Below are 56,336 nucleotides of genomic sequence, written 5' to 3'. Positions count from 1 at the left end.
CCCACGGCCACCGACACCGACCGGCTCGTCGCCGACGCCCGCGACACCCTCACCCAGTTGGCCCGCGAGAGCGGCGGCGCCCTGGAGGAATGGCGGCGCTGATGAGTGACGGAACGTCCGAGAGCAGCACTGGCGCCTTCCGCGAGGCGATCGACCTGGTGCGGGAGACGGTCGGCCGGCTGGATGACGCGTGGCGGCAGCTCGTGACGTCGGTGCAGGAGCTGATCGGGCGGGCCCGGCTGTTCCTGCGCGAGGACGCCGTCTGGTCGGCCGTCCTGCGGGATCTTCCGGGCGAGGTGGCCGAGGCGATCGCGACCATCGACGGCCTGCTGAGCCGGCTGCGACCCGGCGTCGACCGGATCCTCGAAACCTTGCGTACGGTCGTGGGCCGCACGGCGCCGATGCTCGCCCACGCCTCGCTGGCCGCCGAGCGGCACGCCGCCGTCCGCTGGGCGCTGGCCAAGAGCAGCGCCTGGGCGGGCAACGTGGCGTACGCGGCGAACCTGGGTCATCTCGGAGCCGACCTGACCGGCCAGTTCGTGGAGGCCGCCATCGAGGCCGACCGGACCACGCCGGGCAGCCTGCCCACGTACGCGGGCAGTTTGCGCCGTCTCGCCGACCGCGTCGACCAGTCCGTGCGCCGCACCGCCGACTGGACGGCCGAGCTGCAGCGGCTGCTGAGCGAGGCGGCCCGCGTGGCCGACCTCCGATAACGTTCGACCCATGAGCGAGCAACCGACGATCGTGGTCCGCGGCGAGGCGCTCCGCGAGGTGCCGCCCGAGCAGGCCGTCTTCTCCGTCACCGTGTCGGCGCGGGACCGTGATCGCGAGACGGTGGTCAACCGGCTGCTGGAGCGCGCGGCCGAGATGAAGGAGATTCTGGCCGGCCAGAAGAGCGAGTCCAGCGGGGTGCAGGTCTTCCCGGAGCTCAAGCGCGGCAGTGAGCGCGTCGTCGCGTACAGCGGAAGTGTCGGGACGACCGTCACCGTGACCGATTTCGAGACGCTCGGCCCGCTGATGCTCCGGCTGGCCGGGCTGGAGTTCGCGACCGTGTCCGGGCCGTGGTGGCAGCTGCGGCCGGGGAGCCGGGCCGGCGCCGAGGTCCGCCGGGAGGCCATCGCCGACGCGCTGGCCCGCGCCCGGGAGTACGCGGCGGCGGTCGGCGCCCACGTCGATCGGCTGGTCGAGATCGCCGACGAGGGTCTGGGCGGTGGCGGCCCGGTGATGATGCGGGCGGCGGCCATGAGCTTCGACACGGCGGCCGAGTCGGGCGCCGGCTTCGAGCTCGACCCGCAGCAGCAGACCGTCCAGGCGTCGGTGACGGTGCGGGTGACGATCACGGAGCCCGATCTGTCGGCCGGACCGAGCAAAACGTAGATTTCGCGGACGGGCGTCGGTGTTTCGGCAAGACTCGGCAGCATGCCGAGGGGCCGCAGAGACGTCCTGCTGCGGGTGGCGAACGTCAACCCGGACAGCGTGACCACACACACCGACCGGGTTCTCTACTCCGCGATCGGCGCCTTCATCATCCTCTACTTCGTGTACGCCACGCTCGGCGGCGCCGCGTTCATCGACGCCGGTTCGAATTACGAGCACCCCTGGTACCGCTGGCTGGTCGGCCCGCTGGTGGCGGCGGGCGTGGTCGCGTACGACCGGGCCGTCGTGGGCCGAGTGTCGATCAACTACGAGCGGCTCGACTCGACCGACCCCCGGGAGCTCCTGAAAGGCCCGACCATCGGCCTGTACGCGGGCCGGCTGGGTCTGGCCGTGTTGTTCGCCGTGCTGATCACCGAGCCGCTGATGCTCACCCGCTATCAGGGCGAGATCGACGCCCGGCTCAACGAGGTGCACAACCAGCAGCTCAGCCAGATGGACAAGACCGGTGTGATCGGCACCTACACCGGGCGGCTGGGGGAGCTGAAGCGGGAGACGGCGGCCGACGACGCGGCCGTACGCGACCTGACCGACCGGGCCGCGCAGAAGCGCCAGGACGCCCGGGCCCTCTACGACCAGGCCCTGGCCGACTCGGCCGGCAACGGCGTGTCCCGGGCGGCCGGCTGCCCGAGCGGCGGCTACTGCGACTCGCTGGTCAAGCGTTCACGCACCCTCGACGTGGAGGCGGCCACCCTCGACCGGCAGGCCGGGGAGTTGCTGAAGACGCAGCGTACGGCCCGGGACGCGCGCAGCGCCGAGCAGACGGAGCTGACCCGGCGGATCGGTGAGCAGCGGGCCACCAACACCGAGACGGTCCGGGACAACGCCGGGTTCGGCGCCCGCACGGCCGCCATGTGGCATCTGGTGACCACGGACTTCTGGGGTGTCGGCGTCTTCTACATCGGGATCATGCTGTTGCTGGTGGCGCTGGACTGCGCCGCCGTCGGCCTCAAGTTCGCTTCCAAGGGCAATGCGTACGAACGCAACGAGGCCCGGGTGGCCCGCCGGCACGAGCACGAGGCCCTGCTCCTGCACGAGCGCGGCGTGCAGGACGCGCGGACGTACGGCGAGGCGATGGCCCGGGTCGTGGCCGAGGGCATCGAGGTGGCCAGCCACGACGAGGAGGTCGCGCGCACCTCGGCCGCGCGGGCGGGGGAGGTGCTGCGCAACTCGGTTGTGGTGCCGCCCGAGGTACGCGAGTTGATCGCGCACGACGGCCGGCACCGGTCGCTGCGTTCCGAGTTGTTCCGGCCGGGTGACGAGGACGAGGAGCACAGCGGCCGGCACCGCCGCCTCCGGGCCCTCCCCGGCAACGATCAAGCTATCTAGCGCGGCCCAGGGCCCACGCCGCCGCGCCCGCGGCCACCGCCAGACCCGAGTAGACCAGGCCGTGGTGCTGGGACAGCCAGAGCTGGGCGCTGCGCGACTTGGCCTGGTCGTCGAAGACGCCGTGGGCGCCCGGGTCCGGCTCGCCCGGACCGTCGGCCGGCTCCCACAGGTTGGCCGGCTCGTCGGCCGGGCGCTGCTCGTCGGTCTGCTGGCTGTCGAAGCCGGTCCGGGCCAGGTAGCGGTCGAGGATGCCGGGGGCGACCGCGTTGGCGAGCAGGGTGCCCACGGTCGAGCCGCCCACCCAGTACTCGCGGCGCCGCGGGTGCTCGGCCGCGTACAGGACGGCCTTGGCCGCCACCTCGGGCTGGTAGATCGGCGCCACCGGCTGGGCCTCGCGCGGCAGCCGGGAGAGCACCCAGCGGAACTGCGGCGTGTTCACCGCCGGCATCAGGACCATGGTGGTACGGATGTTGCTCTTGTCGTGCAGCAACTCCACCCGCAGCGACTCGTTGAAGCCCTGGATCGCGTGCTTGGCGCCGCAGTAGGCGCTCTGCAGCGGGATGCCCCGGTACGACAGGGCCGAGCCCACCTGCACGATGGTGCCCCGGTCGCGCGGCTTCATCCGGTTCAGCGCCGCCTTGGTGCCGTAGACGTAGCCGAGATAGGTCACTTCGGTGGTACGAGTGAACTCGTCCATCCCGATGTCGGTGAAGCGGGCGAAGACCGAGCTGAAGGCGTTGTTGACCCACAGGTCGATCGGGCCCAGCTCGCGCTCGATCCGGTCCGCCGCCTCCTCGACCGCCTTGTAGTCGGCCATGTCCACCTCGATCGGCAGCGGGGTGCCACCGGCGCGGCGCACGTCCTCGGCGGCCGCGGCCAGGCCGTCCGATCCACGCGCCAGCAGAGCGACCGCGTCGCCGCGGGCGGCCAGGGAACGGGCCACAGCCCGTCCGATGCCGCCGCTGGCCCCGGTCACAACGGAGATCCTTGTCATGGGCTCAGGGTTCCGCGATCGGAGGCGGTGGAAACCTCAGGCGGAGGTCCGGCGTACGCCCGAGGCCTGCACCGGAACCGTGAAGGTGGCGCCCTCGCAGGCCTTGGCCGCGTTCTGGCGCATGCTCAGCGCCTTGTCCACGGCGAACGCGCGGACCGCGTTCTGCTCCACCTCCCACGACACGTCGAACCGGGGCCGGGTGAACACCACCGCGGCGTCGGTGCAGCCCGCGTCGCGGTGCTCGGGATCGGCCACGATGTTCCCGGCGCCCGGGGCGAGCGCCGTGATCCGGATGGGGAAGCCGGTGTCGTTGGTGACCGTCACGGTCAGGTTGCCGCTCTCGCCGCGGCGCAGCGGCAGGTCCAGGTCGGAGCGGCCGCGCAGGGCCAGCTCGACCGGCCCGGCGTCGGCCGCCGGCCGCGCCTGAGAGCCGGTGATCTGCCAGTACGCCCACGCGGCGCCCGCGTTCACCACGACCGCGGCCACCGCCGCGATGCCCAGGATGATCCGGGTGCGCCGGTTCAGCCTGTGGTTCTTCCGGACGTCACCCGGACTGCGGACCTCCCACGTCGGTTCCTCGTGGTCGGCCCTTTCCAGCTCGATGTGCATATCGCCGATCCCGTTATCGTTCTTGCCACGCTCACCGGGGGTGCCGCTTTCACGCAGTCGCGTGAGAACTTCGCGCCGCTCCATGACGAGGCCTCCAAGGTTTGTGGCAGGCCGCCCGGATCGCGTACACATGCGGCGCGTTCCTCCTTGACGACCGGTGCGGACTGGTTTGTACAACGGTGGCCGACGACGCCGGGTCATGTGATCGGCATTCCGTCCGCGGTTCTGCGCGCTTAAATCGCACAAGCCCGACTGTCCGGCTTAACCCAGTCGGGGGAAAGGACCCGGCCAATGCCTGCCACCGCGCTGACCTGGGTTTTCCGGCTGGACGCGCTTTCTCCGGGCGCATGACGGGCCGACCGCAGAAGAGTAAAATTCAAATTCCAAGGCCCCGAACCTCGTCCGAATGATGGTCGCGTTCGGCGATTCCACCGCGAGAACGCGGCGAACGGACTAATTCGACCGGGCTAAGGCGGAACGCCAAAAAGTGATCGAGCCCCCGGCGTGGGACCCCGCCGAGGGCTCGATCATTTCCCCACCTATTCAGGAATGTCCGCCGCCGGTGAGCCGCTGGCGGACGGCTCGACCGGGCTTGGTGGTGGCTCCGGAACGGCCGCACCGGGAGAGACGGTGGACTCGGGTTCCGGGTTCCGGGCCGGCGGCGGACTGGTCGTCGCCTCCGCCGGCGCGGGCTCACTGACGGTAGGGGGACTGGTGGTAACCGCGGGCGGCGCCGGCACGGGCGCCGCGGGCACCGCCGGTTCCGGGGCGACGACCGCGGCCGCCACCGCGACCGGCGGCACCGCCGTGGCGGCCGGCGTACCAGGGAAGGACAGCTGCTGGCTCTTCTTGCTCTCGGCCCCCGACCAGGTGGCATAGCGCGGAACGATCGTCCACTGCCACTTGCCCCCGGCGACGGCAGCCGCCGCAAAGGTGACCGACTCCGTCGCCGCCCCCGACGCGGCGACGGTGTGAGTGAGGTCCGGCCGCGCCGGGGCGCCGACGCTGTGGGCCGTGACCACGTAGTGATCCATCAGGACGCCCGGCACGAGCTCCTGGGCGCTCCAGCTCACCACCGCCTGCCCGTTCTGCTTGGCCGCGCTCGGCGCGACCCCGCGGGGCATCGCCGCCACCCGGGCGGTCACGGTGAGCCGGCTGGACGGGACCGACCAGTCCGCGTACGCGTAGACCGTGCCCGCCACCCCGAGAGCCGCCACCACCGAGCCGATCAGCAGGACCCGCCTCATCGGCCTTCCTGCCAGCCGGCCCCGGTCAGGGCGATGGTGAAGTGGGCGCCGGCGCACTTGGTGGTGGCCCCGGACGGCATGGTCACCGGAACGGTGCCGGCCAGCGTGGTCCGGCTCCGCGGCTCGACCGCCTGCGGAAGCCGCCCGTTGTACGCCTTGACCAGCAGGCTCGCCGAAGTCGCGGGACAACCGCGCCGGGACGACGAGACCACCCGGCCGTCGATGCGGTGCAGGCGCAGGCGGTACGCGGACGGGTTGACCACGGTGACGCGCATCTGCTTGACCGCGCCGGGGTAGAGGCCCCGGACGCCGCGGCCCTGCAGCTCGAAGGTCATCGCCCCACCGCGCTGCTCCCGCCCGACCAGAACCATCGCCTCGTTCTCCGCGGGATCCGGCGATCCGGGCGACCCCGGAGTAAGCGCCATGACGACCCCACCGATGACCGAAACTGCCGCTACGGGAATCCACCAGCTCTTCAACATCAGACTGCCTCGGGAATCGGTGGGGCAGAGCCCCCACAGCGGAGCGATCAGGCGACGGTGACGGCGGTGAAGCTGTACTGGAAGGTGAACGCCTTCTTGGCGCAGGCCTGCGGCAGGTCGCCGATCTCGATGTTCGAGGTGACCGTCTTCTCCTCACCGGCCAGGAGGGTCGGAGTTCCGGGGAAGCTGGTCTTCGCCACTGCCCCCGCCGTCACTCCGCTGCTGCAGGCGTTGTCCTCCGGAGCGATGGAGAAGCCGGTCGGCGTGATGGGCGCGGTGAGCTGAACCGGGAACGAATTGTCGTTCTTGACTCTCAGAGCCATCGTGGTTTTGAAGCCGGGGTAGACCTTGCCGGCGACCGTCGCCGATGCCGTCAGAGGAATGATGTCCGCCGCCTCGGCCGTCCCGGAGCCCGTACCGCCGATGGTCCAGCCGTTGGCGGCCCAAGCTGCCGCGCCTGCGCCCACCGCCAGCACGGCAGTGGCGGTGATGATCGCGGAACGCTTGGTCATCTTGCGCATGAAAATGTCCTCCTGGGACGGTCATCAAATGGTGTGGCCGGTGCCCTCGGCGTTCCGGCGCTGCGACAAAGATGACCGAACTCCAACGGAGAAACGATAGTGCTTCCGCCTGTCCTGTTCGGAACGCGAAGACAATCGAATGCCGCCGTTCCGATGACCCCGCAAGGCTGACGCAAATGTGAGGGATCAAGCGATTTCCTTGCGTTAGTGATCGCCCGCAAGCCTCTCGCCAGTGCAAATACTCACCTATCAGTCCGCCCGGCCGACATCAACCGAAGTTGAGATCCACTCACCGGAAGCGTCTGACGAATGTGAGAAAAGGGGCCGCAAAATCGCGATACTTGCCGCTCGGCAAGGGCTGCGGGACCCTAATGAGTGATGCGATTTCCGGGCCGCGTCACCTGAAAGAGGCTTTACGCCGACGGTTCTGTTGCGGCGACGGCCTCGATCTCGACCTTGAAGGCCGGATTCACCAGACCCGAGACCTGTACGAGGGAGCTCGCCGGGGGCCGCGCGACGTCGATGAACTCATCTCGCGCCGTACGGAACGCACTTAGATCCCGCAGGTCGGTGAGAAAGACGGTCAGCTTGACCACGTCGGACATCGACGCCCCGGCCCCGGCCAGCACCGCCTGAAGGTTCCGGAAGACCTGCCGGGTCTGCTCGAGCGCGTCGCCCGCCCCCACCAGCCGCCCGTCCGCGTCGAGCGGCACCTGGCCCGAGACCAGCACCAACGCCCCGGTGACGGTGACCGCGTGGCTGTAACCGTTGGTGGGCGGAGTCCCCGCCGGCCGCGAATGGTGCTGCACAGGCGCAACCCTAGCCGCTACGGTCGGCGGATGGCTTTGGTCTTCGGTGAGGTGGCCGGTCTCTACGACGACGTGCGCCCGGGCTATCCGGACGAGCTGCGCCGCGCGATCGACGAGGCGGCCCCCGCGGGTCCGGCCGTGGACATCGGCGCCGGCACCGGCAAGGGTACCGAGGTGCTGGTCGCGATCCGGGAGGACGTCACCGCGATCGAGCCGGACCCGCGCATGGCCGCCGTCCTGCGGGGGAAATTCCCGGCGGTCGAGGTGCTGGTGACGACGTTCGAGGAGTGGGTGCCGCCGGCCGGCGGGACCGGGTTGCTGACCTGCGCGATGGCCTGGCACTGGATGGACGAGTCGACCCGCAATCAACGGGCGGAGAAGGCGCTGGCCCCGGGTGGCGTGCTCGCGGTCTTCGGGCACCGCTTCGGCTACGCCGATCCGGCTCTGTCGGCGGCCATCGGCGAGGTCTTCGACCGGGCCGGGCGGGACGTGAAGCTGCGATCCGGGCACTGGTTCGCCGATGACCTGCGCGCCTCCGGCCTCTGGCCGCGGGTCGACGAGCACGAGTGGCACCAGGACCTGCCGCTGAGCACCGAGCGCTACCTCGACCTCACGCGGACCTTCTCGCCGTTCCGCCGGCACTCGCCCGAGTTGCAACAGCGGCTTCTCGACGGGTTGCGCGAGGCCATCGACGGCTTCGGCGGCACCATCGACATCGACCTGCACACGACCCTGGTTCTGGCCCGGCGGCGATGAGTCCTGGCCCGGCGGCGATGAGTTTCCGCCGCGCCGCCGGTCTGACCCGGTGACGACGACGCGAGAGACGGGAGCGGGCATGCTGCTCGACGACAGAAACGCGATCATCTACGGCGGGGGCGGCTCGGTCGGCGGGGCCATGGCCCGCGCCTTCGCCGCCCAGGGGGCGAAGGTCTTTCTGGCCGGGCGTACGCCGGCGAGCCTGGACAAGGTCGCGGGCGCGATCCGCGAGGCCGGCGGCCGGGCCGAGACCGCGGTGCTCGACGCGATGGACGAGGCGGCGGTCGACGCGCACGCGGCCGCCGTCGGCCGGATCGACATCTCGGTCAACGTGATCTCGACCTACGACGTGCAGGGCACACCGCTGGCCGAGATGAACGTCGACGATTACCTGTCGCCCGTGGCCAAGCCGCTGCGGTCGCAGTTCCTCACCACCCGGGCCGCCGCCCGCCACATGATCCCGCGGAAGAGCGGCGTGATCCTCTTCTTCGGCGGCGAGGGCGACAAGGCGGCCAACCGCATGCACAACCTGGGCGGGCTGCTGGCCGGCTTCGCCGCTGTCGAGGCGCTGCGCCGCCAGCTCGCGGCCGAGCTCGGCGGCCACGGCATCCGGGTGGTCACGCTGGCCACCAGCGGCATCGCCGAGACGCTGCCGGACGACCTGCCCGAGGCCGAGCAGATCCGGGCCGCCATCACCGCGACCACCCTGCTGGGCCGGGCCGCGACCCTGGACGACGTCGGTAACGCGGCCGTCTTCGCCGCGTCGGACTGGGCCCGCACGATCACGGGCGCCAGCATCAACGTCAGCTGCGGTGCTTTCCTGGACTGACTAGATACGGGCCAGCTGCTCGGCGAAGAGCGTGGCGCGGGCCATCTCACCCGGGGCGCGGCCGGCGCGGGCCGCGACCCGTCCGTCCGGCTGCCAGATGCCCGAGCGGCCGGTGGTCGCCGGGAACGGGGGGCCGGACGCGCCGGCGGCCGACGCGAAGGCCGTCCACACGCCGTACGTGGTGCTGATCCGCCGTGCCCGCTCGGCGTGGACGACGTCGTCGGCCGGCTCGTCGACCAGGCCGGCCACGTACGCGTCGATACCGAGGGCCGCGGTCTCGGCCGCCTGCTGCTCGATGCCGGTGTCCCGGCAGATGCCCAGGCCCAGCCGCCAGCCGTCGACCTCGATCACCTCGGGGCCGGGCCCGGCCTGGAACCGCTCCTCGGTGTGGTGCGGGTGCTGCTTGCGGTAGACGACCTGGACGCCGGCGGCGTCGATCCGCAGGGTGGCGATGTACGGGCCCGGCACCGGCGCCCCGACCAGCGCGACGGTGTCGGTGGCGGTACACGACTCGACCAGCGGTCGCAGCCGCGGATCATCGGGCCTGAGCAGGGGCGCGTCCAGGTCGTACCCGGTCAGCGAGAGCTCGGGGAAGATCACCACCCGGGCCGCGGCCGCGCGGACGGCGGAGGCGTGCCGGGTCACGTTGGCGGCGACGTCGAGGGGGTGGACGGGCGGTTGGGCGACGGCGATGACCAGAGAGCGCATGGGGCGATCTTCCTGTGGGGGGATGCGGTCTTAAGGGCGTACGGCTTGGACGAGGAAACGGTGAGCGGTCACGGTCAGCCCGCCGTGCAGGCGGATGAACGTGTCGAGACGGTCGAGCCCCTCGGCGTACCGGCTCGGCGAGAAGTCGCGGATCTGCCAGGGCAGGTCACGCAGCTGGCGGATCACGGCGCCGATGTCGTGGAAGGTGACCTCCGGCCGCTCCTCGCGAACGTCGGTCACCTCGAGACCGGCGGCGCTCAGCGCGCCTGCCGCGACCTCGGCGTTCCAGGGCTGGCGGTGGGCCGGCGGCGCGTCCAGCGCGTGGTTGAGCCCGGCCAGGTCGTCGCTGCCGACCTGCTGGGTGAGGAGGCGGCCGCCGGGCCGCAGCAATCGGACGAGGTCGGACGCGGGGAGCCGCCCATGCCGGCTCAGCACCACGTCGAACTCGTCCTCGCCACCGGGGAGCTCGGTCAGCACCGGCACGCCGAACGGCGCCAGCCTGTCCCGGGCCACGGGGGTGTTGCGGGCCCAGCTCTCCACCGCGACGGTGTGGCGCGGCAGCGGCGCCAGCTCGGCCAGCAGCTCGCCGCTGCCGGTGTCGAGGTCGAGCAGGGAGCGGGCGTCGCGCAGGAGCACGCGGGCGATCGTGGGGTATGACCAGGAGGGCTCGGAGCCGACGTGGCGACCGTCGAGCCAGGCGAACTCCCAGCCGGTCGCGCGCTCGCCGACGGCCGGGCCGGCCGTGTCCTCGAATCGCTGCCCGATGCGCACCCCCCGACGGTAACCACTGTCCCTGTGCCCGAAGCAGGGGGTGTGACGTGGGTCAAAGCGTGATCGAGATTAAGCGGTCGTTAACTCATCTCTCCGTGGCGGCTTCGATACGGCGAAGCAGGCCCGGCCAGCCCCTACCCATTCCGTGCAGCGGCATCGAATCGGGGACGAAACCGTCGTGGACCAGGAAGAGGCGGGTTCCGTTCCCCTCGGACTCCAGCCGCCAGGTGATCGTCGTGTCGAGGACGCCCTCGGCGAACGTGTAGCGCAGCAGCTTCTCGGGCTCGACCTCGAGCACCTCGCACTGTTGCCAGCCCCACGAACCCATGTCGAGGGTGAAGCGATGACCGACGACCGGCTTGATGTCCCCGGCGGCCCACCACTTCTCCAGCAGCTCGGGCTCGGTGAGGGCGCGCCAGACGGCGGCGGGTGGACGGGCGATGAACTGGTCGCACTCGATGCTGCTCACAGGTCTTGTTCTCCCTCGACGAAGTCGCGCAGCGCGGTGAGCCGACCGCGCCAGTACCGTTCGAACGGGTGAAGCCAGTCGCTCACCTCGGCCAGGGGATCGGCCGCCAGGTGGTAGTAGCGGTGCCGGCCGCGCGGCTCCTCGGTGACGAGCCGCGCCTGCCGCAGGACCGCGAGGTGCTCGGAGACGGCCGGTCGGCTCAGTGAGAACCGCCCGGCCAGCTCACCGGCGGGCAGCGGCCCGTCCCGCAACGCTTGAAGCAACTCCCGGCGCACCGGATTGGCCAGCGCCCCGAACACATCCATCTCGGCCACGTCGCCCATAATGCGTCGGAAATCTCCGACACGTCAAGAGCTATGCCGCACCGGCATCAGGATCGAGAAGCGCGAGTCGTCGCCGGGGACGCGGATGGCCAGGGGCTTGATCGGGCCGTCGAGCTCCAGGACCAGCTGGCCGGCGTTGCCGGCGTCCAGCGCCTGCAGGAGGAACTCGCGGTTCACCGCGACATGGGTCTCCGGCGCCCACTCGCTCTCCGAAACGGGCCGCACCAGATCAAGATCCAAGACCGTGACCTCGTACGCCCGTCCGTCGTGTTCCCGGGTCGCCACGGGGGCGGCCGCCACCGCCGAGCGCAGGGTGGCCGTGTCGACGGTGACGCGGCGGGCCGAGTCGAAGAGGCCGTCGAGCAGCCGCCGGTGATCGGGGAAGTGGAGGTCGAGCGGCTTGCCGTCGACCGTGCTCCCGTCCGGCAGCTCCGCCCGGATCGCGTCGGCCGCCAGGTCGAGGACGACGGTGTCGCGGGTGAGCCGGGAGCGCAGGTCGTCGACGAAGCCGAGCGGCAGGACCACCCGGGCCGGCGGGCCCTCGACGGCGGCGGCGACGCCGGCCACGGCCAGCCGGAAGCGGTCGGTGGCGACCAGCATGAGCTCGTCGCCGGTCACGTCGAACAGCACGGTGCCGAGCATCGGCAGGGCCGGATCGGCCGACGCGGCGAAGCGGACGGCGTCGATCGTGGCCGCCAGCGCGGCGCCGGGCAGGGTGAGACGGGTCATCAGGTGCTCCTCCAGATCGAGCAGGGCGTGGATGCGGAGGAGCTCACGCTTCGCGTCGGCCAGTCCGTCCTCGAGCCGGCGACGATGGGCGCGCAGCCGACGGCGTACGGCACCTGGATCTTGAAGCTCTTGAACGGCCGCGGCGATCTCGGCCACCGGCATGCCCACCCGCCGCAAGCCGGCGATCAGCCGCGCCGCCCGCACCTGCTCGCCGGTGTAGCGGCGATAGCCCGTGACCTGGTCCACCTCGGCCGGGACGAGCACGCCCGCACTGTCGTAGAACCGCAACGCGCTGACGCTGAGCCCACTGGCCCGCGCGGTCTCGCCGATGCTCCGCATGTCTCCTCGCACGAACCGAACCTGCTGCCTCGACCTGGATGAGGGTCAAGCACGTTAACCCACCACCAGCGTGCCCGCCACGCCGAGCATGACCACGGCGATGAAGCCGTCGAGGATCCGCCACGAGGCCGGGCGGGCCAGCAGCGGGGCCAGTCGGTGGGCGCCGGCGCCGAGGGCGGTGAACCAGACCACGCTGGCCGCGGCCGCGCCGATGCCGAAGAGCCAGCGGTGCGGGTGCTGCTGGGCGACCGAGCCGAGCAGCAGCACGGTGTCGAGGTAGACGTGCGGGTTCAGGTAGGTCAGGGCCAGGCAGGTGAGCAGGGTCGCGCCGAGGGTGGCGGGGGCGCGCTCGGCCGGGTTGAGGGCGGTGGGCTTCATCGCCCGGCGGGCGGCCAGGACGGCGTACGTCACCAGGAAGGCCGCGCCCACCCAGCGGATGACGGTGACCGTGTCCGGTTGCGCGGTGACCACGGCGCCGAGGCCGCCGATCCCGGCCAGGATCAGCAGGAGATCCGAGAGCGCGCAGACCAGGACGACCGCGAGCACATGTTCGCGGCGCAGCCCCTGGCGCAGGACGAACGCGTTCTGGGCGCCGATGGCGATGATCAGGACCGCGGACGCGGCGAAACCGGCGAGGACGGAGGTGAGCACGCTTCGACGGTAGGGAGTTGTCGGTCAGTACTCAAACTAAAGATTTTGACGTTGCATTAGATTCACTAACGTGGACTTCGCTCAACTCGCGACCTTCCAGGCGGTCATCGACTCGGGCAGCTTCGAGGCGGCGGCCCGGCAGTTGCACGTGACCCCGTCGGCGGTCAGTCAGCGGATCAAGGCACTGGAGCGCTCGGTCGGGCAGGTGCTGGTCCGGCGGGCCAAACCGTGTGTGGCCACGCCGGCCGGGGAGGTCCTCGTGCGGTTCGCCGGGCAGGTGGCGCTGCTCGAGCGGGAGGCGCTGAGCCAGGCCCGCGACGGCACCCGGGTGTCGATCGTGGTGAACGCGGACTCGCTGCTCACGTGGTTCCTGCCGGCGCTGGCCGAGGTGCCGGGGCCGCAGTACGAGCTGCACACCGATGATCAGGACTACACGGCCGACCTGCTGCGGTCGGGGACGGCGATGGCCGCTGTCACGGCCGATCACGTCGCCGTGCAGGGCTGCCGGATCGAGTCGCTGGGCGCCATGCGATATCTGCCGGTGGGACGGCCGGGATCCGAGGCGATGATCGTCTACAACCGCAAGGATCAGTTGCAGCACCGGTTCCTGGCAGCCTCTCAGCTGCCCATGTCGGATCTGTCCATCCATTACGTCCCGGCGGCGTCGGCCTTCGTGGAGGCGATCCGGCTCGGGCTCGGCTGGGGGATGGTGCCTTCATCGGTTGCCCTGCCCGACATCGCCGCCGGACACTATGTCCAATTATTTCCGGGCAAGTTCCTCGACGTGCCGCTGTACTGGCAGTACTGGCGGATCGGCTCGGAAGTGCTGGAAGACCTGACGGCCGCCGTCAAAACGGCGGCCGCCACAGCTCTGATCTAGTCGTTGGCGTGCAGGGCGGCGTTGAGCTCGATACCCGTACCCTTGCGCGGCCGGGCCTCCAGCGCCCCCGTCACCGAATTGCGCCAGAAGAGCAGGTTGTCGACCCCGGAGAGCTCGCGCGCCTTGACCACCCGGCCGTCGGGCAGGGTCAGCTTGGAGCCGGCCGTGATGTAGACGCCCGCCTCGACCACGCAGTCGTCGCCGAGCGAGATGCCGATGCCCGCGTTGGCGCCGATCAGGCTGCGCTCGCCGATGCGTACCTTGTCCTTGCCGCCGCCGGAGAGCGTGCCCATGATGGACGACCCGCCGCCGACGTCCGAGCCGTCGCCGACCACGACGCCCTGCACGATCCGGCCCTCGACCATCGAGGTGCCCAGCGTGCCGGCGTTGAAATTGATGAAGCCCTCGTGCATGACCGTGGTGCCCGGGGCCAGGTGGGCGCCGAGGCGGACCCGGTCGGCGTCGGCGATCCGCACGCCCGGCGGGGTCACGTAGTCGGTCATCCGGGGGAACTTGTCCACCCCGTACACCGCGAGGTGGCGGCCGGCCGCGCGCTCCAGGAAGCGCAGCTCGTCGACCCGGTCCGCCGGGCACGGGCCGGCCGAGGTCCAGGCCACGTTGGCCAGCGCGCCGAAGATGCCGTCGAGGTTGAGCCCGTTCGGCACCACGAGGCGGTGCGAGAGCAGGTGCAGCCGCAGGTACGCGTCGGAGGCGTCCTTGATCGGGTCGGCCAGCGAGCCGATCGTGGTGCGCACCTCGACCGTCGACAGGCCGGGCAGCGCCTTGGGGCCGGTCAGGCCGGCCGGCAGCACCGGCGGCTCGGCCGGCAGCTCGCCCAGGCCGAGGAAGGGGAACCAGGTGTCGAGGACCTGGCCGTCCGCCGTCACGGTGGCGAGGCCGATGCCCCAGGCGGGGGAGGTCGAGATCGCGTTGTCCACGCGCGAAACTCTACTGGGCGTGACGAGGATCGTAAGTCGTCGGGTGATTCACTTCCGGCCGGTATCGTGCGCGCTATGGCCAACCCCCTGACCGCGGACGTGTTGGTCGACCCCGTGCAGCTCACCCGCGCCCTGGTCGACGTCGAGTCCGTTTCTCGCGACGAGCGGCTGATCGCCGGGCACGTCGAAGAAGTCCTCCGCCAGATGCCGCATCTCAGCGTGGACCGCCTCGGCAACACGGTGATGGCCCGCACGGATCTGGGCCGCGAACAGCGGGTGGTGCTCGCCGGCCATCTGGACACGGTGCCGCTGAACGACAACTTCCCGTCGACCGTGGTCGACGATCTGATCTACGGCTGCGGCACCGCGGACATGAAGTCGGGCGTCGCCCTGGCCCTGCACCTGGCGGCCACGCTGCCCGACCCCGGCTACGACATCACGTACCTCTTCTACGAGGCCGAGGAGATCGACTCCCAGTTCAACGGCCTGCGCCTGGTCGCCGAGGAGAAGCCGGAGTGGCTGCGGGCCGACTTCGCCGTGCTGCTCGAGCCCACGTACGGCGTGGTCGAGGCCGGCTGCCAGGGCACCCTGCGGGTCCAGGTGCGTACCACCGGCCGCCGGGCCCACACGGCCCGCGCCTGGCGCGGGGTCAACGCGATCCACGCGGCGGGCGAGGTGCTGCGGCGGCTTGCGGATTACCGGGCCCGCACAGTCACGATCGACGGCTGTACGTTCCGTGAGGGGCTCAATGCCGTACGCATCTCCGGCGGTGTCGCCGGAAACGTCGTGCCGGACGAATGCATCGTCGAGGTCAACATGCGTTTCGCCCCCGACCGCACCGAGAAGCAGGCGCTGGAGCACGTGCAGGAGGTCTTCGAGGGCTTCGACGTCGAGCTGACCGACTCGGCCCCGGGCGCGCTGCCCGGTCTGACCGCGGCCCCGGCGCGGGAGTTCCTGGCCGCCGTGGGCGCCGAGCCGGCGGCAAAGCTGGGCTGGACGGACGTGGCGCGCTTCGCGGCGCTGGGCATCCCGGCCCTCAACTACGGCCCGGGCGACCCGCTGCTGGCCCACGCCCAGGACGAGCACGTCGAGATCGGCAAGATCCGCGACGGCGCGGCGACGCTGCACCGCTGGCTCGCCTCGTCGGACTTCTAAGCGCTCTGGATCCGGACCCGGCCGATGGCCGGGGCCGGCTGCGGCAGCGAGCCGGGCGGGATCTCGACGGTCTCTTCCGGATCCGAGGCGGGCCGGGCGCCGAAGGCCATCCGGCGCTCCTCGACGACCAGTTGGATGCGCCGCTGCATGCGGCGCTGCATCTTCATACGTTCGTATCGGGTCGTCACGGGTGGCTCCTTAAGCCCGAGTGGCCGTGCCGCGAGAAAGATTTCGGTAACTGTACAGACGCATGAGAGCTACCGTCCGTTGCTTCAATCTGGCAAAAAGGTCGGCGGCCCGCAATCCTCTTACCGAAACCCACCCGGTTGTTCACCGGGTTACTGACCGTCCGCACTACCTTTTAGGCATGACGGACAGCACCAACGGGCGACGCCAGGGCGGGGCGGAGCGTCATCGCGGCGCCGTCACCCTGCGCCGCGAGTCGATTCCACCGAGCACGGCCGACGAGAAGCTCCTCGATTCGCACCACCGGCGCGAGTGGAAGACCAAGGACGCGTGGCGGGCGCTGCGCATCCTCTCCGAGTTCGTCGAGGGCTTCGACACGCTGGCCGACCTGCCGCCCGCGGTGAGCGTCTTCGGCTCGGCCCGCAGCACCCCCGAGAGCCCCGAGTGCGAGCTCGCGGCCGACCTCGGGGCGGCGCTGGCCGAGGCCGGCTACGCGGTGATCACCGGGGGCGGGCCGGGCGTGATGGAGGCCGCCAACCGTGGCGCCACCGAGGCCGGCGGCATGTCGATCGGGCTTGGCATCGAGTTGCCGTTCGAGCAGGGCATCAACGACTGGGTCGACATCGGCATCGACTTCCGGTACTTCTTCGTCCGCAAGACCATGTTCGTCAAGTACGCCCAGGCGTTCGTGGTGCTGCCCGGCGGCTTCGGCACCCTGGACGAGCTGTTCGAGGCGATCACGCTGGTGCAGACGAAGAAGGTCACCCGCTTCCCGGTGATCCTGATGGGCACCCAGTACTGGTCCGGCCTGCTCGACTGGATCAAGGGGACGCTGCTGGCCGACGGCAAGGTCAGCGAGAGCGACCTGGAGCTGCTGCAGGTCACCGACGACGTCGACGAGGCGGTCCAGATCATCGTGGACGCCGACGCGGCCCTGGCCGAGTCGAACGGGAAGCGCTGACGTGGCCGCGATCGGCGTCTTCTGCGCCTCCTCCAGCACCCTCGAGCAGAAATGGCTCGACCTCGCCGCCAACACCGGCCGCGAGCTCGGCGCCCGCGGTCACTCGCTGGTCTCCGGCGGCGGCTGCGTCGGCATGATGGGCGCGCTGGCCGACGGCGCCCGGGCCGGCGGGGCACACACCCTCGGCGTGATCCCGCAGTCGCTGGTCGACCTCGAGGTGGCCGACCTGGCCTCCGACGAGCTGATCGTCACCACCGACATGGGCAGCCGGAAAAACCTCATGATCGAGCGGTCGGACGCGTTCATCACGCTGCCCGGCGGGCTCGGCACCCTCGACGAGCTCTTCGAGGTGTGGACGACCGCGACCCTCGACCTGCACGACAAGCCGATCGTGCTGCTCGACCCGGAAGGCTTCTACGACGGGTTGCGGGCCTGGCTCGACCAGCTCGCCGACACCGCTTTCGTCCGTTCGGCCGCCCTCGAACGGGTGATCATCGCGAAGTCGATCGGCGCCGCCCTCGACGCCATCGAGGAACACCTGAGTTAGAGGTGTCCCGCCGGGCGGGTGTCACCACACCTACCCGGCGGGACCAGGGCCCCGGCGAGCCCGCCGAGGGACGGGGGCGCGCCGGGCGCGTTCTCACCGGACGCGCCGGTGCGCTCGCGCCGGCCGACGGCGGCGTCGCGCTCGCCGGGGGCTGAATGCGTTTAGCCCGACCGTGCTCCTGCCGGGCCCCGCCGTCAATAGATGTCGATCAGTGGTTTCGGTTTGGCCGATCGTGGTTGACTTTCGTCATGCCGCCGCAACGGGCGACCCTCCTGCAGGTCGCACAGCGGGCCGGCGTGTCCCGCAGCACCGCCTCCTTCGTCCTGGCTGGACGCCACGTGGACATGAGGATCTCCGAAGACGCCCGGCAACGGGTCCTCCGGGCGGCCCAGGAGCTGGACTACCGGCCCAACCTCATGGCGCGCAGCCTGCGCACCAAGGTCACCCGGACGATCGCGCTGGTCTCGGACACGCTGGCCTCCGACCCGTACGCCGGGCGGGCGATCCAGGGCAGCCTGGCCGCCGCCGTCGGGCGCGGGCACCTGCTGTTCATCGGCGAGACCGAGGGCGACCCGGTGATCGAGGAGAAGCTGATCTCCGACTTCCTCGACCGGCAGGTCGACGCCTTCATCTACGCCAGCATGTTCACCCGCTACGTGCGCGTGCCCAAACTGCTCAAGGACCGGCCGGTGGTCCTGCTCAACTGCCTGACCCGCGGCGCCCAGCCGGCCCACCACCAGATCATTCCGGACGAGCTGACGGCCGGGGCCGACGCCGCCACGACATTGCTCGCGGCCGGGCACCGCCAGCGCATCCACCTGGTCGGCACGCCGGCCCCGAAGGTCTTCGCGGCCCGCGAACGCCTGGCCGGCATCCGGGCCGCGCTGGCCGGCGAGGGCGGCAAGCTGGCCGGGGTCGTCGAGTGCGACTGGTGGCCCGACTCCGCGTACGAGGCGGTGTCCCGGGCCCTCGACGACGGGCTGGCGCCGAGCGCGCTGATCTGCCTCAACGACCGGATCGCCCTCGGCGCCTATCAAGCCCTGCGCGACGCCGGCCGCTCCGTGCCGGGCGACGTCTCGGTCGTCTCGTTCGACGACTCCGAGCTCGCGGCCTGGCTCCGGCCCCAGCTCACCAGCATCGCGCTGCCCCACTACGAGCTCGGCTGGCAGGCCGTCGAGACCCTGCTCGGCCCGCCCCGCGAGCCCGCGGTGACCCGCCTGCCCATGCCGGTGCGCCGCCGGGCCTCCGTCAGCCGGCCGGCCGCTGAATAATCGTCGTACCCTCGTGGTTTCCTTGATGCCGTGAGCACGCCGGCCCCCTCCGCCGCGGTGCGCCGTCCGGCGTACCGCCTGGTCCGGCGTCCCCCCGCCCCCCTGCCGGCCATTCAGGAAGACCCCCTCCAGCGGTACGTGGTCTCGCACGTCGACGGGCCCCTGCTAGTGGTCGGCGGCCCCGGCACGGGCAAGACGACCACGCTCGTCGAGTCGGTGGCCGCCCGCGTCGCCGACGGCGCCGACCCGGAAAGCATCCTGGTCCTCACCTTCGGCCGCCGCGGCTCGGCCGCCCTGCGCGACCGCATCGAGGCCCGGATAGCCGGCGACCCCGGCCGCATCGTCCACGAGCCCCTGGTGCGCACCTTCCACGCGTACGCCTTCGGTCTGCTCCGCCGCGCCGCCGCCGAGCGCGGCGAGCCCTCACCCCGCCTGCTCACCGGCCCCGAGCAAGACCTGATCATCCGCGAGCTGCTCGAGGTGGCCGGCGACCCCGAGGCCACCGACGCGATCGGCTGGCCCGAGGCGCTGCGCCCGGCCCTGCCGACCAAGGCCTTCGCCCAACAACTCCGCGACCTCATGCAGCGCGCCGCCGAGCGCGGCATCGGCCCGGCCGAGCTGGCCCGCCTCGGCGAGCGCCTGGGCCGCGACGACTGGCCCGCCGCCGCCCGCTTCCTCCGCGAGTACGTCGCGGTCCTGGCCCTGCGCGACGTCACCACCCGCGGCTCCACCGCCTACGACCCGGCCGAGCTGGTCCGCGCCGCCGCCGGCCTGCTGCTCGACACCCCCGGCCTGCTCGAGGCCGAACGCCGCCGCCTGGCCTACGTCTACGTCGACGAGCTGGCCGACACGGATCCCGCCCAGATAGAGCTCCTGCACCTGGTCGCCGGCGGCGGCAAGCCCCTGGTCGCCTTCGCCGACCCCGACGCCTCCATCTACGGCTTCCGCGGCGCCGACCCCGGCGTCGTCTCCACCTTCCCGTCCCACTTCCGCACAGCTTCCGGCGCCGTAGCCGAAACCCTCACCCTCCACACGAACTACCGCGCCCAGCTCCCCCTGCTCTCCGCCACCAGCCGAGTCTCCCGCCGCATGCGCGGCCCGATCAGCCACCGCCCCATGCACCCCCCAGCTCCACCCGCGCCGCCCGAGCCCACCACCTCGCCCCCGCAGGCTGAGACCACCACCTCGCCCGTGTCGGCCGAGCCTGTCACCTCGCCCGTGGCGGCCGAGACCACCACCCCTCCCGGGCCGGCTGAGACCCTTCCTGCGCCAGCGGGTCAAGTCGAAACCTCCGCTCTGCCGCCAGTTGGAACCGGGTCCTCCGCCGTCACCCCCACTCCTGGCGAAACGCAGTCCTCAGAGCGCCGTTCGCCTTCGTATAAGTCCGAAATGTCCGCTCAGGGGCGGCCCTCGGCCGAGTCTGACGCCCCCACCCGGCCCGTGCCTCCTGGCAAGTCCGAGACCTCCATCCGCCCGTCACCCACGCATGGCGGATCCGCGCCCGACTTGTCCCATTCAGCCGAAGCCCCGTCCGCACCCGGAGCCCTCTCCGTGGCCGGGGGGTCTTCGGCCGGATCGAGCGGCGAAGGCGACAGCGCGAGCGATCCCAATGGCCCGGCCGGCAGGGCGGGCCGCGGGGGAGGGCTTGAGGCTGGGGCGGTTGTCCGGATTTTTCGGGCGGCTACGGCTGAGGCGGCCTATGTGGCGCATGCCCTGCGGGAGGCTCATCTGCTGCATGGGGTGCCGTGGTCGCGCATGGCAGTGGTGTTGAGGTCGACCTCTTTGCAACTGCCTTCGTTACAGCGGGCGCTGGCGGCGGCGGGGGTGCCTACTGTCACGCATGCGGAGGATCTGCCGCTTCATCTGCAGCCTGCTGTGGCTCCCTTCCTGTTGCTGCTTCGGTGTGCGTTGTCGCCCGAGGTGTTGAACGAAGAGGCGGCGGTGGCGCTGCTGCACTCGCCGCTGGGTGGGGCTGATCCGCTGGCCGAGCGGCGGCTTCGGCAGGGGCTGCGGGCGCTGGCGCTCGCCGCCGGTGATCGGCGGCCGTCGGGGGAGTTGCTGGTCGACGCGGTGCGGGATCCGGCCGGGCTCGACATGGTGGAGCGGCGCTGGGCGCTGCCGGCGCAGAACGTGGCCCGGCTGCTGGCGACCGCGCGGGAGGCCGCGGCGGCGCCGGGCGCGACGGCCGAGCAGGTGCTGTGGACGGTCTGGCGGGCGAGCGGTCTGGCCGACCGGTGGTACGCGATGAGCACCCGCAACGGGCCGGCCCCGGAGAACGCGGACGCGGGCCGGGCCCGGCAGTGGCGGGCCGAGGCGGCCGACCGGGATCTCGACTCGATGGTGGTGCTGTTCGACGCGGCGGCCCGGTTCGTCGACCGGCTGCCGGGGGCGCGGACCGAGGTCTTCCTCGATCACGTGCTCGCGCAGGATCTGCCGGCCGACTCGATCGCGCCCAGCGCCGACCGGGGTGAGGCTGTCCGGCTGCTGACCGCCCATGCCGCCAAGGGCCTCGAGTGGGATGTCGTGGTGCTGGCCGGGGTTCAGGAGGGCATCTGGCCCGACCTGCGCCTGCGGGGAAGCCTGCTCGGCTCCGAACGCCTCGTCGACTTCCTCGCCGGCCGTGCCGCGTCCGGCGAGGCCGCGGTCGTCGGCCAGACCTCGGCCCTGCTCGACGAGGAACGCCGCCTCTTCTACGTGGCCGCCACCCGGGCCCGCCGCAAGCTGATCGCCACCGCCGTCGCCTCCGCCGGCGTCGGCGGCTCCGAGGGCGAGGAGCAACCCAGCCGCTTCCTCAGCGAACTGGCCGAACCCGAAGCCGGCCCCGCCCTGCCCCCACCCGACCCCGACGACCCCGGCCCGACCGAGCCCGACCCCGACCCGTCCGACCCCGGCCCGGACCCCACCGACGCTGACCCCGACGGACACGCCCCCGCTGCGCCCGATTTGTCCGATCAGGAGCCCGACCCATGGGCCGCCGAGCCGTCGGCCGCGGAGGGCGAGACGCCAGCTGCGGCGGAGGATGAGCCGGCCACAGAGGGACAGAAGGCGGCTGCAGGGAACGACAAGCCGGCCGCGGAGGCGGGCAAGTTGGCCACGGAGCGAGAGGAATCGGTCGCGGAGGCGGCCGAGCTGGCCACGGCGGGGGGCAAGCCAGCCGCAGAGCGGGAACAGTCAGGCGCGGGGGCGAAGAATCCGGCCGCGGCGGGAAAGATGTCACCGGCCCCGGCCGACGGCGGGGTCGCGGTCCGGCTGGAGGAGGCGGTTCTGTTCGGGCCGCGTCCCGATGTCGAGCCCGGCTTCGAGACCCCGGCCGACGACCAGCCGAACGTGCTGGACCAGGGCGGGGACGGGGAGCTGACCATGGGGCGGCCCCCGCGGGCGCTCACCTTGGCGGCGTTGGTGGCTGAGCTGCGTACGGTCGTGGTCGGCAGCAACCAGACGCCCAGCCGGCGGCGGGCCGCGGCGGCCGAGCTGGCCAAGCTGGCGCGGGCCGGTGTGCCGGGGGCGCATCCGGACGAGTGGTGGGGGCTGCGGCCGCTCTCCGACGACCGGCCGCTGGTCGACGAGGGGCAGCCGGTCAAGGTGACTCCCTCCTCGATGGAGAGCGCCCTTCGGTGCAGCCTGCGCTGGCTGCTGGAGCGGCATGGCGGGGCCGCGCCGGCCGGGCCCGCGCAGGGGGTCGGCAATCTGGTGCACGCCGCGGCCATGCTGGCCGAGGACGCCAACGCCGACCGGGAGAAGCTGATTGATTATGTGAGCGGGCGCTTCGACGCGATCGAGCTCGCCGCGCGCTGGCTGGCCGGGCCGGAGCAGGAGCGGGCGCAGGGCATGGTGGACAAGCTGTTGCGCTGGCTGGCCTCCAATCCGCGGCGGCTGCTGGCCATCGAGCACGAGTTCACCGTTCGGCTGGAGGACGAGAAGCGGCCGATCGAGTTGACCGGGCGGGTCGACCGGCTGGAGATCGACGACGAGGGGCGTCTGGTCGTCATCGATCTGAAGACCGGCAAGACCACCGCCGTCTCCTCGGCCGACCTGGAGGAGCACGCGCAGCTCGCCGGCTATCAGACCGCGGTGCAGGCGGGCGCCTTCTCCGATTACGGCGACGAGAGCGGTGGCGCCGCCCTGGTGCAGCTGGGCCCGGGTAAGGACGCCCGCGAGCAGATGCAGTTGCCGCTGGCCGACGCCACCGATCCCGAGTGGGCGCATGCGATGGTCAAGCGGACGGCCGAGACGATGGCCGCCGCCACCTTCTCGGCGGTGGCCAACAGTCGTTGCCGGGTCTGCCCGGTCCGTACCAGTTGCCCGATCTCCGGGAAGGGCCGCCAAGTGGTGGAGCAGTGACCCAGCCGAGCCTGTTCGCCGACGAGACGCCGGCTCCGCGGCGGCGCGCCGACGCCGGACCCCGCTACACCCCGGAGGAGCTGGCCCGGCTGCTGCGCCTGCACCGGCCCACCCCGGAACAATCCGAGATCATCTCGGCCCCGGTGGAGCCGCTGCTGGTGGTGGCCGGGGCCGGGTCGGGCAAGACCGAGACCATGGCCTCGCGGGTGGTGTGGCTGGTCGCCAACGGCTACGCCCATCCGGACGAGATTTTGGGCCTCACCTTCACCCGCAAGGCGGCCGGGGAGCTGGCCCATCGGGTCCGGACCCGGCTGGGTCAGCTGGTCCGGCGGCTCGGCCGCGATGACGCGCTGGCCGGCGAGGCCACCATCTCGACCTACCACTCGTACGCGGCCCGGGTCGTCACCGAGCACGGTCTGCGGGCCGGGTTCGAGCCGTCGGCGCGGCTGCTGACCGAGGCGGCCCGCTGGCAGATCGTCGACTCGCTCGTCCGGTCGTACACGGGGGAGATGACCGGCGTGAACCGGGCCCCGGGCACGGTCACCGATGACGTGCTGGCCTTGTCGGGGGAGCTGGCCGAGCATCTGGTCGCCCCGGACGATCTGGCCGCCTGGACCGGCCGGTTCTTCGCCGAGGTGCAGGAGCTGCCCGGCCGGGTCTACAAGGATGTGGCCGACATGCTGGGCCGGCAGCGTCTGCGGCTGACCCTGCTGCCGCTGGTCCGGCTCTACGAGCGGCGCAAGCTCGACCTGGAGGCGATGGACTTCGGCGATCAGATGGCCCGGGCCGCCACGGTGGCCCGTGATCATCCCGAGGTGGGCGCGATCGAGCGCGGCCGCTACAAGATCGTCCTGCTCGACGAGTACCAGGACACCAGCCACGCGCAGGTGACCATGCTGAACAACCTGTTCGGCGGTGGTCATCCGGTCACCGCGGTCGGTGACCCCTGCCAGTCGATCTACGGCTGGCGCGGCGCCTCGGCGGGCACGCTCGAGCGGTTCCCGTCCGAGTTTCCGCGGCGCGACGGCACCCGGGCCCGGATCCGGGCGCTGACCCGCAGCTGGCGCAACCGCCCGGAGATCCTCAAAGTGGCCAATGTGCTCTCGGCGCCGCTGCGCGCGTTCGGGGCCCAGGTCGAGGAGCTGCGGTCGGCGGCCAAGGTGGCCGCGGTAGGTGGGCGGACGGTTTCCTGCGCGCTGCTGCCGACCTTCGCCGACGAGGCCGGCTGGATCGCCGACTCGATGCTGCGGGCCTGGCAGATCGCCGCCGACCTGCCGGGCACGCCGCCCGAGGAGATCCCGCTCGAGAAGCGCCCGACCAGCGCCGTCCTGGTCCGGGTGCGCAGCCAGATCGCCGCCATCGAGGAAGCCCTGCGGGACCGGGGGCTGCCGGTCGAGGTGGTCGGCCTGGGCGGCCTCCTGGACACCCCGGAGGTACGCGACGTCGTGTGCACGATGCGGGTGCTGGCCGATCCCACGGACGGGGCCTCGCTGCTCCGCCTGCTCACCGGCGCCCGGTGGCGGATCGGCCCGCGTGACCTGGTCGCGCTGCACCGCCGGGCCCGGCATCTGGCCGCGGCCCGGGCCGCCGTGGTGGCTTCGGCCGAGCCCGACGACGTGGTCGGGGACCGTCTGGACGACGCCACCCTGGTCGAGGCGATGGCCGATCTGGGCGCCCCGCAGCAGTACTCCGCCGAGGGGTATGCGCGCTTGCACGTGTACAGCCGGGAACTCAGCTCTTTGCGGCAGCGCCTGGACCAGCCGTTGCCCGATCTGGTGGCGGACATCGAGCGTACCGCCGGTCTGGATGTCGAGGTCGCCGTGCGGGGCTGGGCGGCGGGCGATGCCGGTCTGGCCCGCGGCCATCTGGACGCGCTGGGTGACACGGCCGCCCGCTATGCCGCCGAGACCGACGGGGGCACGCTGGCCGGCTTCCTGGCCTTCCTGGCCGCGGCCGAGGAGGAGGAGCGCGGCCTGGAGCCGGGCCAGGTCGACGTGGTGGAGGGTGCGGTGCAGATCCTGACCGCGCACGCCGCGAAGGGTCTGGAGTGGGATGTCGTGTCGGTGGCCGGCCTGAGCCGTGGGGTGTGGCCGGGGCAGAGCCGCAACACCGACCACTACCTGATGGGCGTCGGCGTGCTGCCGTTCCCGCTGCGCGGCGACCGGGACGGCCTGCCCCGGCTCGACCTGTCCGAGGCGCTGGAGCAGAAGGACGTGGTCGGCGCGGTCACCGCGTTCGGCCGGGCCTGGCGCGAGCACGACGAGCGGGAGGAGCGCCGCCTGGCCTACGTCGCGGTGACCCGGCCGCGGCGCCTGCTGCTCTGCTCCGGCTACTGGTGGGGCGACGGGGTGAAGCGCCCGCGCGGCCCGTCGGTCTTCCTCGACGAGATCCGCGCGACCTGCGACGAGGGCGCCGGTGTGGTCGACGTGTGGACGTCCGAGCCCGCGCCCGGCGCCACCAATCCGGCCGATCAGCAGGACAAGACGGTGGAGTGGCCGTCCGACCCGCTGGGCCGGCGCCGCCCGGGCATGGCGGCGGCGGCCGACCTGATCCGCCGGATGATCAGTCAGTCCGATCCGTCGGCGGCCGAGGCGTTCGTGGAGCTGGCCGAGCAGGAGCCGGAGATCCTGGCCCGGGCCGGCCTGGCCGCCGACCTCGTCGCCATCCCGGCCGCCGAGGGCGATCCGGACATCGACCGCTGGCGCAAAGAGGCAGACCTGCTGCTGGCCGAGCGTGACGAGCGGGCCCGGCGCGACGGCCCGATCGAGGTCGCGTTGCCCCCGCATCTGTCCGTCTCGCAGCTGGTGGTGCTGCGCCGCGACCCGCAGGCGCTGGCCCGGTCGCTGCGCCGCCCGCTGCCGCCGCGGCCGATGCCGCACGCCCGGCGCGGCACCGCGTTCCACTCGTGGCTGGAGCAGCGGTTCGGGGCCGAGCGCCTGATCGACATCGACGAGCTGCCGGGCGCGGCCGACGACGACGCGGCGGCCGACGAGGAGCTGGCCGCCCTGCAGGCGGCCTTCCTGGAGAGCGAGTGGGCCGACCGCACCCCGGTCGAGGTGGAGGTCCCGTTCGCCACCACGATCGCCGGGGTGGTCGTGCGGGGCCGGATGGACGCGGTTTTCGCCGAGTCGGCCAACCGCTACGACGTGATCGACTGGAAGACCGGCCGCCGGCCCGAGGGGGCCGACGCCGAGGCGGCCGCGATCCAGCTCGCGGCGTACCGGATCGCCTGGGCCTCGCTGGCCGGCGTGCCGGTCAACCGGGTCCGGGCCGGCTTCCACTACGTCCGTGAGCAGGTCACCGTGCGCCCGGTCGACCTGCTCGACGCCGAGCAGCTGGCGGCCCTGGTCGAGCGGATCCCTACTCCAACGGGTGATTGATCCCGGCGGCGGCCAGCAGATGCAGCAGGGCCGCCGCGTAGGCGCCCTCGGCCGTGTCGGCCGTGAAGACCCGCTCCTCACCGAGCAGGTCGATGCGTGCTTCAAATCCGGAAGAGGAGCGGCTGAGCTGCCGGAACGTCCCGCCGAGAAGCTCCCGGAGCTGATCCTCGCGGGGCAGCCAGACCGTCTCGTCCATCTCGACGTCGTCCAGGGCCCACTCCGTGGTGCCGTTGAAGCCGATCACCTGCCCCTCCGGCATCGTGTGCACCTCGATGGTCATGTTGCTGAGCACGAAGACCTCGTCGTCCAGGTCCCGGTCGGGGATGGCGAAGCGGTCGCCCAGCGCCGGTTTCCAGGTCAGCCCGGCCTCCTTGAGCTGTCCCGCGAGTTGTACGCCGATCACTGGCAGTCCCCTCTGTTCGTGTTAGGCTCTCCGCGTTGTCAGTTTGGTTCCCAAGTACTCAGGAGCGCCTGTGGGGAAGTCTGCCCCAGGCGCTCTTTGTCGTAACCCGGGTTTCTCCGGTACGGGCGATCAGTACGACAGCACGAGACTCGCGAAGTGCGGGTCTTACTACCTCGTTCCCGTCCATAATGGTCGGGAACGATCGACCGTCGAGGAGACGAGCATGGTTACCGGCGTTGTGAAGTGGTTCAACGCGGACAAGGGCTTCGGGTTCATCACCCCGGACGACGGCGGCGCCGACGTCTTCGCCCACTTCTCCGCTATCCAGACTTCCGGCTACCGTTCGCTGGACGAGAACCAGCGGGTGGAGTTCGAGGTCACGCAGGGCCAGAAGGGCCCGCAGGCCGCGAACATCCGCCCGCTCTGATCTCTGTCCTGATCAGTAGCAGGTAGAACGACAAGAACGGCGCCGCATCCCCCGGGGTGCGGCGCCGTTTTCGTTCCTCGCCGGGTCAGACGGCCGCGGCCTCGGGCAGGGGCGCGGTGCCGCCCAGGTGGGCCGGCAGCCACCAGCGGTCGTCCGGGCCCGAGGGCTTCTCCGGGTAGGCCCGCTGGGCGGCGTCGAGCAGGGCGCTGAGCCGCTCTTTCAGGATGGCGGTCAGCGCGTCGGGCGAGACGCCCTTGGTCATCTCGATCGCCTCGCCGATCTTGATGATGACCGGTACGTGGCGCTTGCCCAGCTCCTTCTTGTGCCCCTTGGTCCAGAGCCGCTGCGGGCCCCAGACGACCATCGGGATCAACGGCACCTTGGCCGTACGGGCCAGGCGGACCGCGCCCGACTTGAGCTCTTTCACCGTGAACGACTCGCTGATGGTCGCCTCGGGGAAGACGCCGACCACCTCGCCGTCCTTCAGCGCCTGGGTCGCCGCGCGGAACGAAGCGGCGCCCGCGTCGCGGTCGACCGGGATGTGCCGCATGCCGCGCATCAGCGGGCCGCTGATCTTGTGGTCGAAGACCGACTTCTTGGCCATGAAGCGGACCAGCCGCTTGGCCGGCTGGGCGCCGAGCCCGCAGAAGATGAAGTCGAGATAACTGACGTGGTTGCTCGCCAGCACCGCCCCGCCCGTGGCGGGGATGTGCTCGGCTCCGTCCACCTGGATCTTCAGGTCGAGCGCGCGGAACCATGTCTTCGCAAACGCGACCACCGGGGGATACACGAGTTCCATGGCAAGACGGTAGCGGAACTCGCTGAATTTCTCCTGGGCCGCGTGCAACGGATCGCCCCTACCGAGCGTCTATCAATTATCTGTTCTTTTTTCACCGGTCGAGGGCGGCCGGTTCGACCGGAAGGCGCCGATATGCGGGGTCCCTCGGCCCGCCGGGAGCTGGCGTTCGTGTGCGGGTTCGCCGCCTTGGGCGTCGCGATGGTCATCGTTGTCGCCTTCGCCCCGTGGTATGCGGCTCTTTCCGACCCCACGGGCGTCGCGCCCGCGATGTGGCACCAGATGCTGGGGTTGCTCGGGGCCGTCTAGGGCTCGTTCACGATCGTGGTGTTCACTGGGATTCATGTCCGACCAGACGTGGCAACGACCGGGCGGTGGCTTCGGCTCCGGGCTCGTCACGGGCGTGCCGTTGAAGCCGCCGCCGTCGGACCCCGCGCCCGAGCCGCCGCCGGGCGATGACAAGGACCGGCAGAAGCGGCAGATCAAAATCTTCGCCGCGATCGCCGGCGCGATTCTCGCCATAGGTCTGGCCATTTTGCTGATCGTGGTGTTCTCGGCCGACACCAATCCGTTCCGCGATCAGGCGTCGGCTCCCACGGACGTACGGCCGCCGCTGGCCCAGGCCTGCCCGGCGCCGAGCGAGTCACCGAGCGCGGGCGCGACCCAGGCGCCGACCGCGCCGCCGGCCGAGTCGGGCCGCAGGACCACCGACACCGAGGCCGGCATCTCCTACAAGGCGTACGGCGCGCCCTGGGTGCCGTGGGACACCGTGTGGCGGGCCGGGACGCTCGAGGTTCCGTACAAGGTGGGTCAGCACTTCGTGACCGAGCAGTACAGCGGCGGCAGCTACCACGCGTCGATCCTGTCGGCCGCGGTGCCGGCCGCCGACAACGACGCGGTCACGCTCAACCTGGAGTGCGTGGGCCGTCAGGTCGCGGCGGACGTGCGCGCCGAGTACTACCCGCAGCCCAACACGATGGACGCGATGCGGGACGAGCTGACCACGCTGGGCGGGCGCCCGGCCTGGGTGAGCGAGTTCCGCCTGCACTTCAAGTCGCCCGGGCTGACCGCCACCGACGAGCTGTCGGCGGTGGCGGTCATCGACGTCGGCAAGACCACGGCGGCGGTGCTGTACGTATCGATCCCCGGCACCCACAAGCAGTTCGACTACGTAGTGGACGACGTCCTGAAGTCGGTCAGGCCTCTTTAAGACCCCACCGTTTGCGCAGTTTGTTGTCGGCGGCGTTGAAGAGGACGTCGATCAGGATGCCGATGATCAGGACGACGATGATGTAGCAGATGACCAGGCTGGAGTCGCTGAGGTCGCGGGCCTGCTGCATGCGTACGCCGATCGAGAGCGCCCCCGGCACGATGACCAGCAGCTCACCCGCCATCAGGCTGCGCCAGGAGAACGCCCAGCCCTGCTTGAGCCCCGAGATGAACGACGGCAGCGACGCCGGCAGGATCAGGTGCCGGTATTTCGCGAAGCCGCGCATGCCGAGCACCTGGCCCACCCGCAGCCACGTCCGCGGCACGTAGTCGATGCCGCTGATCAGGCCGTTGGCCACCGAGGGGGCCGCGCCCAGGACCACCACGAACAGGATCGCGCTCTCGCTGAGCTGGAAGAGCAGGATGGCCAGCGGGAACCACATGATCGAGGGCATGGTCTGCAGGCCGGTGATCAGCGAGCCGATCGCCGCCCGCAGCGGGGCGAACTGGGAGACCAGCGCCCCGATCACCGTGCCGATGACCACGGCCAGCAGGAAGCCGGTGAAGGCCCGGGTCATCGTCACCCGTACGCCGTCCCAGAAGTCGGCCGTGGTGATGACCGTGCCCAGGTCGCTGAAGACCGTCTCGGGCGAGGGCAGCACGTAGATCGGCTTCCACTCGGCCCAGACCACGATCTGCCAGACCAGCAGCACGATCGCGATGGCCAGCAGCTTGGGCCAGGCGCTGCGCCAGACCCGTTTGCCGAGCCGGCCCTTGTCCCGCTTGGGCTGCAGCTCGAGCGCGTCCAGGCCGCTGATCTCGACCCCGGCCTTCTCGGTGACGGGCGGCGCCGGGTCCTGCGCGGCGCCCTCGAGGCCGGCCCGGGCCGACGGGTACTTAATGGGCATGGCGGGCCACCTCCGCGCGCAGCCGGTCGGTGATCTCGGCCGCCTGGGCCGAGACCTCGGGGGAGTCGATGCGCCGGGGGCGCTCGTGGGTGACCGCGAAGTCCTCGATCACCCGGCCCGGCCGGCTGCTGAGCAGGATGACCCGGTCGCCGAGCCGTACCGCCTCGCGCACGTTGTGCGTGACGAACAGGACGGTCAGCTCCTGCTCGCGCCAGATCCGTTCGAGCTCGTCGTGCAGGATGTCGCGGGTCATCGCGTCCAGCGCGCCGAACGGCTCGTCCATCAGCAGCACCTCGGCGTTCTGGGCCAGGGCGCGGGCCAGCGCGACGCGCTGGCGCATGCCGCCGGAGAGCTCGTGCGGCCGCTTGTCGCCGAAGCCGCGCAGCCGGACGGTCTCGAGCAGCTCGTCGGCCCGCTTACGCCGCTCGGGCCCGGACGCGCCCTGCAGCCGCAGCGGCAGCTCGACGTTGGCCCGGACCGAGAGCCAGGGGAAGAGCGCGGCCTCCTGGAACATCAGCGACACCTTGCGGCCGCCGATGTCCAGCGTCCCGCCGGTGACCTGGTCGAGCCCGGCCACGAGCGAGAGCAGGGTGCTCTTGCCGCAGCCGGACGCGCCCAGCAGGCAGACGAACTCGCCCTTCTCGACGGTCAGCGAGACCTGGTCCAGGGCCAGCAAGGCGCCGTAGTCCTTGGACACCTTGTCCAGGCTGATGACACTCATGCCGCGGAGTCGCTGACCTCGGGCTTTCCCGCGGCCTTGAGCAGCTCGTTGAGCGGCCCGAGGTCGTAGATGCCCTTGAGGTCGACGGGCTTGAGCAGGCCGACGTCCTCGGCGTGCTTGGCGCTGGTGTAGAGCGACGAGGCGACCGGGTCGGCGGTGAAGGTCAGGTTCTTGAACGCGGCCGCGAGCACCTCGTCCTTGAGCGGCTTGCCGCTGAGCGCCGCGATCTGCGCGTTGGCCGCCTTCTGGGCGCCGGCGTTGTCCTTCTCGATCTCGTCGAGCGCCTGCAGGTGACCCTGCAGCAGCTTCTTCACCGTGCCCGGGTACTTCTTGAGGAAGTCCTGGGTGACGATCAGGTGGGTGGTCACGAACAGCCCGTTGGGCCACAGGTCCTTCTCGTTGACCAGCACCTTGCCCTTGGACTCGAGGACCAGGCGGCTCTGGTTGGGCTCGGGCACCCAGGCCCCGTCGATCGCGCCCTGGGCGAACGCCTGCAGCGCGGTGGCGTTGTCCTGCGGCAGCACGGAGACGTCGCCGCCGCCCTGCGTGTCGGCGTTCAGGCCGTTCTCCTTGAGCCAGGCGCGCAGCGCGACGTCCTGGGTGTTGCCCAGCTGCGGGGTGGCGATCTTCTTGCCCTTGAGGTCGGCCGGGCTGTTGATGCCCTCCCTGACCACGAGGCCGGCGCCGCCGGAGGTGCTGCCCGCGATGATCTTCAGGCCCTTGCCCTGCGACTGGGCCCAGCCGTTGATGGCCGGGTTGGGGCCGATGTACGTGGCGTCGATCGCGCCCGAGAACAGCGCCTCGATGGCGGCCGGGCCGGCGTTGAACGTCTTGGTCTCGAGCTTGGTGCTGCCGAGCGCGCTCTGGAAGTAGCCCTTGTTCACGCCGATCAGGGCGGGGGCGTGGGTGATGTTGGGGAAGTAGCCGAGGCGGATGGCGCTCGCTTCGGCGTTGCCACCGGCGGCCGGCTCGTCGTCATCGCCGCAGGCGGCCATGAGGGACACGGACAGCAGGGCGGTGGCGGCAAGGGCAAGCGCACGGACAGTGCGGGAGCTCATGGCTCACTACTCCTTCGACAGTTCAGCCAGGGTTCTGTGGTCGACGACGCCCTCGATGGCTTCCTCGACGGCGACCCACACGTCGCGCAGCCCGGTGGCCGCGCCGCGGTAGGTCGTGGTGCCGGTGGGCAGGCCGCGCACGGTGGTCAGCGCGCCGCCGACCGCTCGTACGACGTCGCCGACCGTGATCTCGGTCGCGGGGCGGGCCAGCGCGTAGCCGCCGTCGACGCCGCGGTGGCTGTGCAGCAGCCCGGCGCGCCGGAGGTCGAGCAGGATGCCCTGCAGAAAGCTGAGCGGGATGTCCTGGGCGGCGGCCAGCGAAGCGGCCTTGACCAGGCGTGGATGCTCCACCGTGACGGCGAGCATCGCCCGGACGGCGTAGTCGGTTCGTGCGGAGACGTACACGGATCCCCCTGACCGCCCGTGCCAAAGTCTGCTTAATCTATCTAGCGGATAGGAATGATGGTCTAAGTAGACTTTGGCGTCAACCCTCGCCCGGATGACGGGATGCGATCGGGGGATGGCCGCTCGGTGACGGGCGGCGGCCGGAAGGCGCTAATGTCATTTTGTGGCGCGCAGAATCAAGATCCCCGCGACGAAGTATCCGGTCGAGCGATTCACCCTGGACAACGGTTTGCGGGTGGTGCTGACCCCCGATCGCAGCGCGCCGGTGGTCGGTGTCGCGGTCGTCTACGACGTCGGCATCCGTTCCGAGCCCGAGGGCCGGACAGGCTTCGCCCATCTCTTCGAGCACCTGATGTTCCAGGGCTCGGAGAACCTGGAGAAGCTGGCGCACTTCCGGCACGTGCAGGGCGCCGGCGGCACCTTCAACGGCTCCACCCACCTCGACTACACCGACTACTTCGAGGCGCTGCCCGCGGGCGCGCTCGAGCGGGCGCTCTTCCTGGAGGCCGACCGCATGCGCGGGCCCCGGCTGACCGAGGAGAACCTGCTCAACCAGATCGACGTGGTCAAGGAGGAGATCCGGGTCAACGTCATGAACCGGCCGTACGGCGGGTTCCCGTGGCTCAAGCTGCCGCCGGTGATGTTCCGGACCTTCGCCAACGCCCACGACGGGTACGGCTCCTTCGGCGACCTGGACAGCGCCACCGTCGACGACGCGCAGAACTTCTTCGACCGCTACTACGCCTGCGGCAACGCGACCCTGGCGGTGGCCGGCGACTTCGACGTGGCCACGGCGACCGAGATGATCCGGCGCCACTTCGGCGACGTCCCGGCCCGGCCGGCCCCCGAGCGGCCCGACTTCGACGAGCCCGACCTGGACGGCGAGCGCCGCGACACGTACACCGACCGCCTGGCCCCGCTGCCCGGCGTGGCCAGCGCCTGGCGCGTGCCCGACCCGATCAGCTCGTTCCAGGACTACCTGCCGTTCGTGGTGCTGGCCGAGGTGCTCACCGACGGCGACGCCTCCCGCCTGGTCGAGCGGCTGGTCCAGCGCGACCGCACGGTGACCAGCATCGGCGGCTACATCGGCTTCATGGGCGACGAGTTCCAGGTCCGCAACCCGACCGCGCTGCTGCTGCAGGCGCACATGCCGCCCGGCGGCGACGCCGAGAAGGTGCTGCGCACCGTGGACGAGGAGCTCGACCGGCTGGCGGCCGACGGGCTGCGACCCGGCGAGCTCGAGCGGACCCAGGCCCGCATCGCCACCCATCTGCTGCGGGACACCGACGCGGTGCTCGGCCGGGCGCTGCCGATGGCCGTGCTCGAGCTGCAGCGCGGCCGTCCCGAGATGCTCAACGAGTTGCCCAAGCTGGTCGGCGAGGTGACCGAGGCGCAGATCGTCGCCGCCGCGGCCACCCTCCGTCCCGAGCGGCGTGCCACTGTCGAGGTCCTCCCGGGAGCCACTGCATGAGTACGAAGTCCTTGCCCGACCTGATCCCGGACGCCAAGCTCAAGCTCCCGCGCGAGGCCGAGCGCACGATCGCCGGTGGCCTGACCGTGATCGCCATCCGGCGCCCGGCCGTCCCCCTGGTCGAGCTGCGGCTGCGGGTGCCGTTCGGCAAGACGCCGCTGCCCCGGGCCACCCTGCTGTCGCAGGCGCTGTTCACCGGCACCGGCACGATGACCAGCGTCGACATCGCGGCTGAGCTGCAGACGGTCGGCGGCGGCCTGTCGGCCGGCCTCGACCCGGACAAGCTGCTGATCAGCGGCAACTCGCTGGCGTCCGGCCTCGACCGGATGCTGGAGATCCTGGCCGCGGTGCTGACCGACCCGGCCTACCCGAACGACGAGGTCGGCACCGAGCGCGACCGCCTGATCGACCACATCCAGGTCGCCCAGAGCCAGCCGGCCCACCTGGCCCGCACGGCGCTGCTCAAGCGGGTCTACGGCAAGCACCCGTACGCGATCCAGACGCCCGAGCCGGAGCAGGTCCGCGCGGTGCGCCCGGCCCAGTTGCGGGCGCTGCACGCCGACCGGGTCCGCCCCGAGGGGGCCGTGCTCGTGCTGGTCGGCGACATCAACCCGGAGAAGGCCATCGACGCCGCCGAGAAGGCGCTCGGCAGCTGGACCGGCCCGGCCAAGGACGGCCGGATCCCGCCGGCCCCGCCCCTGGAGCCGGGCCCGCTGCTGCTGGTCGACCGGCCCGGCTCGGTCCAGTCGTCGCTGCGGATGGCCCTGCCGGCCCTGGAGCGCACCGATCCCGACTACGCCGCCCTGCAGCTGGCCAACCTGGTCTTCGGCGGCTACTTCTCGTCGCGCTGGGTGGAGAACATCCGCGAGGACAAGGGCTACACGTACGGCCCGCACACCGGCATCGAGCACTTCGCGGCCGGCTCCACGCTGATGGTGGCGGCCGAGGTGGCCACCGAGGTGACCGGCCCGTCGCTGCTGGAGACCCTCTACGAGCTGGGCCGCATCGCCAGCCTGCCGCCCGGCGAGGAGGAGCTCGAGCAGGCCCGGCGCTATGCTCTGGGCACGCTGCGGCTCGGCATGTCGACCCAGGCCGGGCTGGCCGGGCTGGCCAGCATGTACGCCGGCTTCGGCCTGCGCCTGGACCACCTGCGGGAGTACACGGCCGCGCTCTCCTCGGCCACCCGCGAGCAGGTGGCCGAGGTGGCCTCGCGCTTCCTGGCGCCGGCCAAGGCGGTCACCGTCGTGCTGGGCGACGCCGAGAAGGTGCAGGGCCCGCTCTCCGCCCTGACGGCCGTGGAACGCGGCGCCGAGTGAGCGCTCCGGAGCAACCCGACCTGCACGAGCAGCCCGGTTCGCCGCCCCTGGCGCGCACCACCCTCGACCGGGCCGCCCACCACCGTACGGACGAGGCCTGGCTGGCCGCGGCCTGGCAGCGGGGCCTGGTCCTCGTGGTCGACCTCGCCCAGGGCGGCCGGGCCCTGGTCAAGGACGACGCCCTGGTGCTCCTGGGCCCGGCCGAGGCCCCCGAGGGCGACCACTGGTTCCTCGGCGAGGACGGCGACGGCACCCCGCTCTGGACCATCGACGCGCCGCTGCCCGAGATCGAGGGCGCCCGGGCGGCGACCCTGCGCGACGTCGGCCACCTGCTCAGCGACCGGGACGCCGGCGTCTTCACCACGGCCGCCGCCCTCGGCAACTGGCACCGGAGCCACAAGTTCTCGCCGCGCACCGGCCAGCCGACCAAGGCGATCGAGGCCGGCTGGGCCCGGGTCGACACCGACGGCAACACGATGTGGCCGCGTACCGACCCGGCCATGATCGTGCTGGTGCACGACGGCGAGCCCGGCCCGCAGGGCCGCTGCCTGCTCGGGCACAACGCCACCTGGGGGGCGGCGCCCGACGGCGGCCTGCGCTTCTCCTGCCTGGCCGGCTACGTCGAGCCCGGCGAGTCGACCGAGGCGGCCGTCGTGCGCGAGGTGGGTGAGGAGGTCGGGCTCCGGCTGACCTCCCTGCGGTACGCGGGCAGCCAGTCCTGGCCCTACCCGGGCTCGCTGATGCTCGGCTATCACGCGACGGCCGATCCGGGGCAGCCCCTCACGCTCGATCCGGCCGAGATCGACGAGGCCCACTGGTTCACCCGGGACGACATCGCGAAGATGATCGCGGGCGACTATCAGCACCCGGAAACGGGTGTCCGGATGGGCCTGCCGATGCCTTCTTCGATTGCTTTCTATCTCATCGAGAGCTGGCTGCGGATTTGAAACTTTTCTAATCAGAAACTTTTTCTGCTTCGTCGGCAACCTCGGCCCACTGCCAAGCAGTCTTCGCTATACAAAGACTGAAAGGTGGAGAGCCGATGACGCAGGTGGAAGCGCCCGCATGGGCCCCGATGACGATCGACGAGCGCGCTCAATTCGACCGGGACGGGTTTCTTGTCGTTCGCGGGGTGCTGTCGCCGACTGAGATCGACATAGCCCGCACCGCCGTTCTCGGCGCGTTCGAGCGCGCCGGGCAGCCGGGCGGTCACGGCCTCGGGCCGACCGGCGCCCTGCACCAGCTCTCGGCGGTGACTTCGCTGCCCGAGCTGGCCTTCCTGCTCGACCACCCGGTGGCCTTCCGCTACATCTGGTCGCTTCTGGGGTGGAACGTGCACGTCTATCACTCCCACATCGACGTTCATCCGCAAATCCAGAAGAAGCAGAAAGAATGGTGGCACTGGCACCAGGACGGCGGCCGGCAGAACCGGGAGATCGAAACCGATCCACGCCCGATGATGTCGGTCAAGCTGGCCTATTGGCTGTCCGACGTGAGCGAGCCCGGCCGCGGCAATTTCACCGTTCTTCCCGGCAGTCACAAAACGAACTGGCTGCCCGGCCCGCCGACCCGCGGCGTGCCGTGGCCCCAGCCCGAGGGCGCCGTGCAGATCACCGCCAACCCGGGCGATCTCGTCGTGTTCGACCGGCGGTTGTGGCACGCCCGCTCGGACAACTACTCGCCGGTCACCCGCGTCGGCGCGTTCTTCGGCTACACGTACCGCTGGATCGCCGGCCGGGACGAGACCGCGGACCTGCCGAACCGGCCCGAGTGGGCCGGTTTCAACCCCGTGCAGCGCCAGCTGCTCGGGCACGCCGGCGACGGCGGCGGCGATCACGCCTGGGGTCACTTCCCGCAGACCACCCCGCTCTACGGCGCGCTCCGGGAGCAGGGCCTGCTGGACTCCAGCATTCCGGCACTCATTCCGTAGTTGGTGATTACCATCTGTCTGTGGGACAAAACGGGACATTAGTCAGAGCGGCCACCGCGGCGGGCCGGCACGTCCTCGAGGCGCTCGGCGAGGAGCACCCGGCGCGGTCGCTGTCCCGCCTGAGCGACTCGCCGAGCGCCGTCCGGCTGCTGCGCGAGCTGTTCACCGTGGCGGTGCGCCGCAGCTTCGTCGGGCGCGACCCGCGCGACGTCACCGGCTACGTGCGCGACCTGCTGCAGTACCAGTCGCTGCCGACCGACGGCGTGCTCGCGCGCGAGGCCGAGGCGGTGATCCGGTCCGCGGTCGGCGAACCCGACCTCGCGTACCGCATCCCCGACCTGCGCCGTTTCGAGCTGCTCTGTTACGTGGTGGGCGACCTGGTCCGGCCGCCCGGCATCCCCGAGGCCCAGCTGCTCGATCTCGTCGACCAGGCCGAGCGCCGGGCGGAGCGGGCCCGGTGAGCGCCCTGTTCCCCCCGCCGCCGCGGCTGGGTCACCTGCTGCGGGCGGTGGCCCGGCACGACGTCCCGGTCCGGCTGGGCGTGCCGGCGGGCGACACGGAGCGGCGGGTCTGGGAGATCGCTTTCGGTCTCATGGTCCGCCGGCGCTTCACCCCCGAGAGCCCGCTGGCCGAGATCGGGCGCAGTGTGGCCACCGCCGTGAACTACCACGCCGCCGCGGCCCTGCCGGCGCTCGACGCCGAGATGCTGGTGCGCGAGGCGCTGGGCGAGAAGGTCCCGGTGGACGACATCGACGAGACCGTGCGGGCCGGCGTACATCTGCTGTTGTCGGCCTCGCTGGCCGATGAGCTCGCAATGACCGACGGCGAGCTCGACGGCCTGGTCAGACAGGCCGAGGAACTCGCCGTCGCGGTTTCCGCCCCACCCCCGGAGGTCGAGCCGGAGACCGGGGAAGAGGAAAAAGAAGAAGAGGTCAGCTAGCGCTGAGCGCGGCCAGGTGCTCCTTGACCTGGACGATGGACGGGTTGGTCAGCGCCGACCCGTCGTCGAACTTCAAGGTCGGCACCGTCTGGTTGCCGCCGTTGACGCTCATCACGAAGTCGGCCGCCGCCGGCTCACGCTCGATGTCCACCACGTCGTAGGCGATGCCCTCGCGGTCGAGCTGCGACTTGAGGCGGTGGCAATATCCGCACCAGGACGTCGAGTACATGGTCAACATCGGTCAGGGCTCCTTCGGCTGGGTCACATGGCACAGCGCCTTCAGGCACAACGCCCGGCCCGGGTGTCATGATTCCCTGTTGTGCTGACTGATGCGGTGCTGGCCGGGCTCGACCCCGAACAGCGGACGGCGGTGACCGCCCCGGCGGGCCCGGTCTGCATCCTGGCCGGGGCCGGCACCGGCAAGACCCGGGCGATCACCCATCGCATCGCCTACCGGACCCTGGCCGGCGAGGTGAACCCGCGGCACATCCTCGCCGTCACCTTCACCGCCCGCGCCGCCGCCGAGATGCGGTCGCGGCTCACCGAGCTCGGGGCCCGCGGCGTGCAGGCGCGGACGTTCCACGCGGCGGCGCTGCGCCAGGTGCGCTACTTCGCCCCGCGGCTGCTCGAGGGCCGGGCCATGCCCGAGCTGCTGGAGAGCAAGGCCCGCGTGGTCGGCCTGGCGGCGGCCCGAGTCGGCGTACGGGCCGACCGCACCGCCGCCCGCGACCTGGCCAGCGAGATCGAGTGGGCCAAGTCGTCGCTGGTCGAGCCGGGGGAGTACCCGGTGGCGGCGACCAAGGCGCTGCGCGAGCCGCCGTACGAGCCGGCCAAGGTGGCCGAGGTCTTCGCCGCCTACGAGGAGCTCAAACGGCGGCAGGGCGTGATCGACTTCGAGGACATGCTGCGGGCCGCGGTCTGGGGCATCGAGGACCACCCGGACGTGGCCGAGCAGATCCGCGCCCAGTACAGGCATTTCGTCGTCGACGAGTACCAGGACGTCAACCCGCTGCAGCAGCGGCTGCTGGAGGCGTGGCTGGGCGGGCGCGACGACCTGACCGTGGTCGGCGACGCCAGCCAGACGATCTACTCGTTCACCGGCGCCACCTCGTCGTACCTGATCGACTTCCCGCGGCAGCGGCGCGACGCGGTGGTGATCCGGCTGGTCCGCGACTACCGCTCCACCCCGCAAGTGGTCGGCCTGGCCAACGCCGTGATCCGGCAGGCCCGCGGCAATGAGGCCCGGCTGCGGCTGGAGCTGGTCGGCCAGCGGCCGCCCGGCGCCGAGCCCGAGCTGAAGATCTTCCCGGACGAGACGGGCGAGGCGGCCGCGATCGCCAAGAAATGCCGCGACCTGATCGCCGCGGGCACCCCGGCCAGCGAGATCGCCGTGCTCTTCCGGATGAACGCGCAATCCGAGACGTACGAAAAGGCATTGGCCGAGGCCGAGGTGCCGTACGTGGTCCGCGGCGCCGAACGGTTCTTCGAGCGCACCGAGATCCGGCAGGCGATGATCGCGTTGCGCGCGGCCGTCCGTTCCATCCCCGGCGAGACCCCGCTCGTGCAGGCCGTGGTCGAAGGCCTGGCGGCGACCGGTTGGCAGCAGGGTCAGCCGCCCACCGGCGGCGCCGCCCGCGAGCAGTGGGAAGCCCTGGCCGCCCTGGTCACGCTGGCCGAGGAGTACGCCCAGAACCCCGCCCTGGAGGCGATCGGGCAGGCCGGCGCCGTGCAGCGCGACCTCACGCTGGCCGGCTTCAACGAGGAACTGGCCCGCCGGGCCGAGCAGCAGCACGCGCCCACTGTCGCCGGGGTCACCCTGGCCTCGCTGCACTCGGCCAAGGGCCTCGAGTGGGACGCGGTCTTCCTGGCCGGTCTGGCCGACGGGACACTTCCGACGACGTACGCGAAGACGCCCGAGCAGCTCGAAGAGGAGCGCCGCCTGCTCTACGTGGGGGTCACCCGGGCCCGGCAGTACCTGTGGCTGTCGTACGGGCAGATGCGCGCGTCGGGTGGCCGGGCCCGGCGGCCCTGCCGTTTCCTGCCGCAGCTCGAACGCCACTCGACCACCGAGCGGGCCGGCGACCGGAGTCGGAAACCCGACCGACGGCGCCCGCAGGTCTCCTCCTGCCGCATCTGCGGGGCCACCCTCCTGGCCGGCGCCGACCGCAAACTGGGCCGCTGCCCGACCTGCCCGTCGGACCTCGACGAGGATCTCCACGAGCGTCTGAAGACTTGGCGCTCGACTACCGCCGAGGAGCTCAGCGTGCCTGCTTATGTGGTGTTCACCGATGCCTCTCTGGTGGCCATCGCCGAACGCCGCCCGCGAACCCCGGCCGAGCTCCTGGCGATCGCCGGGATCGGGCCCCGCAAGCTCGGTCAGTACGGCGAGGCGGTGTTCGCTCTGGTCGGCGGCGCGGACCCGGTTTGAGCGGCCCCGAAAAAACTTTGAGAATCAACCCGTTAATTCGTTTGCGCCTCGTTGTGGGGCAGGCATAGCCTCAGGACACAGCTCACCGAGCGGCTCCGTTCGGCGAGATCACGACACGAGTGCAAGCACATGGAGGAGGTGGCAGACATGGAGATCTTCGAGATGACGATGACGCGACCGTCGACGCCGCTGACCCTTGCCTGCGCTCCGTTCGCTCTCCAGCTGGTTGCCCCCGTGGCAGCGCCGGCTGCCGAGCGGGCTCCGGTGTCGCGGGTGCACCAGGTCTCCGTTCAGGCCGAGCTGGCGGAACTGGGTCGCGGCGGCGCCAACAGCACCACTGGGTTCAAGGGCAGCAATGTCTCCATCTCCAAGCGCTACACGGATGGTGGCAGCGGTGTCCCGCCTCGAGGAAGGCCGGTCTGACAAACAGACCTCCGGCTCACCTCGAGGCCGCGGAACCCGTAACCGGGATCCGCGGCCTTACTTTTTTGCCGGCTCACCGGCCGGATGCACGACCTGTAGGCGATCCAGAAGATCGACGAGAAGAGAGAGGTGACCGGGCTTTATGAGTCTGGCGCTGGCCCCACTCGACGTGAGCGTCGAGATCGAGGCAAACCTGCCCTGTCGGAAGTTCGACCCGGACATGTGGTTCTCCGACTCCCCGGCCCAGCTGGAACTGGCCAAGTCGCTCTGCGGGGACTGCCCGCTGCGCGTCGAGTGCCTGGCCGGCGCGGTCGAGCGGAACGAGCCCTGGGGTGTCTGGGGTGGAGAGATCTTCGAGCGCGGCGCCGTGGTTCCGCGCAAGCGGCCCCGTGGCCGTCCCCGTAAGGCCGACGTGGCGCGCGACGCCGAGCTGGCCCACGAGGTCGAGGAGCGGCTCGCCGCGAACGGTCTCGACTCCCGCAAGTCCGTCAGCCTGGCGGCCTGAGATGAACACCCTCCCCAACCCCCTGACCCGAAAGCCGAGCATCGAGATGAACCCGAACGGAACGAAGATGAGACTCCTCCAAGAAGCGTTGTCCCGTGCCCGAATGCGTCGGCCTCAGAGTGACTACACACCTGAGGCACACCGTCCCGCCCGTCGAGTAGCCATGGAGGCCCAGCACCGCGCCTCACGCGAACTCGGCGGTGGACGCTTCTGATCCGGCGCCACTAGAACCCACCAGAGATAAGGGCCCGGCCGTTGAACGGCCGGGCCCTTACGTGCCTGCATTCCCACCGCGGGCTTCTTACTCCGCGCGGCCCTCCGCGGCTTCCCCTCCGCCGCGCGGTCCTCCGCGATTTCCCCTCCGCGGGGGCCTCACTCGGGGGCCTTTCTCGGGCAACGGGTCTTGCTGGGGCGGGCCGCCCCCGGGCCGGGACGGCCCTTAGCTGGCGGTCCTTTTGCCGCGGGGTCGGCTTTCCCTCTGCGGGCGGGCCTTCTGGCAGCCTCCCCTTCGCCAGTTATGCGGCGGCGGAGAGGAAGACTGTAACGGCGGCAGCCAGGTAGGCGGGGTCGTCGACGTGGGTGAGCTCGCGGGCCGAGTGCATCGAGAGGAGCGGGACGCCGACGTCGAGGGTGGGGATGCCGAGGCGGGCGGCGGTCATCGGGCCGATGGTCGAACCGCAGGGGACGGCGTTGTTGGAGACGAACTCCTGCCACGGCACGCCGGCCTTGGCGCAGGTGCGGGCCCACAGCGCCGCGCCGGTGGCGTCGGTCGTGTAGCGCTGGACCGCGTTGATCTTGAGTAGGGGGCCGCCGCCGGCGATCGGGCGGTTGACCGGGTCGTGCTTCTCCGGGCGGTTCGGGTGGACCGCGTGGCCGGCGTCGGACGACAGGCACCACGAGCCGGCGATGGCCCGGGCCAGGTCGGCCCGGTCGCCGCCGAGCGCGGACGAGACCCGCTCGAGCACGTCGGAGAGGAACGGCCCGGCGGCGCCGGAGCGGCTCTCGGAGCCGACTTCCTCGTGGTCGAACGCGGCCAGGATCGCGATGGCCCCCGCCGGCTCCGCCGCCAGCAGCGCGGTGACCCCGGCATGCACCGAGGAGAGATTGTCGAGCCGGGCCGAGGCGAAAAGCTTCCCGTCCTGGCCGAAACGGGCCGGGGCGGCGCTGTCGACGGTGACGATGTCGTAGCCCGCGACCGCCTCGCTGTCGATGCCGGCCAGCCCGGCCAGGTGGCCGACCACATCGGCGTCCGGCGCGCCGCCGACACCGAAGACCGGCTGGACCTCGCGCTGCCGGTCGGGGGCGAACCCGTTGTTCAGCTCGCGGTCGAGGTGGATCGCCAGATGCGGGATGCGGGCGAACGGACCCGTCCGGACCAGGTGGGTCGTGCCGTCCCGGTGCACGACCCGTCCGGCCAGCTCCAGCTCACGATCGAACCAGGAGGCGACGATCGGACCTCCGTACACCTCGACGCCGGCCTGCAGCCAGCCGAAGGAGACCGACGAGGGTTTCGGCTTGAGCTTGAAGCCGGGCGAGTCGGTGTGCGCGCCGAGGATCCGGAACGGGGTGCCGGCGTCCGCTCCCTCGGGGATCGCCAGCGCGATCACCGAGCCGTCCCGCACGATGAGCAGCCGCGCCCCCGGCCGGACCTGCTCGCGCCAGTCGGCGGTCTCGTCGAGCGTGACGTACCCGGCCTCGGTCAGCCGGCGGGCCACCTCGGCCGCCGCGTGGTACGAGCTCGGGGACGCGGAGACGAAGGCGGCCAGATCGTCGATGTGGGTCATGGTCTCAGGCTACGGGGGCGAACCCGGGCAGCCACTCCTCCAGGATCCCGCGGTACGGGGCGCTGGCCTCCAGCTGGCACAACACGCCGATCGAGCCCAGCGTCACCCGGTGGATCAACAGGTAGGACGGCGGCAGGTTGAGCTTGCGGCTGAGCTGGTACGCCGGGGAGCGCGGATTGCTGAGCCGGGTCGCCTCGCCGCGCAGCCAGGCCCGGGTGAACCGGAACTCGTCGACCGCCACCGGCTCGATCATCGGCCGCAGGAAGTCGAGCACGGCCCGGGCGTCGATCTCGTCGTCGGGCTTGATGAAGCCCTCCTCGCGCAGCCCGTCGGCCACCCCGTCGGCGTCGTCCTCCAGCGCAAGCCGCACCAGCCGCCCGATCGCCTCCGGATGCCCACCGGGAAGCCGGGCCACCGCGCCGAAGTCGATCACGCCGAGCCGCCCGTCGGCCAGCATCCGGAAGTTGCCCGGATGCGGGTCGGCGTGCAGCAGCCCGGCCCGGGCCGGCGCCGAGAAGTGCAGCAGGGCCATGAGCCGGCCCGCCTCGTCCCGCTCGTCCTCCGTGCCGTCGCTGATCACCTTGGCCAGCGGCGTGCCCTCGACCCACTCGGTGACCAGCACCCGCGGCGCGGACGCGATCACCTTGGGCACGTAGATCTCCGGATCGTCCGCATACGCGGTGGCGAAGGCCCGCTGGGTCTCGGCCTCCATCGCGTAGTCGAGCTCCTCGGTGATCCGCTCCTTGAGCTCGGCCAGCAGCGGCTTGATGTCCATGCCGGGCTGGATGATCTTGAACATGCCGGCCAGCCGGGACAGCTGCTTCAAATCGGCCAGCAGGGCCTCACCGGCACCCGGATATTGCACCTTCACCGCGACCGGCACGGTCTTGGGCTTGGCGTTCTTACGCGCGGGCGGCAGCTTCCACACCGCGCGGTGCACCTGCCCGATGCTGGCCGCCGCGGCCGGGCTGTCGTCGAACTCGGCGAACAGGCCACGCCAATCCGGCCCGAGCTGCTCGGCCAGCGCCTTGTGCAGGCTGGCCACCGGCATCGGGGGCGCCGCCTCCTGCAGCTTGGTCAGCGCCTGCCGGTAGGGGCCGGCCATCTCCTCGGGCATGGCCGCCTCGAAGACCGACAGCGCCTGCCCGAACTTCATGGCCCCGCCCTTGAGCTGCCCCAGCACGCTGAAGAGCTGCTCGGCGGTGCGCTGCTGAATATCGGCCGAGATGACGTCGGTGGCGATCCCGACAGCCCGCTTGCCCAGCCCCAGCGCAGTCCGCCCCGCGAACCCCAGAGGTAGCGAGGCCAGCTTGGCCGTCCGGGCCGCCGCCCGCCGCGGTATATCGCTCACCAGATCATTGTGACCGACGCCGCGCCGTTCAACCGCCTGCCTGGGGCGGCTTTGCCCTGCTCACCCCGAAAAGTCCGTTCCAAGTTTCCCACCCCTCCACAAAACCGCCACAACCTCAACCCTCCTCCCCACCCAACCACGGCGGTGAGCCGGTCGCCTCCGCTGAGCCGGTCGCCTCCGCTGAGCCGGTCACCTCCGTCGAGCCGGTCGCCGGCGCATAGGCGAGCCGGCGTCCCGCCGCAAACTCCGGCTCCGGCTCCGGCTCCGGCTCCGGCTCCGGCTCCGGCTCCGGCTCCGGCCCCGGCCCCGGCTCTGGCTCTGGCCCCGGCTCTGGCTCTGGCTCCGGCCCTGGCTCCGGCCCTGGCCCCGGCTCCGGCCCCGGCCCGGGCTCCTGCCCGGGCCCGGCCCTGGACCGGCCCCGGCTCCTAGACCGGCCCCGGCTCCTGGATCGGCTCCGATCCCGGGCCCGGCGCCGAGCCAGGTTGGGGTGTTGTGCTGAGCCGCGGCGCTGGCGCCGGCTGCGGTGCAGTGGCTAACTGCACAGTGGGGTCGGGCTGAGGTGTTATGACGGACCGTGGTGCTCGGCTGTGTTGCGGCGTTGGGACGGGCCCCCCGGTGCCGGGGCCGAGTGCGGTGCTGTGGCCGGCTGCGCGGCTGGAGCCGGCCGCGGTTCTGGTGCTGACTGCCCTGCTGCGGCCGACCGCCGCGGTGCTGGGGTCGGCCGCGGTGCTGGGGTCGAGCGCGGTGCTGAGACCGAGCGCGGTGCTGGGGTCGGGCGGGGGGTCGTGGCTGGCCGGGATGTGGGCGTCGGGCGTGAGGTTGGGCGTCGGCGGGTGGTGCAGTCGCAGTCGGGGTGGGGTGGCCAGGTGCGGCGGCGGGAGCGGCCCGGGGTGGTGATCTCGACGGAGGCGCCGAGGGTTTCGGGGGCGTCGCCGTCGAGGAAGGTGAGGGCCTCGGCGGTGGCGTAGGCGGTGGCGGCCAACAGGGTGGTCACCGTGCACGGCTCGGGGGTGAGGGAGCGGGCCGGGCCGGGCCAGTCGGCGTCACGGTCCAGACGATGCAGCTCGAGGCAGGCCAGGCAGGGGCCACCGGTGCGCGGGACCAGCGGGCCGATCACGGCGGCGCCCTCCCGGATGGTGACCGACAGGTGCGGCTGCTCGCGGCCGGCGTGGGCCGCGGCCACCAGCGGTGCCGGGCCGTCGTGGTCGAGCTGGATGACCAGCGCCGGTCTCGTCGTCCGCAGCCGCCGGGTGCTGACCTCGGGCATGACTCGGGTCAGGGCTTCGATGACAGCGTCGCGGCGGAGCTTGCCCACGTCGTCCTCGCGCAGAGGGCCACCGGCGAGCTCCTCGGTGCGGACCGTGCCCGAGATGTCGGGCAGCACGTGGCCGACGCCGGCCTCGGCCAGGGCGACAGCGATCGGCGCCCCGAGCCGCCCCCGCCCGGTGATCACCACGGAGGCCGCCTGCCGTCGCCGCAACGTCGTCGCCGGCGTCCGCACCCGCACGCTTGGCGACCGCGCGGCCCGACCGGCTGCTCGCGGGGAGGCCGCGTTCTGCCCAGTGCCGTGCTCGGCAGTCCCGCTCTGACCGTTCGTGCCGTGGGCGGTCGCGTTCTTAGCGGTCGCATTCTGGGTGGCTGCGTTTTGGGTGGCTGCGTTTTGGGTGGCTGCGTTCTGGGTGGCCGCGCTGTGGGCGGTCGCGTTCTGGGTGGCCGTGTTCTGGGTGGCCGCGTTTTGGGTGGCCGCGCTCTGGGCGGGCGCGTTCTGCGTGGCCGCGCTCTGGGAGGCCGTGGTCTGGCCGGACGCGCGATGGGCGGTCGGGCTCTGCGCGGTTGGGCGCCGGGTGGCTGCCTGCTGGGCCGCTGCCTGCTGGGCCGCTGCCTGCTGGGCCGCTGCCTGCTGGGCCGCTGCCTGCTGGGCCGCTGCGTGGTGGGCGGCGGCGCGTTGGGCGGCCGGCCAGGCGATGGGGGCGGTGCGGCGGTCGTGGAAGGCCAGGGCGGCCGCCTCGCTGATCAAGCGCTCGTGGATGGCCCCGGTCGGCTTGCGGGGGATCAGGGCGGTGGCCGGGCGGGCCAGGCCGGCGGCCTGCAGGAAGTCGAGGACGGCCTGTGCCTCGTCGATCGGAATGCCCAGCTCGGCCGCGCGGAGCAGCACCGTGCGCTCGGGGCGGGTGCCGTCCAGCAGGTCGAGGATCTCGGCGGCCCGGTGGTCGGGCAGGCGCAGCAGGACGGCCCGAGCCGGGTCGGCGCCCAGCTGGAGCTCGATGTTGTCTCGCCAGACTCGGGGGAGCCCGGGAATGAGCAAGGGACGGTTCACGAGTAACAGCATGTCACCGCAAGGCTGCGGAGCGAGTTGGTTGTCCACAGGCCCGCATGACCCCTGAAGCGGGTTATCCACAGCCCCGGGCAAGTTATCCACAGGCTATGGAGTTATCCACACCCTCACTCAACGTGCCCGGTTCGATGTGGATATGCGTTGCCGGAGGAATGCACCGGGGAGGGCGACCTGCCCTCCCCGGGTGGGTGAACAGCCTTGCCGGATGCCTCGATCTGGCCTAAGGCTCCGGCGAAGGCGCCCCGATCAGGCCTTGGCCTTGCCCAGGATGCGGTTGACGGTCGTGCCGCAAACCGGGCACTTGCCCTTCGCCATGTTCATGCCCGTCTTCGAGACCTCGACGGTCCCCTGGAAGTCGCGCTTCTCCTTGCACTTCACGCAATAGCCGTTGTACGTGTTGTCGGCCACGGTTCCTCCTCGTCAATGTTGTCGGCCGGGGTCGGCCCGATGCCTGCTGGCAGTGGCAGGCCGCAACCTGGTTCGGCGCTGGACCGCTCCGCGACCACGTGGGTGTGGCCAGCCGTCAGGGCCGTCCACTACCCAGGTCAAGCCGGTTCCATGTCAGCGCGGCACCGGTGGTGTCGGCGCCGACGTGAGTCTGCCGGGAGGAATCGCCCTTTTTGGGCAGTTGTGCCGCAACACGCCGGGGATTGCCTTCAAACGGTCAGAAAACGGACGCCGAGCGCCTCGCCGTCGCGTGCGCTAAGTTGGCTCGCTGTCATCGTTGTTGCGGCTGTGGAAAATTTTTCCGGGTATACCGGGAGGAAGCACTCATATCCGACGGGTGTCATCGGCCGTACTCTTGCGGTGACATGGGTCTCACGGATTAGCGTCTCAACGTGAACCCGAATCTGGGCCGCGCGAGCCGGTAATGGCCCGGACGCGTAAGCCTGTCGTCGAAGTGCGGCGCAGCCAGCGCCGGCGTCGCACGGTGTCCGCGTACAGGGACGGCGAGCGAGTTGTCGTACTCATCCCGGACAGGTTCTCCCGCGCCGAGGAGACCGAGTGGGTCGAGCGCATGCTCGCCCGTCTCGCGGCGCGCGAGGAACGCATCCGGCGTACCGACGACGAGCTCCTCGTCCGGGCCCGGCGCCTGACGAGCCGCTACCTGTCCGACCACGCCGAACAGGTCCGGCCGGCCAGCGTGCGCTGGGTGACCAACCAGAACGGCCGCTGGGGCTCCTGCACCCCCGACGACGGCACGATCCGCATCTCCCACCGCATCCAGGAGATGCCCGACTGGGTGATCGACTACGTGGTCCTGCACGAGCTCTCCCACCTAGTCGTCCCCAGCCACAGCGCCCGCTTCTGGGAGCTGGTCAACCGCTACCCCAAGGCCGAGCGCGCCCGCGGCTACCTCGAGGGCATCTCCGCCGCCACCGGCCTCGTCCTGGCCGACGACTGAGCCTCACCGCGCACACCGCCGAGCGAGTTATCCACAGGCCCTCAACGCCTCTTCGCGATTTACGGAAGAATGCTCTGCGGGGGCGCCCCCTGGGAGGGCGGGTCCTGGGCAGTTACGGGGTTCGGGAGTCGCGCGGCGCTCGTGGATAGGGTGGGGCCGTGGTGAAAAGGCTCGTGGCTGCGCTCCTGGTGCCCGTCGAGTGGAGTCCGCCCGGCGTTGATCGGGGTGCGTGGCGGGCGGCTCTGGCCGAGGACGTGGTCGATCTGCTTGCCCGGCTCGCTCAGGCCGAGGCCGCGATCGCCGCGACGCCTGAGGATCGGGCGCTGGCCGAGGAGATCGCCTGGCCCGGCATGCGGATCTACGAGGTGCCAACGCCGACCTTCCTGCCCGTCCTGGCCGCTGCTGGGGCCGACGGCTTCGACCAGGCGGCCGTGATCGCCGCGGACGCTCCCGATCTGCCCGGGATGATCCTCGGGAAGCTTCTGCGGCCATTGGAGACCAAAGCGGTCGCGGTGGCTGCGGGTGGGGCCGGCAATGGGCTTCTCGGGCTGGCTACGAGCCTGCCGGCGCCGTCCTGGCTGGCCGACCACGATCTCGACTCGGCGACGGCCCAGATCTTGCGGCGTACGGCGCCCGAGCCCGGCGCCGTCTCCTCGACCCCCGAGTGGCGCCGTCTGCGCGGCCCGGCCGAGCTGGCTTCCCTCGATCCGGCGCTGGAGGGCTGGGAGAACACCCGGGCCTTGCTCGGCGGCTGACCGTGAGGTCGAGCTGACCGCTACGGCGCGGGCTGAGCGCGGGGCAAGGGCTGATTGCGAATGAGCTGGCGGCGACGGCGACGGCGGCGTGAGCGCGGGCTGAGCGCGCCAAGGGGCTGAGCGCGGCGGTGCGGCCTGGGCGAGCCATTGGGCTGGGCGAGCCAGTGGGCTGGGCGCGGCGATGCGAGCTGGGCGCCAGTCGGCTGGGCGCGGCGGTGCGGGCTGGGCGCGGCGGTGTGGGCTGGGCGCCAGTGGAGTGAGCGCAGTGGGCTGGGCGCGACGGCGGGCTGAGCTTGAGTTGCAGCTCAGCCCGGAACACGCGGCACGGGCTGGGGACGGCAGCCCGGCCGCGTCGTCGAAGCGGGGCCCGGCTCGATTGCGTACTTCTGTGGCCGAGGGACCCGCTACGGTCAGTTACTTACCGTCGTCACCCTTGTCCTCGGGCTTGTCGAGGTTGTCGAGCTCGCTGATGTCCCAGTCGGAGCTGCCCTGGGCGAAGGCCTGTGGGTTGGCGAAGTCCTCGTCGGTCGGCAGCAGGTCGGGGTGACCCCACAGAGCGTCACGGCCTTGTACGCCTCGCTGCTCGGCCACGGCCGCCCAGAGGGCGCCCGCTTCGCGCAGCCGGCGTGGGCGCAGCTCGAGACCGACCAGGGCGGCGAAGGTCTGCTCGGCCGGGCCGCCCGCGGCTCGGCGGCGGCGGAACGCCTCGCCCAGCTGGACCACCGTCGGGAGGCGGTCGCCGGCCGCGCTGTCGACCACGTGGCCGACCCAGCCCTCGATCAGGGCGAGCGCGGTCTCGAGGCGGGCCAGGCTCGCCTTCTGCTGGGGGGTGTCCTCGGGTGTGAAGATGCCCTCGAGCGCCATGGCCTGCATCGACTCCGGGTCGGAGGGGTCGACGCGGCTCATCGCCTCTTCGATGGCCTCGCGGTTGACGGTGATGCCGTTGGCGTAGGTCTCGACGGCGCTCAGCACGTGCGCCCGCAGCCACGGGACGTGCCCGAAGAGCCGCTGGTGGGCCGCCTCGCGCAACGCCACGTACAGCCGGACCTGGTCCTCGGGGATCTCCAGGCCGTCGCCGTAGGCCTTGATGTTGGCCGGGACGAGGGCGGCGGTGCCGTGGGGGCCGAGCGGCAGGCCGATGTCGCCGGCCGAGAGGACCTCGGCCGCGAGCTGGCCCAGGGCCTGGCCGAGCTGGCCGCCGAACAGGGCGCCGCCGAGCGTGGCCACCATCGACTGCATGGGGCCGAGCTGGGCCTTGGCCTCGTCGGGGACGAGATCGCCCATGGCGCCCACCATGCGGCCCGCGATCGGGTCGCACAGCTTCTTCCAGACGTCGAGCGTGTTGTAGATCCACTCGTTGCGGTTCCAGGCGGCGGCCGAGCGGATGCCGCTGGGCAGCGCCGAGGCCGGGTCGAGCCACAGGTCGGCCAGGCGCAGCGCCTCCTCGACCTGGTTGCGCTCGTACATGTTCACCGCGGGGTCACCGGACGCGGACAGCTGGCTGGCCGCGACCTGCCGGGCCAGGTCCCAGTTGACCGGGCCGCTGCCGGGGCCGGCGAACATCTGCTGCAGCTGCGCCATGAACTGCTGCATCTGCTGCGGGTCGGAGGGGTCGGGCGGCTGGGCGCCCGGCAGGGAGAAGCCGAACGGGATATCAGGCACGTCGTCAACCGTACGCGGGAAATGCCCGCTCCGGACCGATGGCGCTGTCAGCTCAGAGAGAACTCAGGTCAGTTCAGAGAGCACTCAGGGAGGAGCGATAGTCTCACGCGCATGAGACGTCGCGGTGTCACGGTAATCCTCGGCGCCCTGATCACCGCCCTGCTGGCAGTCGGTGTCATGGCCGCACCCCTGCCTTACGTCGTGCTGAAGCCGGGCCCGACGGTCAACACGCTCGGTTCGGACAACGGCGCCGAGGTGATCCAGGTGACGGATGCGTCCAAGACCTCGACGTCGGCCGGGCAGCTCCGGCTCACCACGGTGAACGTGCAGTCGCAGGTCGAGCTGGTGTGGGCGATCAGCAGCTGGTTCAGCAAGTCGGACGCGGTCGTCCCGCGCGAGCTGATCTACCCGCCGGACAAGTCGGAGAAGCAGGTCGAGCAGCAGAACGCCGAGGAGTGGACGGAGTCGCAGGCCAGCGCCGTCACCGTCGCGCTCAAGAAGCTCGGCTACCCCGTCCTTACGTATGTCAAGGCCGTGACCAAGGACGGCGCCGCGACCGGCATCCTCAAGGCCGACGACGTGATCACCGCCGTCGACGGTACGAAGATCACCGACCCCAACAAGCTGACCGGGGTGGTCCGGGCCAAGCCGGCCGGCACCACGTTCACCATCTCTTACACGCGGGCCGGCAAGGCCGCGACGGCTCAGGTCGCCACCAAGGCCAGCGGGGACGACAAGACGCCGCGGCTGGGCATCGAGATCGGCACCAAGCAGGACGCCCCGTTCAAGGTCAAGATCGACCTGAACAAGATCGGCGGCCCGAGCGCCGGCCTGATGTTCACCCTCGGCATCCTCGACAAGCTCCAGCCGCAGGATCTGACCGGCGGCAAGATCATTGCGGGCACCGGCACGATCAACGACGCCGGGGAGGTCGGCCCGATCGGCGGCATCCCGCAGAAACTGGTCGGCGCCAAGAAGGCCGGCGCCCAGATCTTCCTGGTCCCCAAGGACAACTGCGCCGAGGCGCTGAAGAACGCGGTCGACGATCTGCCGATGGCCGAGGTCGCCACCGTGGACGACGCGCTCACCGCCCTCAAGACCTTCACCAGCGGCGGCACCCCCAAGCCGTGCTCGGCTGCGTGACAGATGTCGTACTGTGAGACACCGGCCCGACTGAATTGTGGAGCCTCCGTTGGTAATGCGAAATAGCCCTCTTCCGAGGATGAGCCGGCGCGGTCGCGTCACCGTCGGCGTCCTGGTCGGGGTCTTCCTTCTTTTCACGCTGCTCGGGTGGGGCATCGACGCGTACACCGATTATCTGTGGTTCAACGAAGTCGACTTCGTCAACGTCTTCTCCGGTGTTCTGCTCACCCGGCTCCTGCTGTTCCTGGCCATCGGCATCGCCGTGGCCGTGATCATCGCCGCCAACCTCTATCTCGCCTACAGGCTGCGCCCGCTCCTGCGCCCGCACTCGGCCGAGCAGGCCACGCTCGAGCGCTACCGCATGATCATCGCGCCCCGTCTGGGCACCTGGATCACCGTGATCACGGTGATCATCGGTTTCTTCGCCGGGCTGTCGGCGCAGGGCCGGTGGAAAGACTGGATGCTGTTCCGTAACGGCGGCAACTTCGGCGTCAAGGACCCGCAGTTCAACGTGGACATCGGGTTCTACGTCTTCGACTACCCGATGTGGCGCTACGTGCTCGGCGTGGCCTTCACGGCCGTCGTGCTGTCGGTGCTGGGCGCGCTCGCGGTCCACTACATCTTCGGTGGCGTACGCCTGCAGGGCGTGGGCGACCGCATGACGACCGCGGCCCGGGCCCACCTGACCACTCTGGTCGCCATCTTCGTGCTGCTCAAGGCCGTGGCGTACGTGCTCGACCGCCGCGCCCTGCTGCTCGAGCAGCACGTGTCGCCGGGGCTCTACGGCGCCGGCTACACCGACGTCAACGCGCTGCTGCCGGCCAAGGAGATCCTCGCGTACATCTCCATCGTGGTGGCGATCGCGATCATCGTGTTCTCCAACGCGGGCATGCGCAATCTGGTATGGCCCGGTGTCTCGCTGGCCCTGCTCGCCATCTCGGCCGTGGCCATCGGCGGCATCTACCCGCTCGCCGTGCAGAACTTCTCGGTCAAGCCCAGCCTCGCCGAGAAGGAAGCGCCCTACATCAAGCGCTCGATCGAGGCGACCCGGGCCGCGTTCGGCATTCAGGACACGGTGATAGCCCCCTATCGGGCCAACAACGTCGTCCCGCCGAGCGGGCTGGCCGCCGACACCAGCGCCCAGAACGCCCGGCTGGTCGACCCGCAGCTGGTCTCGCAGGCCTTCACCCAGTCGCAGCAGTCCCGCGGCTTCTACGACTTCGGCAAGAAGCTCGACGTCGACCGATACAAGATCAACAACAAGACCGCCGACTACGTGGTCGGCGCCCGCGAGATCAACGACGACAAGCTGACCGCGCAGCAGCGCAACTGGCTCAACCGGCACACCGTCTACACCCACGGCTACGGCCTGGTGGCGGCCCCGGCCAACCAGGTCGTCTGCGGTGGCCTGCCGTACTTCGTCTCCGGCTTCCTCGGCGACGACCGCCCGCCCGGCTGCTCCTCGGCCAGCGACGAGATCAAGGTCGACCAGCCCCGGATCTACTTCGGCGAGCAGTCCACCGAGTACGCGATCGTCGGCCAGGAGGACAAGAACAAGAAGGTCGAGTTCGACCGGCCGCAGGAAGAGAACAACAACGCCGAGGAGCTGTACACCTACGACGGCAAGGGCGGCGTGCCGATCGGCTCGTTCTTCCGCCGGCTCGTCTTCGCGGTCAAGAACACCGAGAGCAACTTCCTGCTCTCCGACGCGGTGAACAAGGACTCGCGGCTGATGTACATCCGCGACCCGCGCTCGCGCGTCGAGAAGGTCGCGCCGTTCCTCACGATCGACGGCGACCCGTACCCGGCCGTGGTCGACGGGCGGATCACCTGGATCCTCGACGGCTACACGACGGCCGCGACCTACCCGTACAGCCAGAAGATCAACCTGGCCAACGAGACGCGGGACGAGCTCACGGGGCAGGGGCAGTTCGCCCTGGCCCGCGACGATGTCAACTACATGCGCAACTCGGTCAAGGCGACGGTCGACGCCTACGACGGCACGGTCAAGCTGTACGAGTTCGACGACAACGACCCGGTGCTCAAGGCGTGGAACAAGGCGTTCGGCGGTGATCTGATCATCCCGAAGGCGGAGACCCCGCAGTCGCTCGAGGATCACTTCCGCTACCCGCAGGACCTGTTCAAGGTGCAGCGCAACCTGCTCACCAAGTTCCACGTGACCGACCCGCAGGCGTACTTCTCCGGCCAGGACTTCTGGCAGGTGCCGAACGCGCCCGACTCGCCGTCCAGCAACATCAAGCAGCCGCCGTTCTACCTGAACGTGCAGCTGCCGGAGCAGGACGCCACGAGATTCCAGCTGACCGCGGGCGTGACCCCGGCCAACCGGGAAAACCTGGCCGCGCTCGTCTCCGGCTCGTACGTCGACAACAAACCGGTGCTCGAGGTCCTCGAGCTACCCGACCAGACGGTCATTCCCGGCCCGGTCCAGGTCCATCAGAAGATGACCAACAACGCGGCGGTCAGACAGCAGCTCAACCTGCTGTCCAACAACGCGCAGTCCCAGGTGCTCTACGGCAACCTGATCTCGCTGCCGGTCGAGGGCGGTGTCCTCTATGTCGAGCCGGTCTATGTGAAGACCGGCAACCAGGACAACGCGGCCCCGCTGCTGCAGAAGGTCCTGATGTCGTACGGCGACGGCGGCACGTACGTGGTGCTGGCCGACAACCTGAAACAGGGCCTGGAACAGCTGGTCACCCAGGGCAAGAACGCCGCCTCGGGCACCGGCAACAACAACAGCGGCAACACCGGCAACGGGAACAACAACACCAACCCGCCGCCGGCGTCGCTGACCGGCGAGCTGGCCCAGGCCGCCGCGGCCCTCGACACGGCCATCGCCAACGTCAAGACCGCCCAGCAGTCGGGCGACTTCGCCAAGTACGGCGAGGCGCTGCAGGCCCTGGACACCGCGATGACCAACTTCCAGAACGCCCAGAAGTCCGCCAACGGCACCACCGCCAACCCGTCGACCGCGCCATCAACGGCGCCCTCGACGGCACCGTCGGTGGCACCGTCCGCAACACCGGGCGGCTAGACGGTTTCGCTGGTGGCCCACCGTGAGGAGGGCCACCAGCACCCGTTTTGCAGGGGACTACCCGGTTGCGCTAGTGTTAACGAGCCGACGCGGGGTGGAGCAGCTCGGTAGCTCGCTGGGCTCATAACCCAGAGGTCGCAGGTTCAAATCCTGTCCCCGCTACAAAGTAGGAAGCCCCTATCCGCGAAGTGCGCGGATGGGGGCTTTTTCGCATGCCTACCTGGGGCCGAGCCCCCAGACCCCCACGGTGCGGTCGGGTGCGCTGGGTGGGTGGTTGCGGTGGGGCGCCTGCGGCGGAGGGCCTAGAAGCGGGTGCGGGGCGGGCTGCTCGGTCTTGTGGAGCGCTTCGAGGACGGCGTGCGGGGCGGGCCGGGCCGGGTCTTCTGCTTTCTGGAACTTGTTGGTCGGCTGTCGTCGCTTTGTGCGGTGGTCAAGGGGGCTACTGGGCAGCTGGTCGCGGCCCGGGCCTTGGGGCTAGGGCTGGGTGGGGAGGGTGAACCAGAAGCGGGTGCCGCCGCCGGGGTTGGGCTCCACGCCCACGGTGCCGTGGTGGCGTTCGATGATGCGCTGGACGATGGCCAGGCCCAGGCCGGTGCCGGGGTAGGACTCGCTGCCCTCGGCCCGGGTGAAGGCGTTGAAGACCTCGGTGCGCTGGGACTCGGGGATGCCGATGCCGCGGTCGGCCACGTCGATGCGGGACAGACCGTCGGCGGCCGGGGAGGCGCTGATGGTGATCTCGGCGGTGCGGTCCGGCGGGGTGTACTTGATGGCGTTGCCGATCAGGTTGTCGAGCACCTGGCGGATCTGGCTGGGATCGCCGCAGACGGTGGGAAGCGGGCCGCAGTCGATTCTCGTGCCGGCGGGAGCGCCGCCGCCGAGACGTTCGGCGATGATGCTGTCCACCAACTCGGTCAGGTTGACGTCGACGATGCGCAGCGTGGTGTTGTCAGCCATCGCGTAGGCGAGCAGGTCGTCGATCAGGTCGCGCATCCGCGTGGCGCTTTTCTGTACGCGGGTGAGGTAGCCCCGCTGCCGGTCGGACATCCCGCCCTCGTCGAACCCGGCCATCAGATCCGCGTACCCGATCACGTTGGCCAGCGGGCTGCGCAGATCGTGGGCGACCACCCCGGCGAAACCGACCAGTTCCTCCTCGCGGCGGCGCAGCCGCTGCTCGACTGCCTCCCGGCGCTCGATGTCGTCCCGCAACTCGGCCGTGGCCTGATCGACCCGGCGCAGCGCCCGGTCCCGGG

Annotated in this window: 56 protein-coding genes and 1 tRNA gene (2 of these 57 running past the window's edge); 30 read left to right on the top strand and 27 right to left on the bottom strand. The window is 71.1% G+C overall.

From position 1 onward, the window contains the following. The 4 genes in view from AB0J66_RS09435 to AB0J66_RS09420 are tightly spaced (at most 42 nt apart) and all read left to right on the top strand, a layout consistent with a single transcriptional unit that may run on beyond the window. Positions 1-102: the 3' portion of a hypothetical protein gene (locus AB0J66_RS09435; RefSeq protein ID WP_364657766.1), read on the top strand. The gene continues 552 nt to the left of window position 1, outside the view; the window shows 102 of its 654 coding nt (coding positions 553-654); the start codon falls outside the window, past its left edge; it ends in the stop codon at positions 100-102. Next, positions 102-713, top strand: coding sequence for a hypothetical protein (locus AB0J66_RS09430; protein ID WP_364657763.1), 612 nt, complete (start codon positions 102-104; stop codon positions 711-713). The genes AB0J66_RS09435 and AB0J66_RS09430 overlap by 1 nt, the downstream gene beginning before the upstream one ends. A gap of 10 nt (positions 714-723) precedes the next feature. After that, positions 724-1,377, top strand: a complete 654-nt coding sequence (locus AB0J66_RS09425) for an SIMPL domain-containing protein (protein ID WP_364657761.1) — start codon at positions 724-726, stop codon at positions 1,375-1,377. Positions 1,378-1,419: 42 nt separating this feature from the next. Beyond that, on the top strand, positions 1,420-2,763 hold the full coding sequence (locus AB0J66_RS09420; protein ID WP_364657759.1) for a DUF4407 domain-containing protein: 1,344 nt from the start codon (positions 1,420-1,422) through the stop codon (positions 2,761-2,763). On the opposite strand, the gene AB0J66_RS09415 is transcribed toward AB0J66_RS09420, so the two are convergent. From AB0J66_RS09415 to AB0J66_RS09390, 6 genes are all read right to left on the bottom strand, one after another. Continuing rightward, a complete protein-coding gene (locus AB0J66_RS09415; RefSeq protein ID WP_364657757.1) occupies positions 2,756-3,757 on the bottom strand; it encodes an SDR family oxidoreductase in 1,002 nt (333 codons plus the stop codon). The two genes, AB0J66_RS09420 and AB0J66_RS09415, sit on opposite strands and share 8 nt — an antisense overlap. Before the next feature lie 36 nt (positions 3,758-3,793). Then, positions 3,794-4,366: a hypothetical protein gene (locus AB0J66_RS09410; RefSeq protein ID WP_364657754.1), complete on the bottom strand. Its 573-nt coding sequence runs from the start codon at positions 4,364-4,366 to the stop codon at positions 3,794-3,796. Positions 4,367-4,905: 539 nt separating this feature from the next. Further along, a complete protein-coding gene (locus tag AB0J66_RS09405) occupies positions 4,906-5,613 on the bottom strand; it encodes a hypothetical protein (protein ID WP_364657751.1) in 708 nt (235 codons plus the stop codon). Next, positions 5,610-6,038 carry a hypothetical protein gene (locus AB0J66_RS09400; RefSeq protein WP_364657748.1) on the bottom strand — a complete coding sequence of 143 codons (429 nt, stop codon included), beginning with the start codon at positions 6,036-6,038 and terminating at the stop codon, positions 5,610-5,612. Before AB0J66_RS09400 ends, AB0J66_RS09405 begins: the two co-directional genes overlap by 4 nt. A gap of 104 nt (positions 6,039-6,142) precedes the next feature. After that, on the bottom strand, positions 6,143-6,616 hold the full coding sequence (locus tag AB0J66_RS09395) for a hypothetical protein (RefSeq protein ID WP_364657746.1): 474 nt from the start codon (positions 6,614-6,616) through the stop codon (positions 6,143-6,145). Positions 6,617-7,029: 413 nt separating this feature from the next. Further along, positions 7,030-7,425 carry a RidA family protein gene (locus AB0J66_RS09390; RefSeq protein ID WP_364657743.1) on the bottom strand — a complete coding sequence of 132 codons (396 nt, stop codon included), beginning with the start codon at positions 7,423-7,425 and terminating at the stop codon, positions 7,030-7,032. A gap of 30 nt (positions 7,426-7,455) precedes the next feature. Here AB0J66_RS09390 and AB0J66_RS09385 point away from each other — a divergent pair, with 30 nt between their 5' ends. After that, complete coding sequence (locus AB0J66_RS09385) at positions 7,456-8,181, top strand: methyltransferase domain-containing protein (protein ID WP_364657741.1); 726 nt, start codon at positions 7,456-7,458, stop codon at positions 8,179-8,181. Between the two features lie 49 nt (positions 8,182-8,230). Further along, positions 8,231-9,010 carry an SDR family oxidoreductase gene (locus AB0J66_RS09380; protein WP_364657738.1) on the top strand — a complete coding sequence of 260 codons (780 nt, stop codon included), beginning with the start codon at positions 8,231-8,233 and terminating at the stop codon, positions 9,008-9,010. Here the strand turns inward: AB0J66_RS09380 and AB0J66_RS09375 are convergent, their stop codons facing one another. The 6 genes from AB0J66_RS09375 to AB0J66_RS09350 all read right to left on the bottom strand — a co-directional run bounded on the left by AB0J66_RS09375 (position 9,011) and on the right by AB0J66_RS09350 (position 13,000). Beyond that, positions 9,011-9,718 (bottom strand): carbon-nitrogen hydrolase family protein, encoded by a 708-nt coding sequence (locus AB0J66_RS09375; RefSeq protein WP_364657736.1) that lies wholly within the window; start codon positions 9,716-9,718, stop codon positions 9,011-9,013. A gap of 30 nt (positions 9,719-9,748) precedes the next feature. Continuing rightward, positions 9,749-10,489 carry a methyltransferase gene (locus AB0J66_RS09370; protein WP_364657734.1) on the bottom strand — a complete coding sequence of 247 codons (741 nt, stop codon included), beginning with the start codon at positions 10,487-10,489 and terminating at the stop codon, positions 9,749-9,751. An 85-nt stretch (positions 10,490-10,574) separates the two neighbouring features. Beyond that, positions 10,575-10,958, bottom strand: a complete 384-nt coding sequence (locus AB0J66_RS09365; RefSeq protein ID WP_364657733.1) for an SRPBCC domain-containing protein — start codon at positions 10,956-10,958, stop codon at positions 10,575-10,577. Further along, entirely contained in the window at positions 10,955-11,263 is a 309-nt protein-coding gene (locus tag AB0J66_RS09360) for a metalloregulator ArsR/SmtB family transcription factor (RefSeq protein ID WP_364658664.1), read from the bottom strand. The genes AB0J66_RS09365 and AB0J66_RS09360 overlap by 4 nt, the downstream gene beginning before the upstream one ends. Before the next feature lie 42 nt (positions 11,264-11,305). Then, positions 11,306-12,349: a MerR family transcriptional regulator gene (locus tag AB0J66_RS09355; protein WP_364657731.1), complete on the bottom strand. Its 1,044-nt coding sequence runs from the start codon at positions 12,347-12,349 to the stop codon at positions 11,306-11,308. Between the two features lie 54 nt (positions 12,350-12,403). After that, a complete protein-coding gene (locus AB0J66_RS09350; protein WP_364657729.1) occupies positions 12,404-13,000 on the bottom strand; it encodes a LysE/ArgO family amino acid transporter in 597 nt (198 codons plus the stop codon). 70 nt (positions 13,001-13,070) lie between these two features. Between AB0J66_RS09350 and AB0J66_RS09345 the strand changes: the two genes are divergently transcribed. After that, complete coding sequence (locus tag AB0J66_RS09345; RefSeq protein WP_364657726.1) at positions 13,071-13,880, top strand: LysR family transcriptional regulator ArgP; 810 nt, start codon at positions 13,071-13,073, stop codon at positions 13,878-13,880. Here AB0J66_RS09345 and dapD read toward each other — a convergent pair. Beyond that, positions 13,877-14,818 (bottom strand): 2,3,4,5-tetrahydropyridine-2,6-dicarboxylate N-succinyltransferase, encoded by a 942-nt coding sequence (gene dapD, locus AB0J66_RS09340; protein ID WP_364657724.1) that lies wholly within the window; start codon positions 14,816-14,818, stop codon positions 13,877-13,879. The two genes, AB0J66_RS09345 and dapD, sit on opposite strands and share 4 nt — an antisense overlap. A 75-nt stretch (positions 14,819-14,893) precedes the next feature. Between dapD and dapE the strand changes: the two genes are divergently transcribed. Next, positions 14,894-15,973 (top strand): succinyl-diaminopimelate desuccinylase, encoded by a 1,080-nt coding sequence (gene dapE / locus AB0J66_RS09335; RefSeq protein WP_364657721.1) that lies wholly within the window; start codon positions 14,894-14,896, stop codon positions 15,971-15,973. Here dapE and AB0J66_RS09330 read toward each other — a convergent pair. Further along, positions 15,970-16,161 (bottom strand): hypothetical protein, encoded by a 192-nt coding sequence (locus AB0J66_RS09330; RefSeq protein WP_364657719.1) that lies wholly within the window; start codon positions 16,159-16,161, stop codon positions 15,970-15,972. The two genes, dapE and AB0J66_RS09330, sit on opposite strands and share 4 nt — an antisense overlap. A 179-nt stretch (positions 16,162-16,340) precedes the next feature. Between AB0J66_RS09330 and AB0J66_RS09325 the strand changes: the two genes are divergently transcribed. From AB0J66_RS09325 to AB0J66_RS09305, 5 genes are all read left to right on the top strand, one after another. Further along, a complete protein-coding gene (locus AB0J66_RS09325) occupies positions 16,341-17,120 on the top strand; it encodes a TIGR00730 family Rossman fold protein (protein WP_364657717.1) in 780 nt (259 codons plus the stop codon). 1 nt (position 17,121) lies between these two features. Further along, on the top strand, positions 17,122-17,667 hold the full coding sequence (locus AB0J66_RS09320) for a TIGR00730 family Rossman fold protein (protein ID WP_364657714.1): 546 nt from the start codon (positions 17,122-17,124) through the stop codon (positions 17,665-17,667). Positions 17,668-17,915: 248 nt separating this feature from the next. After that, a complete protein-coding gene (locus AB0J66_RS09315; RefSeq protein WP_364657712.1) occupies positions 17,916-18,938 on the top strand; it encodes a LacI family DNA-binding transcriptional regulator in 1,023 nt (340 codons plus the stop codon). A 78-nt stretch (positions 18,939-19,016) separates the two neighbouring features. Beyond that, positions 19,017-23,279: a UvrD-helicase domain-containing protein gene (locus AB0J66_RS09310; protein WP_364658662.1), complete on the top strand. Its 4,263-nt coding sequence runs from the start codon at positions 19,017-19,019 to the stop codon at positions 23,277-23,279. Next, complete coding sequence (locus AB0J66_RS09305; RefSeq protein WP_364657710.1) at positions 23,276-26,659, top strand: UvrD-helicase domain-containing protein; 3,384 nt, start codon at positions 23,276-23,278, stop codon at positions 26,657-26,659. Before AB0J66_RS09310 ends, AB0J66_RS09305 begins: the two co-directional genes overlap by 4 nt. Here AB0J66_RS09305 and AB0J66_RS09300 read toward each other — a convergent pair. Beyond that, positions 26,640-27,062: a pilus assembly protein CpaE gene (locus tag AB0J66_RS09300; protein ID WP_364657708.1), complete on the bottom strand. Its 423-nt coding sequence runs from the start codon at positions 27,060-27,062 to the stop codon at positions 26,640-26,642. The two genes, AB0J66_RS09305 and AB0J66_RS09300, sit on opposite strands and share 20 nt — an antisense overlap. A gap of 223 nt (positions 27,063-27,285) precedes the next feature. Between AB0J66_RS09300 and AB0J66_RS09295 the strand changes: the two genes are divergently transcribed. Further along, entirely contained in the window at positions 27,286-27,489 is a 204-nt protein-coding gene (locus AB0J66_RS09295) for a cold-shock protein (RefSeq protein ID WP_015625344.1), read from the top strand. 85 nt (positions 27,490-27,574) lie between these two features. On the opposite strand, the gene AB0J66_RS09290 is transcribed toward AB0J66_RS09295, so the two are convergent. Next, positions 27,575-28,288 (bottom strand): lysophospholipid acyltransferase family protein, encoded by a 714-nt coding sequence (locus tag AB0J66_RS09290; RefSeq protein WP_364657706.1) that lies wholly within the window; start codon positions 28,286-28,288, stop codon positions 27,575-27,577. Between the two features lie 132 nt (positions 28,289-28,420). Between AB0J66_RS09290 and AB0J66_RS09285 the strand changes: the two genes are divergently transcribed. Next, positions 28,421-28,594, top strand: coding sequence for a hypothetical protein (locus AB0J66_RS09285; RefSeq protein WP_364657704.1), 174 nt, complete (start codon positions 28,421-28,423; stop codon positions 28,592-28,594). A gap of 34 nt (positions 28,595-28,628) precedes the next feature. Beyond that, complete coding sequence (locus AB0J66_RS09280; RefSeq protein ID WP_364657702.1) at positions 28,629-29,495, top strand: hypothetical protein; 867 nt, start codon at positions 28,629-28,631, stop codon at positions 29,493-29,495. Here AB0J66_RS09280 and AB0J66_RS09275 read toward each other — a convergent pair. The 4 genes from AB0J66_RS09275 to AB0J66_RS09260 are packed head-to-tail and all read right to left on the bottom strand — an operon-like array spanning position 29,482 to position 32,586. Next, positions 29,482-30,402: an ABC transporter permease gene (locus tag AB0J66_RS09275; RefSeq protein WP_364657700.1), complete on the bottom strand. Its 921-nt coding sequence runs from the start codon at positions 30,400-30,402 to the stop codon at positions 29,482-29,484. The genes AB0J66_RS09280 and AB0J66_RS09275 overlap by 14 nt on opposite strands. Next, the gene (locus AB0J66_RS09270) at positions 30,392-31,123 is read right to left on the bottom strand and encodes an ABC transporter ATP-binding protein (RefSeq protein ID WP_364657698.1); all 732 of its coding nucleotides are present in this window, start codon (positions 31,121-31,123) and stop codon (positions 30,392-30,394) included. The genes AB0J66_RS09275 and AB0J66_RS09270 overlap by 11 nt, the downstream gene beginning before the upstream one ends. Then, on the bottom strand, positions 31,120-32,181 hold the full coding sequence (locus AB0J66_RS09265) for an ABC transporter substrate-binding protein (RefSeq protein ID WP_364657696.1): 1,062 nt from the start codon (positions 32,179-32,181) through the stop codon (positions 31,120-31,122). The genes AB0J66_RS09270 and AB0J66_RS09265 overlap by 4 nt, the downstream gene beginning before the upstream one ends. A gap of 6 nt (positions 32,182-32,187) precedes the next feature. Continuing rightward, positions 32,188-32,586, bottom strand: coding sequence for an Rrf2 family transcriptional regulator (locus AB0J66_RS09260; RefSeq protein ID WP_364657694.1), 399 nt, complete (start codon positions 32,584-32,586; stop codon positions 32,188-32,190). A 163-nt stretch (positions 32,587-32,749) separates the two neighbouring features. On the opposite strand from AB0J66_RS09260, the gene AB0J66_RS09255 reads away from it, so the two are divergent. The 6 genes from AB0J66_RS09255 (at position 32,750) to AB0J66_RS09230 (ending at position 38,243) form a co-directional block, all read left to right on the top strand. Then, complete coding sequence (locus AB0J66_RS09255; RefSeq protein ID WP_364657692.1) at positions 32,750-34,057, top strand: pitrilysin family protein; 1,308 nt, start codon at positions 32,750-32,752, stop codon at positions 34,055-34,057. Further along, positions 34,054-35,373, top strand: a complete 1,320-nt coding sequence (locus AB0J66_RS09250; RefSeq protein WP_364657690.1) for a pitrilysin family protein — start codon at positions 34,054-34,056, stop codon at positions 35,371-35,373. Before AB0J66_RS09255 ends, AB0J66_RS09250 begins: the two co-directional genes overlap by 4 nt. Further along, positions 35,370-36,320 carry an NAD(+) diphosphatase gene (gene nudC, locus AB0J66_RS09245; protein WP_364657687.1) on the top strand — a complete coding sequence of 317 codons (951 nt, stop codon included), beginning with the start codon at positions 35,370-35,372 and terminating at the stop codon, positions 36,318-36,320. Before AB0J66_RS09250 ends, nudC begins: the two co-directional genes overlap by 4 nt. Before the next feature lie 95 nt (positions 36,321-36,415). Further along, a complete protein-coding gene (locus AB0J66_RS09240; protein ID WP_364657685.1) occupies positions 36,416-37,303 on the top strand; it encodes a phytanoyl-CoA dioxygenase family protein in 888 nt (295 codons plus the stop codon). Between the two features lie 20 nt (positions 37,304-37,323). Continuing rightward, entirely contained in the window at positions 37,324-37,764 is a 441-nt protein-coding gene (locus tag AB0J66_RS09235) for a hypothetical protein (RefSeq protein ID WP_364657683.1), read from the top strand. After that, positions 37,761-38,243 (top strand): hypothetical protein, encoded by a 483-nt coding sequence (locus tag AB0J66_RS09230; protein WP_364657680.1) that lies wholly within the window; start codon positions 37,761-37,763, stop codon positions 38,241-38,243. The genes AB0J66_RS09235 and AB0J66_RS09230 overlap by 4 nt, the downstream gene beginning before the upstream one ends. Here the strand turns inward: AB0J66_RS09230 and AB0J66_RS09225 are convergent. After that, positions 38,236-38,481: a mycoredoxin gene (locus tag AB0J66_RS09225; RefSeq protein ID WP_364657678.1), complete on the bottom strand. Its 246-nt coding sequence runs from the start codon at positions 38,479-38,481 to the stop codon at positions 38,236-38,238. The genes AB0J66_RS09230 and AB0J66_RS09225 overlap by 8 nt on opposite strands. Before the next feature lie 81 nt (positions 38,482-38,562). Between AB0J66_RS09225 and AB0J66_RS09220 the strand changes: the two genes are divergently transcribed. The 3 genes from AB0J66_RS09220 to AB0J66_RS09210 all read left to right on the top strand — a co-directional run bounded on the left by AB0J66_RS09220 (position 38,563) and on the right by AB0J66_RS09210 (position 41,599). Then, a complete protein-coding gene (locus tag AB0J66_RS09220) occupies positions 38,563-40,671 on the top strand; it encodes an ATP-dependent DNA helicase UvrD2 (RefSeq protein WP_364657675.1) in 2,109 nt (702 codons plus the stop codon). 147 nt (positions 40,672-40,818) lie between these two features. Further along, positions 40,819-41,094, top strand: a complete 276-nt coding sequence (locus AB0J66_RS09215) for a hypothetical protein (protein WP_364657673.1) — start codon at positions 40,819-40,821, stop codon at positions 41,092-41,094. 142 nt (positions 41,095-41,236) lie between these two features. Further along, complete coding sequence (locus AB0J66_RS09210) at positions 41,237-41,599, top strand: WhiB family transcriptional regulator (protein ID WP_364657670.1); 363 nt, start codon at positions 41,237-41,239, stop codon at positions 41,597-41,599. 515 nt (positions 41,600-42,114) lie between these two features. On the opposite strand, the gene AB0J66_RS09205 is transcribed toward AB0J66_RS09210, so the two are convergent. From AB0J66_RS09205 to AB0J66_RS09190, 4 genes are all read right to left on the bottom strand, one after another. Further along, positions 42,115-43,383, bottom strand: a complete 1,269-nt coding sequence (locus AB0J66_RS09205) for a M18 family aminopeptidase (protein ID WP_364657667.1) — start codon at positions 43,381-43,383, stop codon at positions 42,115-42,117. 4 nt (positions 43,384-43,387) lie between these two features. Then, a complete protein-coding gene (locus tag AB0J66_RS09200; RefSeq protein ID WP_364657664.1) occupies positions 43,388-44,734 on the bottom strand; it encodes an AarF/ABC1/UbiB kinase family protein in 1,347 nt (448 codons plus the stop codon). A 562-nt stretch (positions 44,735-45,296) separates the two neighbouring features. Continuing rightward, on the bottom strand, positions 45,297-47,051 hold the full coding sequence (locus AB0J66_RS09195; RefSeq protein WP_364657662.1) for a hypothetical protein: 1,755 nt from the start codon (positions 47,049-47,051) through the stop codon (positions 45,297-45,299). Between the two features lie 264 nt (positions 47,052-47,315). Next, entirely contained in the window at positions 47,316-47,477 is a 162-nt protein-coding gene (locus AB0J66_RS09190) for a DUF5679 domain-containing protein (protein ID WP_015625326.1), read from the bottom strand. Positions 47,478-47,940: 463 nt separating this feature from the next. Between AB0J66_RS09190 and AB0J66_RS09185 the strand changes: the two genes are divergently transcribed. Together AB0J66_RS09185 and AB0J66_RS09180 are read left to right on the top strand one after the other, a co-directional pair. Further along, positions 47,941-48,474, top strand: coding sequence for a M48 family metallopeptidase (locus AB0J66_RS09185; protein ID WP_364657659.1), 534 nt, complete (start codon positions 47,941-47,943; stop codon positions 48,472-48,474). Between the two features lie 158 nt (positions 48,475-48,632). Beyond that, positions 48,633-49,229 carry a hypothetical protein gene (locus AB0J66_RS09180; RefSeq protein WP_364657657.1) on the top strand — a complete coding sequence of 199 codons (597 nt, stop codon included), beginning with the start codon at positions 48,633-48,635 and terminating at the stop codon, positions 49,227-49,229. Positions 49,230-49,643: 414 nt separating this feature from the next. Here the strand turns inward: AB0J66_RS09180 and AB0J66_RS09175 are convergent, their stop codons facing one another. After that, entirely contained in the window at positions 49,644-50,822 is a 1,179-nt protein-coding gene (locus tag AB0J66_RS09175; protein WP_364658659.1) for a zinc-dependent metalloprotease, read from the bottom strand. Between the two features lie 180 nt (positions 50,823-51,002). On the opposite strand from AB0J66_RS09175, the gene AB0J66_RS09170 reads away from it, so the two are divergent. From AB0J66_RS09170 to AB0J66_RS09160, 3 genes are all read left to right on the top strand, one after another. Then, positions 51,003-52,034: a PDZ domain-containing protein gene (locus AB0J66_RS09170; RefSeq protein ID WP_364657655.1), complete on the top strand. Its 1,032-nt coding sequence runs from the start codon at positions 51,003-51,005 to the stop codon at positions 52,032-52,034. A 79-nt stretch (positions 52,035-52,113) separates the two neighbouring features. Then, on the top strand, positions 52,114-55,086 hold the full coding sequence (locus AB0J66_RS09165; protein ID WP_364657652.1) for a UPF0182 family protein: 2,973 nt from the start codon (positions 52,114-52,116) through the stop codon (positions 55,084-55,086). An 88-nt stretch (positions 55,087-55,174) separates the two neighbouring features. Next, a tRNA-Met gene (locus tag AB0J66_RS09160) sits at positions 55,175-55,248 on the top strand. 312 nt (positions 55,249-55,560) lie between these two features. Here AB0J66_RS09160 and AB0J66_RS09155 read toward each other — a convergent pair. Then, a protein-coding gene (locus AB0J66_RS09155) for a HAMP domain-containing sensor histidine kinase (RefSeq protein ID WP_364657649.1) crosses the window boundary here: on the bottom strand, positions 55,561-56,336 show its final stretch. The gene runs 982 nt beyond the window's last position; only the last 776 of its 1,758 coding nucleotides appear in the window; the start codon falls outside the window, past its right edge; its stop codon occupies positions 55,561-55,563.

The sequence above is a fragment of the Actinoplanes sp. NPDC049598 genome (assembly GCF_040675435.1).
Lineage (GTDB): Bacteria > Actinomycetota > Actinomycetes > Mycobacteriales > Micromonosporaceae > Actinoplanes.
The sequence above is the reverse complement of the archived record's forward strand: the minus strand, read 5'-3'. Positions and strand labels throughout refer to the sequence as shown.

Coding starts and splice junctions, on each gene's coding strand:
- AB0J66_RS09430 (WP_364657763.1), top strand. CDS start 102: ATGAGTGACGGAACGTCCGAGAGCAGCACTGGCGCCTTCCGCGAGGCG.
- AB0J66_RS09425 (WP_364657761.1), top strand. CDS start 724: ATGAGCGAGCAACCGACGATCGTGGTCCGCGGCGAGGCGCTCCGCGAG.
- AB0J66_RS09420 (WP_364657759.1), top strand. CDS start 1,420: ATGCCGAGGGGCCGCAGAGACGTCCTGCTGCGGGTGGCGAACGTCAAC.
- AB0J66_RS09415 (WP_364657757.1), bottom strand. CDS start 3,757: ATGACAAGGATCTCCGTTGTGACCGGGGCCAGCGGCGGCATCGGACGG.
- AB0J66_RS09410 (WP_364657754.1), bottom strand. CDS start 4,366: ATGCACATCGAGCTGGAAAGGGCCGACCACGAGGAACCGACGTGGGAG.
- AB0J66_RS09405 (WP_364657751.1), bottom strand. CDS start 5,613: ATGAGGCGGGTCCTGCTGATCGGCTCGGTGGTGGCGGCTCTCGGGGTG.
- AB0J66_RS09400 (WP_364657748.1), bottom strand. CDS start 6,038: ATGGCGCTTACTCCGGGGTCGCCCGGATCGCCGGATCCCGCGGAGAAC.
- AB0J66_RS09395 (WP_364657746.1), bottom strand. CDS start 6,616: ATGCGCAAGATGACCAAGCGTTCCGCGATCATCACCGCCACTGCCGTG.
- AB0J66_RS09385 (WP_364657741.1), top strand. CDS start 7,456: ATGGCTTTGGTCTTCGGTGAGGTGGCCGGTCTCTACGACGACGTGCGC.
- AB0J66_RS09375 (WP_364657736.1), bottom strand. CDS start 9,718: ATGCGCTCTCTGGTCATCGCCGTCGCCCAACCGCCCGTCCACCCCCTC.
- AB0J66_RS09360 (WP_364658664.1), bottom strand. CDS start 11,263: ATGGATGTGTTCGGGGCGCTGGCCAATCCGGTGCGCCGGGAGTTGCTT.
- AB0J66_RS09355 (WP_364657731.1), bottom strand. CDS start 12,349: ATGCGGAGCATCGGCGAGACCGCGCGGGCCAGTGGGCTCAGCGTCAGC.
- dapE (WP_364657721.1), top strand. CDS start 14,894: ATGGCCAACCCCCTGACCGCGGACGTGTTGGTCGACCCCGTGCAGCTC.
- AB0J66_RS09325 (WP_364657717.1), top strand. CDS start 16,341: ATGACGGACAGCACCAACGGGCGACGCCAGGGCGGGGCGGAGCGTCAT.
- AB0J66_RS09315 (WP_364657712.1), top strand. CDS start 17,916: ATGCCGCCGCAACGGGCGACCCTCCTGCAGGTCGCACAGCGGGCCGGC.
- AB0J66_RS09295 (WP_015625344.1), top strand. CDS start 27,286: ATGGTTACCGGCGTTGTGAAGTGGTTCAACGCGGACAAGGGCTTCGGG.
- AB0J66_RS09290 (WP_364657706.1), bottom strand. CDS start 28,288: ATGGAACTCGTGTATCCCCCGGTGGTCGCGTTTGCGAAGACATGGTTC.
- AB0J66_RS09285 (WP_364657704.1), top strand. CDS start 28,421: ATGCGGGGTCCCTCGGCCCGCCGGGAGCTGGCGTTCGTGTGCGGGTTC.
- AB0J66_RS09280 (WP_364657702.1), top strand. CDS start 28,629: ATGTCCGACCAGACGTGGCAACGACCGGGCGGTGGCTTCGGCTCCGGG.
- AB0J66_RS09275 (WP_364657700.1), bottom strand. CDS start 30,402: ATGCCCATTAAGTACCCGTCGGCCCGGGCCGGCCTCGAGGGCGCCGCG.
- AB0J66_RS09270 (WP_364657698.1), bottom strand. CDS start 31,123: ATGAGTGTCATCAGCCTGGACAAGGTGTCCAAGGACTACGGCGCCTTG.
- AB0J66_RS09265 (WP_364657696.1), bottom strand. CDS start 32,181: ATGAGCTCCCGCACTGTCCGTGCGCTTGCCCTTGCCGCCACCGCCCTG.
- AB0J66_RS09250 (WP_364657690.1), top strand. CDS start 34,054: ATGAGTACGAAGTCCTTGCCCGACCTGATCCCGGACGCCAAGCTCAAG.
- AB0J66_RS09240 (WP_364657685.1), top strand. CDS start 36,416: ATGACGCAGGTGGAAGCGCCCGCATGGGCCCCGATGACGATCGACGAG.
- AB0J66_RS09225 (WP_364657678.1), bottom strand. CDS start 38,481: ATGTTGACCATGTACTCGACGTCCTGGTGCGGATATTGCCACCGCCTC.
- AB0J66_RS09215 (WP_364657673.1), top strand. CDS start 40,819: ATGGAGATCTTCGAGATGACGATGACGCGACCGTCGACGCCGCTGACC.
- AB0J66_RS09210 (WP_364657670.1), top strand. CDS start 41,237: ATGAGTCTGGCGCTGGCCCCACTCGACGTGAGCGTCGAGATCGAGGCA.
- AB0J66_RS09205 (WP_364657667.1), bottom strand. CDS start 43,383: ATGACCCACATCGACGATCTGGCCGCCTTCGTCTCCGCGTCCCCGAGC.
- AB0J66_RS09185 (WP_364657659.1), top strand. CDS start 47,941: ATGGCCCGGACGCGTAAGCCTGTCGTCGAAGTGCGGCGCAGCCAGCGC.
- AB0J66_RS09175 (WP_364658659.1), bottom strand. CDS start 50,822: ATGCAGCAGTTCATGGCGCAGCTGCAGCAGATGTTCGCCGGCCCCGGC.
- AB0J66_RS09170 (WP_364657655.1), top strand. CDS start 51,003: ATGAGACGTCGCGGTGTCACGGTAATCCTCGGCGCCCTGATCACCGCC.
- AB0J66_RS09165 (WP_364657652.1), top strand. CDS start 52,114: ATGAGCCGGCGCGGTCGCGTCACCGTCGGCGTCCTGGTCGGGGTCTTC.